The sequence below is a fragment of the Fibrobacter sp. UWB1 genome (genome assembly GCF_002210325.1).
Lineage (GTDB): Bacteria > Fibrobacterota > Fibrobacteria > Fibrobacterales > Fibrobacteraceae > Fibrobacter.
Window position 1 is genome coordinate 57,672 of record NZ_MWQL01000010.1, and the last position, 57,671, is coordinate 115,342.

General features: G+C 50.7%; 44 protein-coding genes (2 of these 44 cut by a window edge). 25 read left to right on the plus strand and 19 right to left on the minus strand.

All coding sequences use genetic code 11. The features are described from left to right. A protein-coding gene (locus B7988_RS09175; protein ID WP_073319417.1) for a hypothetical protein crosses the window boundary here: on the plus strand, nt 1-157 show its 3' portion. It extends 77 nt beyond the left edge of the window; 157 of the gene's 234 nt are visible here — the last part of the coding sequence; its start codon lies off the left edge, out of view; its stop codon occupies nt 155-157. A 1-nt stretch (nt 158) separates the two neighbouring features. Here the strand turns inward: B7988_RS09175 and B7988_RS09180 are convergent, their stop codons facing one another. The 4 genes from B7988_RS09180 to mltG form a co-directional block, all read right to left on the minus strand. Further along, on the minus strand, nt 159-1,049 hold the full coding sequence (locus B7988_RS09180; protein ID WP_088657668.1) for a biotin--[acetyl-CoA-carboxylase] ligase: 891 nt from the start codon (nt 1,047-1,049) through the stop codon (nt 159-161). Between the two features lie 38 nt (nt 1,050-1,087). Next, nucleotides 1,088-1,513 (minus strand): hypothetical protein, encoded by a 426-nt coding sequence (locus tag B7988_RS09185; RefSeq protein WP_073319422.1) that lies wholly within the window; start codon nt 1,511-1,513, stop codon nt 1,088-1,090. Nucleotides 1,514-1,608: 95 nt separating this feature from the next. Then, nucleotides 1,609-2,940 (minus strand): MATE family efflux transporter, encoded by a 1,332-nt coding sequence (locus B7988_RS09190; protein WP_073319426.1) that lies wholly within the window; start codon nt 2,938-2,940, stop codon nt 1,609-1,611. Between the two features lie 200 nt (nt 2,941-3,140). Beyond that, nucleotides 3,141-4,148 (minus strand): endolytic transglycosylase MltG, encoded by a 1,008-nt coding sequence (mltG, locus tag B7988_RS09195; protein WP_088657669.1) that lies wholly within the window; start codon nt 4,146-4,148, stop codon nt 3,141-3,143. Nucleotides 4,149-4,245: 97 nt separating this feature from the next. Here mltG and B7988_RS09200 point away from each other — a divergent pair, with 97 nt between their 5' ends. The 7 genes from B7988_RS09200 to B7988_RS09230 all read left to right on the plus strand — a co-directional run bounded on the left by B7988_RS09200 (nt 4,246) and on the right by B7988_RS09230 (nt 11,943). Next, complete coding sequence (locus B7988_RS09200; protein WP_073056223.1) at nt 4,246-4,683, plus strand: hypothetical protein; 438 nt, start codon at nt 4,246-4,248, stop codon at nt 4,681-4,683. Between the two features lie 186 nt (nt 4,684-4,869). Continuing rightward, nucleotides 4,870-7,104, plus strand: coding sequence for a cellulase family glycosylhydrolase (locus B7988_RS09205; RefSeq protein ID WP_088657670.1), 2,235 nt, complete (start codon nt 4,870-4,872; stop codon nt 7,102-7,104). A gap of 119 nt (nt 7,105-7,223) precedes the next feature. Further along, entirely contained in the window at nt 7,224-7,928 is a 705-nt protein-coding gene (locus tag B7988_RS09210) for an AzlC family ABC transporter permease (protein ID WP_073056229.1), read from the plus strand. Next, complete coding sequence (locus B7988_RS09215) at nt 7,919-8,236, plus strand: AzlD domain-containing protein (protein ID WP_073056231.1); 318 nt, start codon at nt 7,919-7,921, stop codon at nt 8,234-8,236. Before B7988_RS09210 ends, B7988_RS09215 begins: the two co-directional genes overlap by 10 nt. 26 nt (nt 8,237-8,262) lie before the next feature. Next, nucleotides 8,263-9,078 (plus strand): hypothetical protein, encoded by an 816-nt coding sequence (locus B7988_RS09220; protein WP_088657671.1) that lies wholly within the window; start codon nt 8,263-8,265, stop codon nt 9,076-9,078. A 58-nt stretch (nt 9,079-9,136) separates the two neighbouring features. Continuing rightward, on the plus strand, nt 9,137-9,622 hold the full coding sequence (locus B7988_RS09225; protein ID WP_073319437.1) for a hypothetical protein: 486 nt from the start codon (nt 9,137-9,139) through the stop codon (nt 9,620-9,622). Nucleotides 9,623-9,771: 149 nt separating this feature from the next. Then, nucleotides 9,772-11,943: a fibro-slime domain-containing protein gene (locus B7988_RS09230; RefSeq protein ID WP_088657672.1), complete on the plus strand. Its 2,172-nt coding sequence runs from the start codon at nt 9,772-9,774 to the stop codon at nt 11,941-11,943. Between the two features lie 98 nt (nt 11,944-12,041). Here the strand turns inward: B7988_RS09230 and B7988_RS09235 are convergent, their stop codons facing one another. Both B7988_RS09235 and B7988_RS09240 read right to left on the minus strand, forming a co-directional pair. Further along, complete coding sequence (locus B7988_RS09235; RefSeq protein ID WP_088657673.1) at nt 12,042-13,427, minus strand: MATE family efflux transporter; 1,386 nt, start codon at nt 13,425-13,427, stop codon at nt 12,042-12,044. Nucleotides 13,428-13,533: 106 nt separating this feature from the next. Then, nucleotides 13,534-14,409 (minus strand): GGDEF domain-containing protein, encoded by an 876-nt coding sequence (locus B7988_RS09240; RefSeq protein ID WP_088657698.1) that lies wholly within the window; start codon nt 14,407-14,409, stop codon nt 13,534-13,536. Nucleotides 14,410-14,765: 356 nt separating this feature from the next. Between B7988_RS09240 and B7988_RS09245 the strand changes: the two genes are divergently transcribed. The 3 genes from B7988_RS09245 to B7988_RS09255 all read left to right on the plus strand — a co-directional run bounded on the left by B7988_RS09245 (nt 14,766) and on the right by B7988_RS09255 (nt 25,006). Beyond that, complete coding sequence (locus tag B7988_RS09245) at nt 14,766-19,523, plus strand: fibro-slime domain-containing protein (RefSeq protein WP_170930600.1); 4,758 nt, start codon at nt 14,766-14,768, stop codon at nt 19,521-19,523. A 307-nt stretch (nt 19,524-19,830) separates the two neighbouring features. Further along, entirely contained in the window at nt 19,831-24,537 is a 4,707-nt protein-coding gene (locus tag B7988_RS09250) for a fibro-slime domain-containing protein (RefSeq protein ID WP_170930602.1), read from the plus strand. A gap of 64 nt (nt 24,538-24,601) precedes the next feature. Further along, nucleotides 24,602-25,006 (plus strand): SPOR domain-containing protein, encoded by a 405-nt coding sequence (locus tag B7988_RS09255; RefSeq protein WP_073319452.1) that lies wholly within the window; start codon nt 24,602-24,604, stop codon nt 25,004-25,006. A 116-nt stretch (nt 25,007-25,122) separates the two neighbouring features. Here the strand turns inward: B7988_RS09255 and B7988_RS09260 are convergent, their stop codons facing one another. Then, nucleotides 25,123-29,220 carry a hypothetical protein gene (locus B7988_RS09260; protein ID WP_088657675.1) on the minus strand — a complete coding sequence of 1,366 codons (4,098 nt, stop codon included), beginning with the start codon at nt 29,218-29,220 and terminating at the stop codon, nt 25,123-25,125. 69 nt (nt 29,221-29,289) lie between these two features. After that, a complete protein-coding gene (locus tag B7988_RS09265) occupies nt 29,290-30,234 on the minus strand; it encodes a glutamate--tRNA ligase family protein (protein ID WP_088657676.1) in 945 nt (314 codons plus the stop codon). Between the two features lie 356 nt (nt 30,235-30,590). On the opposite strand from B7988_RS09265, the gene B7988_RS09270 reads away from it, so the two are divergent. The 14 genes from B7988_RS09270 to B7988_RS09335 all read left to right on the plus strand — a co-directional run bounded on the left by B7988_RS09270 (nt 30,591) and on the right by B7988_RS09335 (nt 47,761). Beyond that, nucleotides 30,591-32,144 carry a pitrilysin family protein gene (locus B7988_RS09270; protein ID WP_249268933.1) on the plus strand — a complete coding sequence of 518 codons (1,554 nt, stop codon included), beginning with the start codon at nt 30,591-30,593 and terminating at the stop codon, nt 32,142-32,144. A 2-nt stretch (nt 32,145-32,146) separates the two neighbouring features. Next, nucleotides 32,147-33,214 (plus strand): hypothetical protein, encoded by a 1,068-nt coding sequence (locus tag B7988_RS09275; protein WP_088657677.1) that lies wholly within the window; start codon nt 32,147-32,149, stop codon nt 33,212-33,214. Further along, nucleotides 33,211-33,864 (plus strand): RNA methyltransferase, encoded by a 654-nt coding sequence (locus B7988_RS09280; RefSeq protein WP_073319464.1) that lies wholly within the window; start codon nt 33,211-33,213, stop codon nt 33,862-33,864. The genes B7988_RS09275 and B7988_RS09280 overlap by 4 nt, the downstream gene beginning before the upstream one ends. Before the next feature lie 82 nt (nt 33,865-33,946). After that, nucleotides 33,947-34,867 carry an MlaD family protein gene (locus B7988_RS09285; protein WP_088657678.1) on the plus strand — a complete coding sequence of 307 codons (921 nt, stop codon included), beginning with the start codon at nt 33,947-33,949 and terminating at the stop codon, nt 34,865-34,867. Between the two features lie 8 nt (nt 34,868-34,875). After that, nucleotides 34,876-35,148 (plus strand): HPr family phosphocarrier protein, encoded by a 273-nt coding sequence (locus tag B7988_RS09290; RefSeq protein ID WP_073319470.1) that lies wholly within the window; start codon nt 34,876-34,878, stop codon nt 35,146-35,148. Further along, nucleotides 35,120-36,940, plus strand: coding sequence for a phosphoenolpyruvate--protein phosphotransferase (gene ptsP / locus B7988_RS09295; RefSeq protein WP_073319474.1), 1,821 nt, complete (start codon nt 35,120-35,122; stop codon nt 36,938-36,940). Before B7988_RS09290 ends, ptsP begins: the two co-directional genes overlap by 29 nt. 88 nt (nt 36,941-37,028) lie before the next feature. Further along, nucleotides 37,029-39,362: a lytic transglycosylase domain-containing protein gene (locus B7988_RS09300; RefSeq protein ID WP_249268934.1), complete on the plus strand. Its 2,334-nt coding sequence runs from the start codon at nt 37,029-37,031 to the stop codon at nt 39,360-39,362. A 36-nt stretch (nt 39,363-39,398) separates the two neighbouring features. Then, the gene (locus B7988_RS09305) at nt 39,399-39,806 is read left to right on the plus strand and encodes a four helix bundle protein (protein ID WP_088657680.1); all 408 of its coding nucleotides are present in this window, start codon (nt 39,399-39,401) and stop codon (nt 39,804-39,806) included. Between the two features lie 2 nt (nt 39,807-39,808). Beyond that, nucleotides 39,809-40,654, plus strand: a complete 846-nt coding sequence (locus B7988_RS09310; RefSeq protein ID WP_088657681.1) for an EamA family transporter — start codon at nt 39,809-39,811, stop codon at nt 40,652-40,654. Nucleotides 40,655-40,770: 116 nt separating this feature from the next. After that, entirely contained in the window at nt 40,771-43,518 is a 2,748-nt protein-coding gene (locus tag B7988_RS09315; RefSeq protein ID WP_249268935.1) for a CotH kinase family protein, read from the plus strand. 155 nt (nt 43,519-43,673) lie between these two features. Beyond that, entirely contained in the window at nt 43,674-45,044 is a 1,371-nt protein-coding gene (locus B7988_RS09320; RefSeq protein WP_073319485.1) for a nucleotide sugar dehydrogenase, read from the plus strand. Between the two features lie 5 nt (nt 45,045-45,049). Continuing rightward, on the plus strand, nt 45,050-45,901 hold the full coding sequence (locus B7988_RS09325; RefSeq protein ID WP_088657683.1) for a LicD family protein: 852 nt from the start codon (nt 45,050-45,052) through the stop codon (nt 45,899-45,901). Beyond that, nucleotides 45,901-46,731 (plus strand): LicD family protein, encoded by an 831-nt coding sequence (locus B7988_RS09330; RefSeq protein ID WP_073319491.1) that lies wholly within the window; start codon nt 45,901-45,903, stop codon nt 46,729-46,731. Before B7988_RS09325 ends, B7988_RS09330 begins: the two co-directional genes overlap by 1 nt. Next, nucleotides 46,721-47,761, plus strand: a complete 1,041-nt coding sequence (locus tag B7988_RS09335) for a glycosyltransferase family 2 protein (RefSeq protein ID WP_088657684.1) — start codon at nt 46,721-46,723, stop codon at nt 47,759-47,761. Before B7988_RS09330 ends, B7988_RS09335 begins: the two co-directional genes overlap by 11 nt. Here the strand turns inward: B7988_RS09335 and B7988_RS09340 are convergent. From B7988_RS09340 to B7988_RS09390, 11 genes are all read right to left on the minus strand, one after another. Then, complete coding sequence (locus tag B7988_RS09340; protein ID WP_170930604.1) at nt 47,736-48,764, minus strand: O-antigen ligase family protein; 1,029 nt, start codon at nt 48,762-48,764, stop codon at nt 47,736-47,738. The two genes, B7988_RS09335 and B7988_RS09340, sit on opposite strands and share 26 nt — an antisense overlap. A 321-nt stretch (nt 48,765-49,085) precedes the next feature. Beyond that, nucleotides 49,086-49,928, minus strand: coding sequence for an endonuclease/exonuclease/phosphatase family protein (locus tag B7988_RS09345; RefSeq protein WP_088657686.1), 843 nt, complete (start codon nt 49,926-49,928; stop codon nt 49,086-49,088). Further along, nucleotides 49,925-50,881 carry a putative nucleotide-diphospho-sugar transferase gene (locus tag B7988_RS09350; protein ID WP_088657687.1) on the minus strand — a complete coding sequence of 319 codons (957 nt, stop codon included), beginning with the start codon at nt 50,879-50,881 and terminating at the stop codon, nt 49,925-49,927. The genes B7988_RS09345 and B7988_RS09350 overlap by 4 nt, the downstream gene beginning before the upstream one ends. Before the next feature lie 21 nt (nt 50,882-50,902). Further along, the gene (locus B7988_RS09355; RefSeq protein WP_088657688.1) at nt 50,903-51,907 is read right to left on the minus strand and encodes a glycosyltransferase family 2 protein; all 1,005 of its coding nucleotides are present in this window, start codon (nt 51,905-51,907) and stop codon (nt 50,903-50,905) included. Nucleotides 51,908-51,923: 16 nt separating this feature from the next. Then, nucleotides 51,924-53,087, minus strand: a complete 1,164-nt coding sequence (locus B7988_RS09360; protein ID WP_073319510.1) for an aminotransferase class I/II-fold pyridoxal phosphate-dependent enzyme — start codon at nt 53,085-53,087, stop codon at nt 51,924-51,926. Between the two features lie 14 nt (nt 53,088-53,101). Continuing rightward, complete coding sequence (locus tag B7988_RS09365; RefSeq protein WP_073319512.1) at nt 53,102-54,025, minus strand: LicD family protein; 924 nt, start codon at nt 54,023-54,025, stop codon at nt 53,102-53,104. A gap of 35 nt (nt 54,026-54,060) precedes the next feature. After that, nucleotides 54,061-54,876, minus strand: coding sequence for an SMP-30/gluconolactonase/LRE family protein (locus B7988_RS09370; protein WP_073319514.1), 816 nt, complete (start codon nt 54,874-54,876; stop codon nt 54,061-54,063). Between the two features lie 2 nt (nt 54,877-54,878). Beyond that, nucleotides 54,879-55,313 carry a ribose 5-phosphate isomerase B gene (rpiB, locus tag B7988_RS09375; protein WP_073319517.1) on the minus strand — a complete coding sequence of 145 codons (435 nt, stop codon included), beginning with the start codon at nt 55,311-55,313 and terminating at the stop codon, nt 54,879-54,881. Between the two features lie 13 nt (nt 55,314-55,326). After that, nucleotides 55,327-56,046, minus strand: a complete 720-nt coding sequence (locus tag B7988_RS09380) for an IspD/TarI family cytidylyltransferase (RefSeq protein ID WP_073319520.1) — start codon at nt 56,044-56,046, stop codon at nt 55,327-55,329. 25 nt (nt 56,047-56,071) lie between these two features. Next, on the minus strand, nt 56,072-57,130 hold the full coding sequence (locus B7988_RS09385) for a histidinol-phosphate transaminase (protein WP_073319523.1): 1,059 nt from the start codon (nt 57,128-57,130) through the stop codon (nt 56,072-56,074). Nucleotides 57,131-57,255: 125 nt separating this feature from the next. Beyond that, nucleotides 57,256-57,671, minus strand: the 3' portion of a protein-coding gene (locus tag B7988_RS09390) for a glycosyltransferase family 2 protein (protein WP_073319526.1). 727 nt of this gene lie beyond the right edge of the window; the window shows 416 of its 1,143 coding nt (coding positions 728-1,143); the start codon falls outside the window, past its right edge; the stop codon is at nt 57,256-57,258.

A 57,671-nucleotide genomic window follows, 5' to 3' on the forward strand; every position in this document is an offset into this window, starting at 1 on the left:
TACCGCAGCCGTGATTGCGCTGGTCATTATTATGCTGATTGAATCGGGACATGTGGGGGAGTACAAGAACCTCGCCGATATGGGGCTTACCGCGATGATCGTGGTACTTGCCGTTTCGCTCGCCGGCAGTCTTTTCTATAAGACCAAAAGAAAGTAACTTAAATTTCCAAGTCGGCGGAATACACGGTTTCGACCGTTCCGTCGTCGCATTTGAAGAGTAGGCTTCCGTCTTCTTGCATGTCGAGGATGGTGCCATTTTTTTTGATGGCACCGTCGCCGCTTTCGCGGTTCTGGTCGGTGCAGCGGTTGTTGACTACGATAGTACCGCGTGCGCCAATGAACTGGTCCATGCGTTTCCAGGCTGCAACCCACGGACGAATCCCGAAGGCGCGGAACTGCCCGATGGCACGTTCCAAATTCGCTATAAGCATTTGCAATAGTTTTTCGCGGTTGATCTTTTGACCGCAAATGTCCTTGAGCGTGGTGACGGCGCGGCCCAAGTGGGCGTAATCGAGCGGGCTGCTGTTCACGTTGATGCCCACGCCCATGCTGATGCTGATTGCAGGATGAACTTGGCCGCTTGAGTCATGCTGAACTTGGTTGACGTACACAACCTCGGCCAAAATCCCGCAGAACTTGCTTTTGCCGCAAAGAATGTCGTTTGGCCACTTGACGGTGACTTTTCCGACGCTTTGGTTTCCGAGTCCATGCGCGTTGGATTCGTCTTGCAGACTCTTGAACACTTCGGCGAAGGTGAGGGCTGCGACTTGCGTGACTTGCGGAGCCGATGCGAGCGGGATTCCTTCAAGCGGAATCAGAATGTTAAAGTAAAGGTTTTGCCCGGCGGGGGAGGCCCAGGTGCGTTCATGACGGCCACGCCCGGCTGTTTGCGTGTCTGCCACGTACAAGGTGCCCGGTTGAATTTCGCCTGCAGCAGCGCGGGCCTTCATTAGGCTGTGAGTACTTTCGATTTCCTGGAAAAGTTGCGCAGGAGCTCCGCTTAATCCGCAAAGTTGCCAATCGGCAAAATTTCGTTCGCTTGAAAACATTCTTGCTATTTCTAAGCTCTAAGTTCAGCCGACTGGTTTTACTGGTCTTTCGCCTGGTCTTCGATCATCTTCAAGGCTTCTTCGGGGAAGATGGCGAAGTATTGCTTCTTCTTGTCTTCGAAGAGTTGCAGCAAACGTTCCTGTTCGAACTGTTCGCGGTCGATGTTCTGCATAAAGAATTCGTCGCGGGCGAAGTCGCGGGTGGTCATCTGCTTCTTGATGTCTTCGGAGAGGTCTATGTCGTCCCACAGGATGTAGTACGACCCGACGATGCCGTCGGCAAAGATGTCCACGTTCAAGGTGACGGAGTTGCTCTTGGTCGAGTCAACTAGCTGCACCTTGGTGTCGCGCTTTTCGGGGCGGAACACTTCTACGTCGTTCACGGGTTTGTCCAAATCCTGCGACCAGCTGAAAGCAGCTGCGCACAGCAAGAACATAACCTTATGCTTGAACGACAAAATCATAGCTACAATATACAATGAAAACGCCCCAAATAAAAGGGGCGGGCAAAAAAGCGTGATAAAAAGGGGCTTAAAACCTGAATTTGTGGCGCCAGGACTCAAACCACGCCGTATTGTTTCCATTTGCCGCCGCGCCAGCGGATATAATTCACAATAGAACGGTAGAATTCGTCGGCGGCCATGCCGAGCCAGATTCCCACGAGGCCCATATCGAGGCCGAAGGCGAGCAGGAGGGCGGTGCCGAGCCCGCAGGTCCACATCATGGTAGACCCTACGATGGCGGGGAACTTGGAATCGCCCGAAGCACGGAGCGCCGAAGTGATGACCATGTTCGCGGCCTTGAAGGGCTGCAGAATCACGTCGCACCAAAGGCAGAGCTTGCCGAGGCGGATGACTTCGGGGTCGCTGGTGTAGAACGAAAGCAGCTGGGTGCCAAAAAGTGCAACGATAACTGCCACAATGAGTCCGCTAGCGCTTCCGGCAATCAAGCTCTGGTGCAGTCGGCGGTTCGCCTTGTCAAAGTCGTGGGCGCCTACAAGGTGGGCGACGAGAATCTGGTTCCCGCTGCTCAGGCCCACGCTCAAAATGACGGCGAGCATGGCGAAGTTCGCGCTAAAGATTCGGGCGGTCATGGCGATAATGCCCAAGTGCACCACGATGGCGGTCAGCACCACCTGGAAAATCTGGAAACTTACGGGCTCTACGGCAGCGGGAAATCCGATGCGGATCCAGTCCGGCAGAATCACGCGGGAACGCTTGAAGTCGGTACGGCGGATCTTGTGGTGGACCTTGACGTGCAAGATGACAAACAGGATGCTCGCGGCAATCAGCCACGAAAGCATGGTGGCAAGAGCCACGCCCTTCACGCCCATCTGCGGGAACCCGAGGTATCCGTTCAAAAAGATCACGTTCATGATGGCGTTCGAAACAATCGTAATGAAGTTCCCGAGCAGGTTCCAGACGGTAAGACCGTGGGTCGCGATCAAAGACGTGAGGGAAGATTGCAGGGCGCGGAACGCAAAGCCGATAGAGACGATATGCAAGAATTCGCGGGCGTGGTGGGCGGCATCGCCGGTAAGCCCCATCCAACTTACAATCTGGTTGTTTAGGGGGATAATAACCAGCGTGATTGCAATACCTAACAAGAGGCTGCCCAACAACACCATAGTCTGGGTGGTGCCTGCTTGCTTGGGGCGTTCTGCCCCAATAAACTGCGAGGCGATGCTCGCCCCTGCCTGGGCGAATGCGTTGATGGCCATAAAGAGCGCGCCCAGCACGGGCATTAATGCCCCCACGCCCGCCGCCGCCGATTCCGACGTACGCGACAGGAACCAGCTGTCCATCATGGGCTGGCACGTGGCGATGCCGAAGGTAATGAACAACGGCCACGAAAGGCTTAAAAGGGAACGATCCTTCACTTGCACTTGCATACGGAGCCAATTTTAGAAATGCCCCGGCTGTAAGGCTAGGTTATTTAAAAATTATCTGTATACAGAAGTATTCGCTTAAAACTCGTCATTGCGAGCCGAAGGCGAAGCAATCCAAGAAAAATGTGATGGATTGCTTTGTCGCGTACGCTCCTCGCAATGACGTTTTTCTTTATTAATTCTGAACTCCGAAGTCCGAGTTGTCACTCCCCGCGGTTCTTGGCGGCAACGTCTTTGTACTTGTTGTGGTCGGCCAGGTTCGAGCTGAAAAAATGCGTCATGGAACCGTCGTCTTTTGCAACAAAGTAAAGGGCATCGGTCTTCGCCGGGAACAGGGCCGCCTCAATAGCCTTGCGGCCCGGGTTCGAAATCGGGCCCGGCATGAGTCCCTTGAATTTGCGGGTGTTGTAGGGGCTGTTGCTGTTCAACTGGCTCTTGTAAATAGGGCCGGTCAAGTTCTTGAAAATGAACCGCACCGTGGGGTCTGCCCCGAGCGGCATGCCTATGCGGAGCCTGTTATGGAATACGCCTGCAATCAGCGGGCGTTCTTCGGGAATGCCGGTTTCTTCTTCGACCACGCTTGCAAGCGTGAGCACCTTGTGCCAGTTGCCGAGAGTCTTCCACATGGAGCCCGGGCGCTTTTCCATTTCGTCGCGGACCTTGAGGTTTGCTGCTACCATGTGCTTGAGGATTGTCTCTTCGTCGGCGTCAATCGGGAAGGGGTAGGTGTCGGGGAGCAGGTAGCCTTCCAGGGAGTTGGCCTCGACTCCGAGACTGCGGGCGAACTTCGGGTCTTGGACGAGCTTGTTCCAGCGAGCCTCGCTCAGGTCCGGGAACGCCTTTTGCAGGTAGGCCGGGATTTCCCAAGAGGCGCGGCCTTCAGGAATGGTTACACGGCGTACGGCGACTTTTCCACTTGCGATAATGTCGAGTACCTGCGGCAATGTGAGCCCGCCGGGAATTTCAAACCAGCCGGCCTTGAGACTCGGGTTTAATCTTTTCATGGTCAACCGGAAGGCGAGGTCGTCGCTCCAAATTCCATTCTGTTTTAGGATCTGGAAAACTTTGGAGGGAGAGCTCCCTTTGGGGACCTCGATGAGCACGGTTTGGCCGTTTTGGGCCTGTGCTCCCATCCTGGACTTGAGGTTTAGGGTCAAAAAAGTGCCCAAAAGTGCCAAAATGATGGCCAAAATAAGTAAAATCTTCTTCATATCGCAAAAATTTAAAAGAAAATCTGACGAAAGTCAAAAATAAAAGGTATATTCGTACTTGCATTGTCAAGTTTTTAACCTGTTTCTGAGGAAAGATATGAAAAAGGTGCTCTTAATTGCTCTTGCTCTCATGGTTAGCGTTTCTTTCGCTGCGGGCAAGAAGGTTAAATCTAAGCTGGGTGACGTGGACCTGACCAAGGAGAAAGATGGCGGTTCTGTCGTTTGTACCGCAGGCTTCAATGACGAACTGACGATCCTTAAGGACGGCGAAACGGAAGTGCTCGTGAAGGGTCCTTGCGGACAGGGTTGGGTTCAGAAGTCCAAGATTGAATACGTTGCTCAGGCTGCAGGCGACAAGTCCATGAAACTCGATCAGGTGGACGTGGTCGGCTGGCTCGATAACCCGAGCGCCGTGTTCGTGTTGGAAAACGATGACCTCGACCTCGACGGTGTGAACATCGACCGTGACTTCAAGGAATACTTGCAGCACACGATGGACCGCGAACAGATGGAAATGCACAATAACGAAAACTAATTCGTTTCGCGACATCTCGCAGTTTAGTTGCCTGGCCTAAAAGCCGGGCTTCTTTTTTTGTCATCCCCGGCCAAAAATTCGTCTACTCGTGTAAACATTATCAATAACTTATGTGTTTGAAATCACGTGGAAAAATGGGCCTTATATTCTAAATTTGGTTGCGAAAATTGGTGTATCAGAGGATCTATGGCATTCAGATTTAGTGCAAAGATGTTTGGCTTGGGCGTTCTCGCTTTCGGTTTAGTTTCTACGGCGTTTGGCGCTACGGATATCACTCCCACCCGCGTGGGACCGGTGAGTCAGTACGGCCAGTTACAGGCCGGCAAAAACTCTCAAAACTATGGCCGCATTTATGGCAGCTGCAAGGGGGTGACCGCCGGAAACGAGGTTGCCGTGCAGGGCATGAGCCTTTTCTGGAGTATGGCTAAAGGTGACGAAGGACCGGATTATTGGAACGGAAAAACGATCTCAGGACTTGTAGAAAAACAAAACATCCAATTGATTCGTGGTCCTGTCGGAGTTGATGGCGACTGGAAAAATGGGAACGGGAACTATTTTACGAATACGGATTTCCATAGGAACTTGATGGATTCGGTGGTAACGGCTGCCATTAAAAACGACATCTATGTGATTATCGATTTCCATAGTCATTGCGCAGAACAGATTACGAGTGATGCACAGTCGTTCTTTAGCTATATGGCTCAAAAATGGGGCGGCTATGACAATGTGATTTTTGAAATCTACAATGAGCCCAAGAACAATTGTTCTGACGGCTGGTTTGACTTGAGCGGAGCGCAAAACTACTGGAAAGAAAAAATTGCCCCTTACGCAAGAACGATTATCAAGACAATTCGTACCTATTCCGACAACCTGATCGTGGTAGGAACTCCATATTTTGACCAGTATACCAATGCGGCTCTTGCTGAACCGCTCAATGATGCTAACGTGGCGTATTCGTTCCACTACTATGCGGGCGAGGACCCGTATCGTCACAAGACGGATGACCAGGGTGATAGAGCCGAAAAGGCGATGCAAGGCGGACTTTCTGTCTTCGTGACTGAATGGGGCAATTCTGCGCCGAGCGGAAATGGTGGCTTTAACAAAGATTATAGCAGTGTTTGGTATCAGTGGATGACCAGGAATCAGTTGTCGGGCGCAAACTGGTCCGTGTCGAATAAGAATGAAACGGCGTCTTATTTTAGTGGTGGCGCCTGGAATTATTCGGAAAGCGGTAAATGGGTAAACGAGAATGTATTTGCTCCGATTCGTAATAAGGTATACACCGCCTGCGCGGCAACGCCTGCGTCATCGAGCTCCAACGTAGTTTCTTCTTCTAGCGTTGTGTCTTCCAGCTCTGTTCAGTCTTCCAGCTCTATCGCTTCGTCCAGTTCTGCAAAGTCCTCTAGCTCGGTGGCGTCTAGTTGCTCGGTTGTGCGATCCTCCAGTTCCTGGGCTCGTTCCTCAAGCTCAATCTCGTCTTCGAGCAGCTCGCATATTTCTTCTAGCTCAATCTCGTCTTCGAGCAGCTCGCATTTTTCCTCTAGCTCAATCTCGTCTTCGAGCGAAACTTCTAGCAGTTCTGCTCAGTCTTCCAGCTCCGTGGAATTTAGCAGCAGCGAAGTAGTTGTGGAAAGTTCTTCCAGTGTCGAATCTTCCAGCTCCGAGGTGCTCGCTTCTTCAAGTTCCGAAATAGTCTCTTCTAGCTCTGAAGAATCTTCCAGTTCTGTTGTCTCGTCTTCGAGCAGCTTGCAAATCTCTTCAAACTCCGAAGAATCGTCCAGTAGCAGTGTCGAGGAATCCAGCTCCAGCGTCGAATCCTCCAGCTCCGTGGCGCCGGTGTCCTCAAGCTCTAGCGCATCGCCTGTCGTAAGCAGCAGTTCGGAGGCCTTGTCCAGCAGTTCCGAATTTGTACCGAGCAGTTCGTCTGCAGCACCTGCAGTCACTGTGGTGGGCGAGTTGATTCAGACGATTGTGCAGGGCGGTGATTTTGAAACGATTACGTTTAATGACGTAGTCTCCTATGTCCGCAAAAGTTGGAATCTCCATTTCTTGAAGATGGAACAGTCGGGTAACCAGGTGACGGTTACGGGTTCTATTCCGAGCTATATCCAGCCCGGTTCCTACAGCGAAGCCATTGAACTCAATGGTGAAAAGTTCGAAATCAAGCTCACGGTTGAAAATACCACCGTCGTGATGGCGCCTGTGTCGAATTCAATCTTGCTTTCTGTCGAAGGTCGAATGCTCCAAGTGGGAGGTGCTGCTTGGGCCAATATCGATGTGTTCGATATGCAGGGGCGCCCAGTTGTAGGCTTTAAGCGGGTGAGCGGTTCTGTCGCTCTCGACATGCTCCGCCAGGGCAATTACGTTGTGCGCGTGCGTTCGGGCTCCAATAGCCTGACTCGCCAAATTTCGATCAAGTAGTCGTCTGTCTGACAGCGTGTAATGAGTCCCGCCTCGAAGGATAATTCGAGACGGGATTTTTATGCATAAATTTATATATCTGCATAGTTTTGCTATAAAGTTTTTCTATATTTGTGCCCATGAAATTTTCAAATGGTGTAAAAGACGGACTTCCGATCGGGCTCGGCTACTTTGCCGTGTCTTTCTCGTTCGGAATTGCCGGCTCCAAGTTGATTTCTTGGCCGCTGGTCACCTTTATTTCGATGACGAATCTTACCTCGGCGGGGCAGTTTGCGGGGCTTCAGATTATGTCCGATGCTGCCGGTACATTTATCGAGATGGCAATTGCCACGTTCTTTATCAATTTGCGTTATAGCCTGATGGCGATTTCCTTGTCGCAAAAGGTGGCACCCTCGTTTGGCACTTTCAAGCGCCTGATGCTTGCTACGGGAATCACCGATGAAATTTACGCCTTGGCCGTAAGCCAGAGCGAGCCTGTGACGGCGCGTTACTTTGCAGGCCTCATGGTGCTCCCGTATATCGGTTGGTCTTCGGGTACATTGTGCGGTGCCGTTTGTGGCGAAATCTTGCCTGCGGTCGTGACGAATGCCTTGGGCGTTGCTTTGTACGGAATGTTTATTGCCATCGTGGTGCCGCAAATGAAGGCGCACCGCCCGACTTTAGTTGCCGTGCTGATTGCGATAGCCTGCAGCCTTGCGTTCAAGTATGTTCCTGCGCTGAGCGGCGTGACGGTCGGCTTTGCGATTATTATTTGTGCGCTCGTAGCTTCGCTCTTGGGTGCGGCGTTCTTCCCGGTTAAAGACGAGGAGGAATCATGCACTTAAGAGATTACTTCTTGTTCCTGCTTGTAATGGCGGGCGTTACCTACTTGCTGCGTGCGGTACCGTTCGTGCTCTTGAAGGGTAAAATCAAGAGCCGTTTTTGGCGTTCGTTCCTTTCGTATGTGCCGTACACGGTGCTTGCCGCCATGACCGTGCCTGCGATTCTCTATTCGACCGACAGCAAGCTTTCGGGCGCGTGTGCCCTGGTGGCGGCCGTTGTCGCCTCGCTTTTTGGTCTTGGCCTGGTGGGCGTTGCCGTGGTCGCTTGCGTGACTGTCCTCGGTGTCGACGGCATCTCGATGCTGCTCTAGTCAGCATCATTTTCTATCTTTGCCGCATGCTCCCCGAACAATGGAAAAAGATTCAGGACGTCTGCGATAAGTTGTCCAAAGTTACCTACGAGAACCTGACGAAAATTATTCGTCTGGAATCCACGGGGAGTTCTACTGCCGCGCAAAAATTGGACGACAGTTTTCAGAACGATGTAGACGCCTGGATGGGCGGCGGAACCTGCTTTAGCATGACTTGGCACCTGTACCAGGTGTTCAGGGACATGGGGCTAAACCCGCGCCTTGTCATGGGCCACAAGCGCAAGGAAAAGAATATCCACTGCGCCTTAATCCTTCCCGATTCTGAATCCAGCAACACCTTTTCTACTTCAAACATTCTTCCTACTTCTAACTTCCTACATCCTACTGAATACCTCTTCGATCCGGGCTATTTGATTTTCGATCCGCTCCCGATTCCGCTCCCGCCCCCGTCAGGAACGGGCTCAGCCTTTTTCCCGCTTGTGCCGAATACGGTAAGGCTGAACCGCCCGACAATGGACAGCATGGCCTTGTGGACGGGCGGTGCGGGAGCCCCGATGAAACTCCGCTTCGAATACCCTGTCGAGGGAGTCTCCGTCGAAGAATTCAAGCAGCACTGGAACGAAAGTTTTTACCGCGAAATGATGACTTACCCGGTGCTCAACCGCCTGGACCGCGAGCGTGGCGTGCAGTACTATTACCAGAAGGGTAATCTCGTGACCCGCGATGCGAATGGTTCCCGTATCGAAAAAATCGAGGAATCGGCACGTGTCGAAACCTTGAGCCGCGTTTTTGATCTAAAACCCGAGCTTATAGAGCGTGCAATAAGTATTTTACAGAAATAAATTATATATTAAAGGGCGGAATACTGGCGTTGCCCCTTGCAATGCCGAAAGGAGAAACATGAAGAAACTTGCCCTTATGGCCCTTGTCTCGTTTTCGCTTGCCTTTATGGCCTGCGGACCTTCCAAGCTCGAAATCCAGGAAGCTTCGTCTCAGAGCGACATTATGTTCGAAGTGCGCCAGGTGCTGAACGACTCCATTAGCTTGTTCGTGGGCAATGTCTTCTACTTGAACTCCAAGCAGGCTGTTGCCGACAACATGTACCCGCTGCTGGTAAGCACGCGCGACCCGTCGGAACTCGAAAAACCGACCGCGACCGACATCATCAATAGCGACGAAGACCTGTTGAACTACTTGCGCCGCAAGGCTCCCGACATGATGAACATCGGACTTGTCATTGGCGAAACCGCCTACAACGAAATCGGTTTCGAAGAAGCCGATGCCGTTGCAAAACTTTCGGCCATATTCAAGAAGATGGATGGTGGCTCGCTGGTGCTCTTCCATGAAAAGGGCGGCGAACTGACCGACATGAAGAAGCTTTACTAGCTGAATCCTGATATTCTTTGTGCAGTAAAAGGTGTAACACACGTTACATCTTTTTGCTTTTTCAAAATCGTTTGTAAAAAATCGCTTGCACAAAGTAAGTTTTTCTTATATATTTTGCTTGTTCATTATGGAATAATTAGGAGGTCCGAATGAAAAGATGTTTATGTGTTATGGCTGGTGCAGCCCTTGCTTGTTCTGCGGCTTGGGCGGGTTCTACAAAACAATTCCTTGTACTGTTGCCTGGGAGTGCAGATTGGGTATCATCTGCGCCGATGATCAGTACTGATGGTGGCAAAACTGGCAAGCCGATGGTAATGGATGGTTTCATGTGCGGCTGGTATAAGTACGCCTTTGCCGAAGATGAAATTACCGATAACGTGTTAATCTACCGTGACGACGACGCAGCCCGCGAAGATATGCTCGGCATGAACGGCAACTGGGAAACGGGAGACTCGGCGGTTCCGATTCCCTTGAAAATGATTTTTGACATGGGGCACGACAGTTTGTTCTTTGTCGCGGACGAGAGTCAAAAGCTCAATGAAGACGGCTGGCTTTTTAGCTATGCCGAAGCGGATGTGCCCCAGGGTAATTGTACGATAAACATTCCGTGGATTGTCTACGATTCCGATGCCAAGTTGCACCCAGCGTTCTCTTGCTACGCTCAGGGGGGCGAAGGTTGCCAGGCCGGTGCTCAAGGAGTTGACCTTGAAACGGCTCTCAAAGCGGTGAATGATTGTATCGGTGTGACTTCGGGACTTGTAGAAACGACTCTTGATCCTACAACGAAAAAGCCCAGGCTGACTACTGCCGGAAAGAAGTGCTTTATTGATGAAAAGTACTTTAACCAACTGTTCAATTACACTGAAGGCGTAAACGAAATGAGCTGCTATGACATGCCGGTTCCGCACATGGAACGTGGCGGTTGGTGGGAATTCAGCTCCGATTACTATATGCCGTTAGGAACCTCTGCTGTTGGAGGATTCTTCCCGGTAGAACAAACGGATGATGCTTCTGTGAAACTTGCAAACCCGGATCAGACTCCGCTTGCGGCGGCTCGCACCAAGCGTGATGCCGAGGGCCCGGTGTTCTACGGTCCGTCTCTTAGAAAGCTCGATTCTTTGGAAGGTGTTCCTGTATTTGATTTGGTGTGCAATGGCCCGGGTTGGAGCAAGGGACATAATTGTGAGGGCATTTTTGCTGATGGTTCAACTGCTGAAGAGTTTATTCAGACTGCTCTTAATATGCCGAGCACATATCCTGATAATTGTGTGTTAGGCTGGTCTTGCCCCGACGCTGCTCCTGAAGGTTGGCCGTTCTTTAAATATGGAACCGACTCCCTTGTGAGGAAAGGGACGAATGGCTCAGAATACCGTTGGACATCCCTGGTCAAAGAAGATGGAACTGGTGGACGCAACCATCACTTCTGTTATGAAACACATGCCAAGTTTACTTACAAGCCGGGGCTTCGCTTAGCTCTTCGCGGTGGCGATGACATTTGGGCGTTCATCGACAACAAACTCGCCATTGACTTGGGCGGTGTCCACCTGGATGCTCCGGGCTATGTAGATCTCGATGCCTTTGAAGGCGCTAGCGGCAAACTTGAAGTCGGCCAGCAGTACGATGTAGATATCTTTGCTTGCGACCGCCGCACGACTATGAGCAATTTCGAAATCAGTACGAATATGTTCTTGGCACAACTGCCTCAGTCTGCTATTACCGTAAAGGGTGCAAAAATGTCGGAACAGCCGTCTGCAACGTTGTATGGCATTTGCTATACAACAATGTCTGCTGGTACTTGTGGAATTGGTGCTGAACCTGTAACTATTTGCGATTCGATTGCTCCGTCGATTATATCTTATACGCTGGTCAAGGGACATTCTGTAACGGATTCTGTTGTAGAAGGCTTTGAAAAGATTTCTACTCCGGGCGTGTACAAAGGAGGCTTTGACCTCACGAATCTTTCCATGCCCACGATAGATAAATCCAAGATTGAACTGCCGGATGGCCGTTACACCTTGTTTGTCAATATTGAAGGCAAATCGGCAAAGATTATGACTTTCCGTGTGGGAACCGAAGATGACAGCGCCATCAAGCCTGTTGCCCGTATTGCTGGCGCAAGCTTTATCGTGAAGAACAGTCTGCCGCAGGCCCTTACGATTACTGTAACGAATTCTGCTGCTAAGTATGCTGTGATGGATTTGCAGGGACGTGTGGTGCGCCAGGGTGCAATCGCTGGTGCTGAAACGGTGGTGCCGAACCTCAATCCGGGTTCGTACATCGTGAAGGTTGCCCGCGAAACCCGCCGCGTAAACGTGCGCTAAATGTCATCCCGGGCTTGCCAATATCCACTTGCAGCTTTGCTGCTTAGTGGATATGGTCCTCGGAACGGGGAAGCCGGGATCTCCTTTTTATGTCAGAACTATTTTAACTTTTTCAGTTCATGCCAAAGCATGGCGAGCCCAATAATGGCGGCTCCCGTGTCGGCAATGGGCTGCGCCATGAACACTCCCTTGAGTTCAAAGAAGTGGGGTAGAATCAGCAAGAACGGAATCAGTAAAATCACTTGACGGCAGGCATTCAGGAACATGGCCCTGAATGCCTTTCCTGTACCCTGGAAAAAGTTCCCCGATACCATGCCGAAGGGAATCATAAAGAAGGCGGCTGCAAAAATGCGCATGGCCCAGGCCGAAAGCTTGATGAGCTCGGGGTCGTTCGGTGCAAACGGAGCCACGAATGTTTCGGCCTTCCACATGAGAATGCCCCAGGTCACGAACATGAAACCGCCGGCATAAATAAAGGCGAACTTGAGCGTTTCCTTGACGCGGGCGTTGAGGCGCGCACCGTAATTATAGCCGATAATCGGTTGCGTGCCGTGAACGAATCCGAGAAGCGGCAGGATGATAATCGAAACGATGCTATTGGTAATGCCGAAAGCAGAAATGGCCATGTCGCCACCCGAAAGTGCGCCTACCGCCTGCACGCTCATGTTTCCGTAGGTGGTCAGGCTCCAGGCGAGTATTGCGTTCATCAGGCTGTTGCAAATCTGCATTACAGAAGGCGGCAAACCTAAAATGTAAATCTTACGCACGTAGGCGGCGCGCAGCTTCATGTGGCGCCAGCGAATCTTGATAGGCGAAGACTTCTTGACAAAGAACTGGGTGATGAGCGCCGAAGCAACCAGCTGCGATGCGATGGTCGCCCAGGCGGCACCTTCGATACCCCAGTGGAATTTCATGATGAAGAGGTAGTCGAGAATGATGTTCGTGACAGCACCCGCGATTTCGCGGAACATGGCCGTTTTGGGGTGACCCATCGAACGGATAAAATGGTTCATGCCCGGGGCGATTGTCTGGAAGGCGGCTCCACACAAAATGATGCGCATGTAGCTGCTGGCGACAGGCAGGGTCTGCTCGCTTGCTCCGAACAACTTTAAGAGCGGCTCCATAAAGATTTCGCCCAGCGTGAATGCTCCAAGCGCCATCAAAATCAGGAGCGAGAAGGAATTGTTCAGAATGATGCTTGCCTGGATATACTTCTTCTGACCGAGGCGGATGGCAAAGAGCGTGTTGCCGCCCACGCCTACCATCATCGACATTGCCATTATAAATAGGCAAATCGGAAAGCATAGTGTGATGCCTGCGATGCCGAGACTGCCGACGCCTTGGCCCACAAAGAAACGGTCCACTACGTTGTAGAGGGCGTTCACCAGCATGCTGATGATAGCGGGAACCGAGAACTGCAAGACCAGTTTCGGGATACTTGCAGAACCAAAGGAATTGAGGCGCTCGGAATTCAGTTTAGACATTTCGGCGCCAAAGATAGAAAAAGAACTTAGATCTTAGAGCTTAGAACTTAGAGAGTTCTATATATCTAAGCTCTATCAACTAAGTTCTACCAACTGCGCAGCGAAGCTATGCTTCGCAAGCAACTTGGTTACGGCCGCTCTCTTTGGCGATGTAAAGTAGACGGTCGCATTCGGCAATCAAATCCTCGATTTTGCCGATATTTTCGCCCTGGCGGCTAGCGAGCCCCAAGGAAATCGTTACCGGGATAATCGTGTCTTTCCACGAAAAACGGTGGCTTTCCACTGCCGAGCGCAGGCGTTCGGCGCTCTTCTTGGCGTCTTCGGGGCCGATGCCGCCCAAAAGCAGCACGAATTCTTCGCCGCCGTAACGGGCGAGCAAGTCGGATTCGCGCTTTTCTTCTTTGAGAATGCGGGCGATTTCTTTGAGCACCATGTCGCCGCACTGGTGACCCCAGGTGTCGTTCACGCGCTTAAAGTGGTCGGCGTCGACCATGATGGCGTGAACGTAATAGTTGTTGCGGCGGGCGAGCGCGAGTTCGCCGAGGCTCCTGTCCATAAAGGTACGGCGGTTGCTGATTTTGGTCAGCGGGTCCATGGTCGCGGCTTCATAAAGTTCGCGGTCAAAGGCTTCTTCGCTCGCATCCTTGAAGTCGATTTTCAGAACCATCTTGCCGATTTGCAATCGATTGTGGTCTTCGAGTTTGCATTCTGTAATCGGGGAACCGTCTACAAAGGTTCCGTTGGTGCTGCCCAGGTCCTTGACGGTCACGTCAAGGCCGTCAAAGGTCAGGGCACAGTGCCTGCGGCTTACCAGTTCGTCGTCCAGGCGAATGTCCGCATCTTGCCCACGGCCAAGCACGACCGTTCCCTTTTCGAGCGGTATCTGCTTGAATAGGTGTTGCGGGTACAGTACAATCAGGTGTGGTCGCATGGGGGCGACGGGTAACTTGATTGTGTTGCCGCTGGCAATTGTTCGGTCCATGTCCTGCATAAGCGCTCCGTGTTCACCTAAAATGTAATAAAAAACAGGCTTGCCTAGCCTGTGCAATTTTGCGTGATTTACATATCGCTTTTTCAGCATGATTCGGTGATCCCTTTTGGTAAACTTTCGTAAACGATATTGCGAAAATTGGCGGTTTTCTCTAGTTTTAGGGCGATATTTCACTTGTCTACAAAAGCGCAACCTGCGGAATGAAAAAAAAAGTAAAAAATGTGCTTTTTTGTAAAGAAAAGGATATTTTTACATAGGTTGTGGTGTCCTCAAAAGGCCGGTCTTTTGGGTGTACCCAGCGTTAAGGAAGTCATATGAAGAGAGATACACAATTTTCTTTGTGGAAAATGTCGTTATGGAAGTATGCCCTGGGCTGTTGCCTGCTCTTTGCGGGGGTGCAAGGAGTTTGGGCTCAAGGACAACAGAACCAGAATCCGGTTACCTGTAAGGGTACAGTGTACTTTAAGGCTCCGGATGACTGGACTGGTGCATTTATTGGTGGTCAAAACGTCAATAATACTCAGGCGATGAAGTTGAACGCCGATGGTTTCTATGAATTTGACCTGGAAAAGCTGGGCATCACGGATAACCAGAAGGTCATGTTTACCATTGGAAGCCAGGCCAACAACACTCGTGTAGATTTTACGACCCTTAGGCTAGTAACGGCAAACGGCTATAATGTTCCGACCAAAAATGCGAACGATACGAGTTGGCCTACCAACGAGGCCAGCCTCCGTTGCCCCGGCGAAGGCGAACACGTATATGTTACCGAAGATCCTAACAGAGCTGGGAAAACGTTTACTGGAAAGTATCCTCCCGGTGCAAAGTATTTCTTCGTGATGATTCCGCCCGAAATGGAAGCCTGGATGTCCGCTGTTCCGATGATCAGTTTCGATGGGGGCTTGACCGGCTCTCCCATGACTGCCGTGAACGATATGTGCGGCTGGTATTCCTATGTGTTTGTGGGTCAGGATATTTCTGACAATGTGGTGCTTTACCGCGATGACGACCTTGAACGCGCCGACATGATTGGCGTGAACGGCAACTGGGAACAAGAGGATCAGGCCCAGCCGATTCCCTTGGGATTCCTTTTGAACATGGTGGACTCCCTGTTCTTTGTTCCGGACGAAGAGCAGAAAGGTGAAAGCCCGGATGGCTATTTCTATAGCAAGGCGGAAGTCGACGGTATCGCAGGTACTTGCTCTTACACCATGGCAGCCATTATTTACGATTCCGATGCCAGCTTGCACCCGGCCTTCTCTTGTTACAAGGATGGTGGTGGCGAAGGTTGCCAGAATGGCGCTTTGGGCATACCGGCTGGGACGGCAGTGCAACTTGTGAACGCCTGTATTGGTGTGACACCGGGCCTTGTCGAAAGCAAACTTGATCCGACGGTTCCACAGTCGCAGAGAAAGCCCAAGTTGAGCACGAAGGGCAAGAACTGCTTTATCGATGAAACGTATTTTGGCATGCTGTTCAATTATACTCCGGGCGTAAACGAAAAAAGCTGCTTTGACATGCCGTTCAAGCGCGCCAAGGATGGTAAGTGGGAATTCGACTCCGACTATTATACTAGCCCGGGCCTTACCGTGCCGGGTGGTTTCTACCCGGTAGAAGCTTCTACCAATGAGACAATTCTTGCGGCGGATCCGACCCAAACTCCTGTTGCTGCGGCCCGTACCAAGCGTACGGCCGAAGGCCCGGTGTTCTATTCTTCGCCCCTTCGTAAAATTAACGCGGCCGAACAGATGCCGGAAATCGACATTCTTTGCAATGGTCCCGGTTGGGACAAGGGCATGAAATGTGATGGCCTTTTTAAAGATGGTGAAGGTACGGATGCCGCTCTTTCGCCTAGATTCGGCTCTTGTATTTTTGGTTGGAGCTGCAAGGCAGATGCTCCTGAAGATTGGGCCTTCTTTGTGAAGGATACAGAAACTCCGGCTGCAAGAAGTGATGCAAATGAACCTCGTTGGAAGTCTGTAGAAAATCTAGCCGGTACTGGTGGCCGTAACCAGCAGTTCTGCTTTGAATCCCATGCCAAGTTCACCCATAAGCCGGGCCTCAAGTTCAACTTCCGCGGTGACGATGACATTTGGGTGTTTATTGACAATACCTTGGCTGTGGACTTGGGCGGTACGCACTTGGCTGCTCCGGGTTATGTGGACCTAGACAGCTTCAAGGGCTATAATGGCCAGCTGCTGGAAGTGGGCAAAACCTATGACTTGGATATCTTCTTCTGCGACCGTCGTACCACCATGAGTAACGTGCGTATCAAGACGAACATGTATATTCAGCAGAAGACCGCTATCGAAGTGAAGGGAAAAAAGAATCCGGCGAACCCCGCCGAAACGATTTACGACCACCTTTGCTTCACGGTGACAGGCGACGGTTCTTGCGCCGCTGCCATGACGGGTACCGATGAAGGCGCCACCTATTGCGGTATCCAGATTCTGGAATCGGGTAGAATCCCCGCTTACACGCTCGTGAACGGTAAGAAGATTACCGAAAACGTGGTTCCCGGATTTGAAAGCATCAATGTCCAGGGCGTGTACAAGTGCGGTATCGACTTGACGAATCTTGTCGAACCTAAGGTAGACAAGTCCAGCACCTGCTTGCCGGGCGGCTATTACACCTTGTTCGTGACTATCGATGGCAAGTCCCAGAAGGTCATGAGCTTCAAGACCACCGGTGAAGTGGATGTGCTCTACAAGAACGGTAACGCCATTTCTGTGGATGAAGAAACTGGCGATGTTGTTCAGAAGGGTAAGTACACCGTGGAAACCATTGCCATGGGTGGCGACCTGATTCCGATTTATGTGTCGAACGTCGCTCCTGGTACCGAAAGCGAAGATCTTGAAATCTTCCCGGATGACGCTGCCGGCATGGAATATACGCTTGCCTACAACAACTTGATGACCGTGTTTAGAAAGGTTATCGATCCGACTACGGGAGCAGAAGCATACCAGAAGCTCCATTCCGGCGAAAAGCAGACGATTGGCCCTGCCGGTATCGATACGCTTTATGCGACGGTTGATATGGAAAACCTGCAGCAACCGATTACGCCGTTCGAAATCAGCGTTTCTGGCAGACCGAAGCCGCTGACGCTCTACTTCTACCTGCCACAGATTACGTTCATCGAAAAGATCCCGGAAACCGAAGACGAAGTCGCTGTCCCTGTCAAGGGCCAGACTCCGAAGGCTGACGGTTCCTACGATGAAAACTGGGTCGGTACCATTTACGATATGTACTTGGCGATTCTGGTCCCGGATTTGGATGGAACCTACAGCATTTGTACCGAAAAGTGCAACGGAGTCGCCATCCATAAGGGCTCCGAGACTTCTCCGAAGATCGACTTTGTGTGGGAAGATCCGAATGTGACTGAAGCATACTTTGTAAATGGTTATACCAAGATATCGATTCGCTCGGTGACCAAGTACCGCTGGGATACGGATCCGTCGATCCACAGCCCGGCATCGATCGTGGCTGAATACAATGACTTCGTGAAGGCCGTGTATAGCCCGATGTACTTCCGCGATCCGCCGGTACCGTTCCCGGTCTTGGCAGACGTGTTCGATGCTCGCGGTTCGTTGCCGACCTTGGAACATGCTATTCCGTCTCCGTACTTTAGCATGCAGCAGGAATACCTGGATGGTATCGGCGACTCCGTGGCCATTTACTACGACCGCCGTATTCACAAGGACTCCTTGCCGTCCAAGATTTGCGTGATGTGGGATTCCACTACGGCTGAATTCCATAACCCGTACCAAGAAAAGATTTCGACGATGCCGAAGGATTCCGCTATTACCTGTAACGCACTCGTGTCGCTCGATGCAAGCAACATTGACTGTTCTGCACCGTCTGATAGCGGTTACTGCACCAACATTATTATGGTGGGCGGCTTGACCCTGTCCGAAAAGGTGAAGACGTCTGGCGTTGGTATGGTCCATTCCTTTGCCGCGTTCGAAGACAAGGGTAAGTCGGTTAAGCAGGGCTTTAGCGGTAAACTTACGGACCGTATGGCGCCTGTGCCGTTGCGTGCCGAAGTACGTACCCTTAAGAACGGTGACGACTTGACCGACTACGATAGCCTTGTGGTGGTGATGTCTGAACCGGTTAAGTTGGTAACGTCTTCCAACAAGAAACAGGCTTTGGACTTCTACTTGAATTCTGCCATTGAACTGGCCGAATCGAACCGCTATGTATCTGCCCTGGGCGGAGGCTCTTCTGTGGTGACGGCCCAGAGCGATCCGGCTTTGGGTTCCGATGCCAAGACGGGTGAAGGCCGTATCAAGTATATGTACCTGCGTGGCAGCGTTTCTCCGCATGTGGGTGACTATGTGCGCCTGGCTGGAGATATGTCGAATGTGTTCTGGTCCGATACGACTGACATCAACGCGCTTGCCGCCGATGCCGCTTCGATGCGCTCTGCCGATGACGCTGGATACCATTGGAATTCTCCGACGGCATACAACGAAACCAAGCGCGTGCCCTCGATGTGGGTGCCGGTGGTTGGCGATGCCGAAATCGCCGTGGACGAAATCAAGTACGCTTCTACAGCAAACGTCCCGAGCACCGAAAAGACTCCGGCCGTGTCTGTGAACGTTTACCGCACGACCAAGACCAAGGCTGAAATTTGGGCTGAAGAAGGTGGTAGGCCCGGTCACTTGGTCAAGGCAGATATGTATGCCTTGTACAATGGCCTTACCCCCGAAGAACGTGCCTCGATCTTGCCGCAGGATGTGTTCTTCTACTTTGAAGTCCAGTACTATACCAACCTGGGTAACTTTGTAGCAAGCAAGACCGCGAAGATCTACTGCGATGACAATAAGAATACCGAAATCAATCCGGAAACGGGTGAACGTATCCAGTACTTCGGTGGCGGACTTTGTACCGATGCCGGTAACGACCGTAACTTCTACATTGGTTGGAACATGCGTTCTGACAATGGTCGCCAGGTGGGTACGGGTGCTTACATCGTGAAACTCAAGTCTTACGTGAGACTCGGTTCTGCCGGTAAGCGTGCTAAGCAAGAAAGTACCTCCGTGTGGGGCGTCAGACGTTCGCCGAAACCCGATACGGGATACATGAAGGCTGTTGCCGAATAAATTAATCGACTTATGGCTAATGAAAAGGAATGGAATCAATCCATTCCTTTTTATATGGATCAGGCTTGATACCCTTACGTTGAAAACATAATTTTACACTAGCTGTTTTTCTTGTGACAAAACTCACGAAGTTTCGTTTTTATAAGTTTTTGTACACAAAAGGAACTAAAAATTCACAAAAAATCAGAAAAAATAAATTGGCTTTTTCCGCAAAAAAGAGTAAATTTGAGGGCGGTCTATGGGATATCGAAAAGGTCTGACCTTTTGTTATGCCCTGTTGGAAGGAATACCATCGATGGAAACTAAAATGAAAATGAACAAAATGAACCTCCTGGTCAAGTGGGCGTTGGGTGTTTGTCTGCTTCTCGCAGGAGTGCAGAGCGCATTTGCGTTGAACGGTCAGGTTTGTGCCGAAGGTACCGTTTATTTGCAGGCCCCCGCATCTTGGACAGAAGCTTATGCCGCCGGTGGTGGCAAGTTTGTTCCGTTTAAAAAGCAAGCTGACGGTTGGTGGACGGTTTCGTCCTCCCTTATCGGTCAGGGGCAAGATACCACATTCTTTATTGCCTCGGCAGACAACGACTACTGCCAGAAGCCGGGCGTTACGAACATTGAATACGACAAGGCTGGCTGTACTCAGAATGCCGGTATTCCTTGTAGCAAGACGGGCGACCTTTACATCTTCCCGAATCCGACGGATCCGGAAAAGCCCGTGATTAGCGAAAACCCGCCTGACGCAAAGTATTTCTTTGTAATGATTCCGCCTGACTATGAAGAGTGGTTGTCTGCCGTGCCGATGATCAGTACGGATGGCGGCCAGACCGGTAAGCCGATGAAGGCCGTGGACGGTATGTGCGGATGGTATTCCTATGTGTTCTTTAACGAAGAAATCACGGACAACGTGGTGCTCTTCCGTGATGACGATACTGAACGCGATGACATGATTGGCGTGAACGGTAACTGGGAAACCGCTGCCACGGCCCAGCCGATTGCCTTGAACATGATTTTTAACATGGTGGACTCCTTGTTCTTTGTTCCGGACGAAGAACAGAAGACCAATGACGACGGTTACTACTATAGTGCCGCCGAAGTGGATGGCATTGAAGGTAGCTGCTCCTATACCATGGCTGCCATTATTTATGATAGTGATGCTAGCCTGCATCCGGCGTTCTCCTGCTATGGCGGACCTGGCGATCCTAAACCGCACGATCCGAATCCGACTTTTGATGCATGCCAAGAAGTGAATCAAACGAATGCCGCGTCTGGAGCCGACAAGACCACTGCTCTTAGGGCCATTTATGAATGTATCGGTGTGACTCCGGGCATCGTGGAATCGACTCTTGATGAAACTGTTCCGCAGTCTCAAAGAAAGCCTAAGCTGTCTTCTGCTGGTAAGAAGTGCTTTATTGATGATAAATACTTTAATATGCTGTTCAATTACACTCAGGGCGTAAACGAAAAGAGCTGCTTCGATATGCCGTTCCATCGTTCCAACGATGGTAAGTGGGAATTCGACTCTGACTATTATACCAGTCCGGGACTTTCTGTGCAGGGTGGTTTCTACCCGGTTGAAGCGACGACGGATGCTACCATTCTCGAAGCTGACCCGACTCAGACTCCGGTTGCTAAAGCCCGCACCAAGCGTACGGCTCAAGGTCCGGTGTTCTATGGTCCGCTTCTTCGCGCCGATGACCCGAACGAAGGCATTCCTGTAATCGATGTCCTTTGTAATGGCCCGGGTTGGAATGGCGGTATGGATTGCGAAGGCATCTTTGCCGATGGCGATGGTACGACTGCTGCCCTTGTGAGTCACCTCAAGTTGGGTGAAAACGCCTGTGTATTTGGTTGGAGCTGCCCGAACGACGCCCCGAAGGGCTGGGCTTTCTTTAGTGATGGAACAGAAAGTGCCCCTCCTGCAAATCAACAAGGTACTCCGCGTTGGACGTCTAAGGAAAATGCTTCCGGCAAGGGTGGCCGTAACCAGCAGTTCTGCTTTGAATCCCATGCCAAGTTCACCCACAAGCCGGGTCTGAAGTTCAACTTCCGCGGCGACGATGACATTTGGGTGTTCATCGATAACCAACTTGCTGTGGATCTCGGTGGTACACACTTGGCCGCTCCGGGGTATGTGAACCTGGATAAATTCAAGGGCAAGAGCGGCGAACTTGTTGCCGGTAACCAGTATGACCTCGATATCTTCTTCTGCGACCGCCGTACCACCATGAGTAACGTGCGTATCAAGACGAACATGTACATTGTGCAGAAGACTGCTATTGACGTGAAGGGTGCCAAGAACAAGCAGAACCCGGCCGAAACCTCTTACAATATTTGCTACACCAAGTCGGGTGACGGTTCTTGCGCCGCTGCCATGACGGGTGACGACAAGGAAGAAACCTATTGCGGTGATCAAATTAAGAATGCTGGCTTGAATATTTCCTACACCCTCGTGAACGGAAACCTCGCTTCTTCTGAACCGGTGCCGGGCTTTGAAAATGTCACTACTCCGGGTGTGTACAAGTGCGGTGTCGATTTGACCTCTATTACTGCCCCGAAGGTGGACAAGGATAAAATGTGCCTGGGTGGCGGCCGTTACACGTTGTTCGTGAACATTGACGGCAAGTCCAAGAAGGTGGCTACCTTCCGTATGAGTGGCGAAGTGGACGTGATTTATGCTAACGGTGTCGCCAAGGATACGAACGGTGTCGATATTCCGGGTGGCAAGTACAACCTGCAGACCACCGCTATGGCTGGCGAATATATTCCGGTCTATGTGTCTTCTGTGGCTCCTGGCGAAGGCAATACAAAGGGCGTTGAAATCTTCCCGCAGGATGCTGCCGGTGTCGAATACACGCTCTCCTACGACAAGGTGCTGGAACTCTACTACGATTCTACCTTGGCCGATGGCTCTACGGCTCGCGTAAAGCTCGCCTCTGGCCAGAAGCGTGTTATCGGTGAATCCGGTGTCGATACTCTCTATGCGACGATTGACATGGACAACATGACCAATTCCATCCAGTCCTTCAAGGTGGGTGTAACGGGCCGTGAAAACACCGTGTCGATCAGCTTCTACCTGCCGCAGATTACGTTCATCGAAAAGATTCCGGAAGAAGGCGCAAGCGCCAAGTCCGTCAAGGGCCAGACTCCGAATTCCGACGGTTCTTATGATGAATACTGGGTCGGCTCTGTGTACGACCTGTACCTCGCCGTGCTCAAGCCCAATGAAGACGGTAGCTATAGTGCTTGCTTGACTGAATGCGATGGCCTCAAGATTCACATGGGTTCTCAGACCTCTCCGAAGATTCAGTTCATCGACAGTGTCTACACCTTTGAAAATGGCTATGCCACGATTTCTATTCGTTCGCTGACCAAGTATCGCTGGGATACGGATCCTTCTATCTACAGCCCCGCAACCATCGTTGCCGAATACAACGACTTTGTGCAGGCCGTTTACAACCCGATTTACTTCCGCGATCCTCCGGTTCCGTACCCGGTCTTGGCTGACGTGTTCGACGTGAAGGGCAAGACCCCCTCGCTGGAACACAAGATTCCTGACCCGTACTTCAGCATGTCCCAGGAATACCTCGATGGTATCGGTGACTCCATTGCGATTTACTATGACCGCCCGATCCACAAGGACTCCCTGCCGACCAAGCTTTGCGTGATGTGGGACTCCGCTTCGGCAGAAAATCATAACCCGTATAAGGATGGCTATTCTACCATTCCGAAGGATACCGCCATTACTTGTAACCAGTTGATCGAAGTGTCTTCGTCCAACATCGATTGCTCTAGCCCGGTCGAATACAATGGAACGGCTGGCTACTGCACCAACCTGATTACGATCGGTGGCCTCACGCTCTCCGAAGCCGTCAAGACGGCTGGTGTGGGTAAGGTCCATTCTTACGCGATCTTCGAAGACAAGGGTAAGAAGGTGAAGCAGGGCTTTGCCGGTGCCTTGACCGACCGTATGGCTCCGGTGCCGCTGCGTGCCGAAGTGCGTACCATCAAGAATGGTGATGACCTGACTGACTACGATAGCCTCGTGATTATCATGTCTGAACCGGTTAAGCTTGTTACGACCTCTAACAGGAAGGACGCTCTGGACTTCTACTTGAATTCTGCAATCGACCTGCCGGAATCCAACCGCTTCGTGTCTGCTTTGGGCAATACCTCTGCCAAGGTGACTGCTCAGAACGAACCTGCTTTGGGCTCTGCCAAGGGCGAAGGCCGTATCAAGTACATGTACCTGCGCGGTAGTGTTTCTCCGCACGTGGGTGACTACGTTCGCTTGGGCGGTGACCTGTCCAACATTTTCTGGTCCGATACGACTGACTTGACGAACCTGGGTGGTGACACGCTCCGTGCTGTTTCCGATGCGGCTTACTATTGGAACTCTCCGACGAGTTACAACGAAACGAAGAGACTCCCGTCTATGTGGGTGCCGGTCACGGGTGACGCTGAAATCGCCGTGATCGAAAACAAGTTCGCTTCTACGGCTAACGGTCCGTCTGGCGATAAGGTGCCTGCAGTGACTGTGAACGCCTACCGTACAACTATGACCAAGAACGAAGTCATGGCTGCTGAAGGCGGTAAGCCGGGTCACTTTGTCAAGGCTGACATGTACGCTCTGTTCAATGGTCTTGACGAAGAAGAACGCAAGAAAATTGAACCTGGTGACATCTTCTTCTACTACGAAGTCCAGTACTACACGAACCTCGGTGGCTTCGTGGCTAGCAAGAGCGAGAAGATTTACTGCGATGACAGCAAGAACTCTGAAAAGTACTTCAACGGTGGACTTTGCACCGATGCTGGCAACGATCGTAACTTCTTCATCGGCTGGAACATGCGTTCCGACAAGGGCCGCATGGTGGGTACCGGTGCTTACATCGTGAAGCTCAATTCCTACGTGAAGCTCGGTTCTGCCGGTAAGGAAGCTAAGCAGGAAAGCACATCTGTCTGGGGCATCAAGCGCTCGCCGAAGCCTGTGACGGATTACCTGAAGGCTTCTAGCAACTAGGAATCTGACGGACAGATTTGAAAAGGGAACGGATAAAATCCGTTCCTTTTTTTATATTTATGACATGCGAAAGATTTTAGCTGTTATTAGTTTTTGCGCTTTGGCCTTTGCCGCTGAACCGACCGATTTGGATTCCCTTTTCCGCGGCAAGGAATACAAACCTGTTTTGAACGCCTCCCTGCGCGATAGCGCTAGCACCAAGAACGATGCTATGCCGAAGGCCGCTGCCAAGGCTTCCAAGTCTGACGGCTACTACATGCTCCAGTTTGAATCGGTGGCTGATTTCGATGCCGCCCAGCGTCGCCGCGCCCAGCTTTCTGCAAGCACCGGCTATGCGGTCCAGGTGGTGTTCGACGCCCCGTTCTACAAGCTCCGTGGCGGTGGCTGGGGTAACAAGAAGGCCGCCGAAGACAAGGCTCGCGAACTGTCCGCCTACAACATTACAGCTTTCGTAGTAAAAGTGAAGTAAGAATGTGTAGTGTGAGATGTGGAATGTGAAATTATTCATTCCACATTTGTCATTCCACATCGCGCTTTGCGCATTGCGGCGAAGCCGCACGCACACATCACATTCCGCATTACAAATTATTCTAACAGTCCCATAGCCTGCTTGATGGCGTGTTCGTCCATGCTCTGCGGCATGAGGGCGCGTTCTTCGGGCGCCACGTAGGCGAGCTTGCGTTCAAAGTCCGGACGGTTTGCGCGGTTGCGTGCCACCAGATCCTTGGCCTTGAGCGAGTAGTAGAACGGCCCGGTCTTGATAAAGCGTTTTTTCTGTAACCCCTGGAGGATTGCTTCGGTGAGCGCCTTCTGGAGCACGGGGCCTGCCCTGTCGACATGATGCAGTTCCAGAACGCGCTGTTTCAAGATTTCTTCGTGGATCGGGGCTTCCGAATCAACATAGAACTTGAGCTGCGTAATGATTGCTGCAGTCGGGAGTTCTGCGATGGGCTTGTCGTGGGCCGTGCCTTCGATTTTCGGATGCTGGACCACGTATGGTTCTGTCATGGGTTTCGAGGCGGCGTCAAACACTTCGGAACCGTCGTCTTCGTCGGTTCCGACAGTGGGCGGGGGTGCCACACTCTGTTCGATAGCGAGCGTTGCGAGAAGGTGTCCGACTTCGTCCTTGTTGGCCATGTACCAGAACGGCAGCCAAAGGTTCATGACCTTCCAGCCGAGCTGCTTGAGAATCTGCGGGCGCACGTAGTCGCGGTCTTCGATAGAATCGCGGAATCGTTCCGTGGTGCAATCGTCTTCGATAAGCGCCAGGAAATGCGTGGGGTTGTTTGCGTCGATAACGACCGGGCCCACGGGAATGCCTCCCTTTGAAGAATATTCCTGCACCAGGATGTTTTCGTTCTTCAGGGCTTCGATGACTTCGCTGCGGAGCGGGGAGTCTGCAGGTTCGATGTCGACCACGGGGTCGTATTGTCTGGACTGCAAGAAGTTGAGCCATTCGCGGAAGAGCGAATTCTTTTGCGATGCGATTTTAGCAAGGTCGGCTTCGGTAATGAAGGCGCGGAGTTCGCGCTTGGCAAGTGTCGAACAGACTGCAATCTTGTGGTCGAGACCACCGGCGCCTTCGGCTTCCATGCAAAGGAGAATGGTGTCGCGGAACTGGTCCACGGCGCGTTCGGGCGTCTTGACGTAATAGCGGATGTCTGCGTTCGGCCTTGTAAAGAAGGCGGCTGCAGGGGTGCCTGCAACAAGTCTGGCCTGAATAGCGTCTTCGATTTCTTGACAGGTAGACTGGTGGAATGCGATGATACCAAGAGTCTTTTCGGGATGGCGCTCTGCGTGGCGGATAGCCGTAAGCGCGATCGTTTCGATCTTGTCGGAAACTTCCTTGATCGAAATCCCCTTGAAAATTTCGTTGTTCGGGGGCGGGAACTGCTTGATTCCGTGATTGTAGATGCGTTCGTTGGCGAACGTGACGATTGCCGGATCGCCGTACTGCGAGGTGAACCAGAGTTCCCTAGTCGGTGCGCCCTGGCGTAGAGCCGCTGTCAGAATGCTTTCTTGGAAGAAGGCACTGCGCGTGACTGCTTCTTCGTGGAAGGCGTCGATCGGCAGGTAGTCGTGACTCGGGTTGTGCGGGTCGCCAATGAGAATGGTCTTGGGTGCGGCAAGCAGGATCGGCAAGGCTTCGACCAGCGAGATGGCGTCGGCGTCAAGAATAATCGAAATGTCGAAGGTCTGCTTTTCGGGGATGCTGAGGGCGTCGGAAAGTTCTTCGACAACAAGAACGCTTGGGTCGGCATCGACGGCGCTGTGCAGTTCCCTGAAGTTTGCGCTGCAGAACTGGTCTAGGAGCGAGCGGTATTCCTTGCTCTTTTGCGCTTTGGTCTTTGGCGATTCCGAGAAGAGCACGGGACATTCCTTGGTGGCAGCCTGGATTTGGGCGCCGGTCCAGTAATGGGCGAGTGCGCTGCTGAAGTCGGCGTCTGCGTTTTCGGGATCCTTGAGGTATTCGATGAGGGCCGTGTTGCAGTAGCCTTCCATCTTCTTGAGATGGGCTGTCAGCTGCAGGTGGATGTCGAGGTGGCTCCAGTTGTCGTTCCATACCTGGATCTGGCCGAGCCATTTTTCGATGCTCAGGCTTTCGAGCGGAGTCTCGAGATCCAGGTCCTTGTTGATTTGCTTGATCGATGTCTGGAGCTCGATGACGGAATTCCAGAGGTTCGAAAGTTCCGGCTGCAAGTCCTTGAAGTTGTGCCACTGTTCCAGCAGCTGCAACAACAGGTCGAACCTGGGGTCGTCTTGGTGCTGGTCGCGGAAGTTGTAGATGTACTGAATCTTCTGGTTGAGTTCGACCCAGTTGGAACCTTCGAAGTGCCAGTCGCGTCCGAGCAAGTGGTTGCCGAGTACGGCGCTTTCCTTGTAAGTTTTCTTGTTTGCCTGCAGTTCGAGGAGTGTGTCGATTAAGTCCAGGAGCTTGGCGTCGGAGTCGACGGTCTTGGGCTTGCGGATGACCTGCATCAGGCGCTTGCGCGAAGTGCGGTAGCGTTCCGAAAGACCCTTGAGAGAAATGTTCTGGCATTCGGCGAAGTCGTCGCGCGCGTTCTGGATGTTTTCGTCGACGGCGTTGTCGGTGTAAATGTCCGAGGTCTGCCTGCGGTACCGCACCCATTGGTCGCCCGCTTCGGGGAGGTGCATGAGGGTGTCCCTGTAGGCGGTCCAGTTGTGGCTGCGCAGTTGCCAGTCTTCGAACGTAGGCGTTTTTTCGTCAAAGTTGTCGCGCAGCAGTTCGAGGATGTCGATCATGCCCGACAGGAATATGCCGGTGGGGAAGAGTCCGGTCGATTCCATTTTCTGGATAATCGGGGCGAGTTTCTGGGCGCTTTCTGCAGCGCAGCGTAGATCTTCGGAAAGAGCTTGCTGCTGTTCGGGCGAAAGGCTTGAAATCTTTACGCCGCGGAAGGCCTTGCGGGCTTCGACTCCCTTCTTGTCGAAATAGAGCTCCGACAGAATCTGGAGATCTTTCTTGAGTTCCTGGTAGCCGTCAAAGTCCAGTTGGGCGATACCGCGGAAAATGCGGTCGGGGAACTTCTTCTTGGGCGGTCTTACGTCCTTGAATTCGCGTAGCAAGTCCGAAAGCACCACGTTGGTGGGCGGAATGGGCTTGTTGACTGCGTTGTAGTATTCTAGAAAACCGTTGCGCATGGCGCGGACTTTCTGTTCGAGTGCACTTCTGTCGCTGTTCGGGAAACTGCGGAAGGGCGGTCGCCAGGCGTTCTGGAAGGCACGCTTGGTAACGGCGCGCTTGTGGACAACTAGGACTTTTTTACCTTGGGCGATTTCGTCGGCGACAATATTTGCGGCCACCTTTATTTTTTCGGTGCCGGGGAGCGTCTGGATTGCGTATGCACAGGCGTTCTCGTTTTCGGCATCCACCGTCACTTTATTCGTATGCGAATCAGTGGTGTAAAGGAAATGGTGGTCGGCGGGCGAGAAGACATTGTCGAAATCCTGCTCTTCAAAAAGGGATTCCTGGGTCTGGAAGCCTTCGTTGCGAAGGAGGGATGCCAGGATGGGGTTCCCGTCGATAGACTTGTCGGAAAAGCCCTTGCTGAACCGTTTCTTGAGGGCGAGCAGGTTGGTATTGAAAAAACCGAGGCAAAGCCCATGGCGGGTGAATCGCCAGTTGCGTTCGCCGGCTATGGCTTTTTCAAATTGTGAAAAGTACAGAAGCAGGCTGAACTTGCCGTTGATGATTGCGTCTTCGGCGGTGGGGAGCGCGATGGAGTCTTTGAGGCGCTCGCGCAAAACGATATTTTCGATGGGGGTACGCTTGGAAATGGTAACCGTGCCCTTGGTGGCGTCGTAGTCGAGCGGAACCAGGAGGCTCGGGGCAAGGGCGTTGCCGTCCCACTTTAAAAAGCCGAGAAGCAGGTAAAGGTCTGTCTCACCGAGATCGTCGAGTTTTTGGCGGAGTACCGCCGAAATCGTGTCGAGGGCGGTAATCTTTTGCTGCGCCGAAAAATTCTGGGAAACCTGGAAAAAGGATTCCAGGGGAAGCGGCCCTTGAGCCTGTACCCATTTTTCGTAGAAGAGGTCTCCGGCTTCGGTAATCAGGGGAGACTGAAAGTCGTTCTTGGTCGAAAAACTGAGTAAACGGTCTTTGGAGTCAAAGAGGGCGGCTTCTTGCCGAATTTTGGCGACAATAGCAGAAGGTGAAGACATACCTTGAATATACCTAATTTATTGCTGGTTGGGGAATTAGGTGATTAAAAAGGGGCAAAAAAGGCGTGCTTATAGACGCTCTGCGACGGTCGCTATCGCCTGTTCCAACGTTGTCGGGGTATTGTTGGACAAAAATCCCGCTTTGTAGAGGATTTGCCCAAGGAGTTCCTGGGGCGTTTTACCCCTGTCCTTGTCTTGGCGGAGGCTATAGGCGTGTTCGCGCTTGGAAAGCTTTTTGCCGCCGGAATCCACAATGAGGGGGTGGTGCAAATACAGCGCTCGCATGTACGGGGGAATAGCAAGGGCCTGGTCGCCTTGGCAGGTGTCGGCAATCAGCTGGGAAAGCGCAATCTGGCGGGCGGTGGAATTGCGGATGTCTTCGCCGCGGACGATGTGGGTAATGCCTTCGGTGAGGTCGTCGATGCAGACGGCGAATTGGTAGGTCCAAAAGCCTTCGCGGTCGCGGATAGGGAAGTCTCCGCATTGCTTTTTCGGATTTTCGGCGAAGTCGCCGAGGCGTTCGTCGTGCCAGTTAATTACTTTGTCTGGAATAACCACCCGTAGGCTGTGCGGTAATTCGGAGTTCGGAGTTCGCACTTTAGAATTTTTTACTCCGAAATCTGAATTCCGAATTCTGAATTCGTTATAGCACTTGCCTTGGTAAATGACTTCGCCGGTTTCGCTTACGGGGTTTTCGGATTGCAATTGCTTGCGGCTGCAGGTGCAGGGGTAAACGAGGCCATTGGCGGTGAGCTTGTCGAGAACTTTCTGGAAAAAGTCAAAATGCGAACTCTGGATGCTTTCGCTGTCGTACTTGAAGCCGAACCAGGCGAGATCTTCGCGGATGCCTTCGATATATTCCTTGCGGGCACGGCCTTGATCGTGGTCCTCGATGCGCAGGTGGATTTTGAGGTCCCATTTTTTTGCGGCGGCGTATACGTAAAGGGCGGAAAGCAGGTGCCCTTCGTGTAGAAAGCCCGTAGGGCTCGGTGCAAAACGGATGATGCCTGGCATGTGGCGAAAGATAGAAAAGAATTACGCGTCAAGAGCTTTTTTTAGAGCCACACGGATTGTATTAAAGTACTAAAAGTGTGCAGGGTTATGACGCAGCAGAAAACTTGTTTTCTGTTATGGCATAACCGTAGCCACGAACGCCAACGGCGTTAAATGCTCGGCTCGGTTATAGGCCTGCAAGCAGTCCTGCAACACTCGCCTTGCGCATTTATTGGAAAACGCTAACGCGTTTTCTTGTTTTTCATAGATTTTTAGTGTGAAATCAAACTGTAATTGGTTGAATATTTATTTTTTATCAGAAATGCCGTTAGGCATTTCGAATCCGTGTGGTTTTATATGCCGATTTACTATCTTTCATGATGATGAAGTTTGATTTGAAAGTTCTCTTTTCGATGGTTGCGTCGGTAGCGACTGCGTTTGCTTTGTGGGCTTGTTCTAGTTCGCCGGAACCGCAGACGGAGCCGGCTCCGGCTGTCGCGCAGGCGGATTCGGTGGCGACTCCCGTCGTTGAAAAAAAGGCTGAGCCCGCTATTCCCGCAAGTTACAAGGATATCCAGTTTCCGGAGTACAAGTATGTGGCTCCCTATCCGAAGGATTATCGCGTAGAAATTGCTCCGGGCATTTCGGGCTATATCGTGAGCGACAGGAGCCTGCCGCTGGTGAACTTTACGGTTTACTTTGAACAGCCTCGCGTGCCGCTTGCTCTTAAAGACGAAGCGGCCTCGTCGATGGTGGGTAGCATGCTTCGCCGCGGTGGCGGTGGTGGCATTTCGGCCAAGGCGCTGGACGATTCCCTGGAATTTATCAGTGCCGGAATCACGTCGTCGGTCGGAACGTTTACCTCGACTTTCGATATCGACTGTCTGTCCAAGGATTTCGCGAACATGCTTTCGCTTTCGAAGCAGGTGCTGACGGCGCCGGCTTTCGATAAGGAACAGTTCGAAATTCTGCGTGCGAATTACCTGACCGCCTATGACCGCCGCTACGATACTCCGGCAAAGGTGCTTTCGGCGCTCCGCTCCAAGGTGAATTACGCTCCGAACCCGAGACTTTGGGATGCCAATGCCGCCGACTACAAGAAGGTGACGATTGCCGACTTGAAGCGCCTGGCCCAGGGCGTGTATGCGGATTCCCGAATCATGTTCGCCCTTTCGGGCGATATCGACAAGGATTCCGCGGTGACCATGCTCAAGGAATTCTTTGAAGGCTGGAATGCCGCGGTTGCCAAGACCGTGAAGATGGGGGCAAAGCCTGTGGTGCAGGAACCGACTCCGCTTACGTTTGTAAGAAAGCCCGGAATCTATGTGGTCGATAAGGATATCACGCAGGCCAACATTTCGATGAACCAGCCCTTTGTACGCAGGCCCCATGCGGATTACTATCCGGCGGCGGTGGCGAATTTTATTCTGGGCGGCGGCAGCTTTACGAGCCGCCTGATGAACCGTGTGCGTAGTGATGAAGGCCTTGCCTACAGCGTGTACAGCTCGGTGGGTAACGACTACCGCGACACGGCCATGGTGACCATTGCGCTGCAGACCAAGGTGGAATCGGTGGAATTCGCCTTGAAGCTGATTCGCGAAGTGGTGAACGAATTTGCCGAACAGGGGCCCACTGAAGAAGAACTTGCACAGGCTAAGAAATCCTTGATCGAAAGCCTGCCGAGCCTGTTCGACAGCCCTGAGGCGACTGCCGTGATTTTTGCAAAGGGCGAACTGCTGGGCAAGTCTTACGACCACTACCTGGAATACGTGAAAGAAATCAATGCCGTGACTGCCGACCAAGTGAAGGCGATGGTCAAGAAATATTTTGACATGGATAAAATGACCACCTCGATTGTTGCTCCCGTTTCGAAATTGGAATCGATTAAACCCTTCACCGTTATACCTCAGGACAGTCTGGAGTTTAGATAATCATGTCGTGGCTAAGCCGTATTGCAGGGGGTGTGCTTGCGGGAATGCTTTTGAGCATTTCGTTTTCTTTTGCTGGTGACAATCCTGCGGCGAACTATGCCGTATCGGTAGATCCCATGGTGAAGGTGCGCATGCATGATAACCTGCGCAAGAAACTGGGCAGCAACGATGATTTGCGCTCGCTTTGTTCTGGGCTCAAGATTTGCATGAACCAGGTGTTCGAAGGCTGTTTTGAAGATGACATGAAACCATGGCCCAAGGTCAAGTACGACGACGAATTCTGCAAGCCTTACAAGGAACTGGCAAGTCGCGGATACAAAGCCGACCCCAAGGCCCCGATGGTTCCTGAAATTTATGCGAGACTCGGACGCCAGTACCGCGTGGAATACACTTATGCGGGAACGCTTCCGCTTGATGAAAACGTTATCAAGTACTTGTTCGACAACATGCCGTTTACGGCGCAGCTGATTAACGCCTACCTCGACGAAAACTACGTGCTTGAATACACGCACCCGAACAGACGGTTCTTTAACGGTAGCAATGGCCGTAGCCTTTCGGGCGAATTCTACTGGGCCTTGCAGGACAGCGCCGGTCAAAAGCTTGGCATGCGCGACTTGTTCTTTGGGTACGGTCATGCAAAAATTTTGAAGTGGGCTCTCCACGGAACGGCAATCGCCTACTTGGACATGGACCCGATGCCGGGCAAGATTATTAAGTACAAGTTAACAGCAATCGTGTTCCCGGGCAATTCGGTGCTCAACTCCATTATGCAGATGAAGGTGTTCAGAAGTGTCGTGAACACAAAAATCGAGCAGATTGTGAACGATATCAAGAAAGCGTCGGGAATGTACTTTAGCGGCAATAAGGAACCCATGCTCAAGAGTGCTGCTCTCAAGTCCGATGAAAACGTGCAGTACGTTTTGGATTTCGAAGAAGTCGTAAACGGCGCTCATTGGGAACTTGGCGATTTTGAACGCTTGCAGAAAGCACGCAAGCAAAAGCGGGAACAGGATATGCAGGCGGTGCCCATTATGGTAAAGGACCTTCAGGTTATTAAGGAAAAGAAATGACGAACGAAACTTTGGAATCCCTTTTGGAACGCGTGACGGAACGCCGTCGTGAACTTTTGACGTCTGTGGTGGACCGCCGTACGAGACATTTTTGCATGGTGCTCGAAGATTTGTTCGACCCGCACAATATTTCTGCCGTGATCCGTACGGCCGAAGTGTTCGGCTTGCAGGATGTCCACATTATCGAAGAAGACAACGCCTATAGCGTGAACAAGTCCATTCTGAAAGGTAGCTACAAGTGGATGAGCCTGTACCTTTACAAGAAGCGCATGCTGTGCATGGAAAAATTGCGCGCCAAGGGTTACAAGATTGCCGTGGCCAGCACGAATACCACGAATTCTGTTCTGGATCTGGACTTGAGCCAGCCCACCGCCTTTTACCTGGGTAGTGAATTCCATGGGAATCACCCCGATACGCTCGCCCATGCAGACTACGAATTCAAACTGCCCCAGTACGGCATTACCGAATCTATGAACGTGTCGGTGGCAGGAGGCGTCTTGATGACGTATTTGGACGTTTATATGCAGAAGGTGGGCCGCGAAAAGTTCTTGCTCCCGAAGGAAGAACGCGATGCCTTGCTTTTGGACTGGCTGGATCGCCATGTGAATGGCATCGAGAACAACAGTCCGATTGTTCGAATTGACGAATAGCCCCCATAAATCCGGTTTTAAAAGCTCTCTTTCGGAGAGCATTTTCTGTATTGCATACAAAAAATGCTAGATTAAAACCCAAATGAAAAAGTATTCGGCTCTTTATTTTTCAGTAGGCTTGGTGGTCATCCTAGCCCTGATTATTCTTGTTTTTGGAATATTCTTCTTAAACGAGAAGGACCCTCGCGAAACCTTTAACACCTATTATCTGCGGTTTACCCAGGTGAGTACCCTGGTGCTCGATGACCCCGTCAAGGTAAACGGTGTGAAGCTCGGTAAGGTGGAATCGATCGATTTGGCCGGCCACCGCGTGGTGGTGACCATTAGACTCCGCACCGACGTGAAAATCCCCAAGGATTCCGAAATTCGCGTGCAGAACATCGGTATCATGGGCGAACGCCAGATTGGTATGATTCTGGGTGATTCGACGAGCTACTTTGCCCCGGGCGATACCATTACGGGCCAGTTCGATGCCGGTATCGCCGAAGCTCTTGGTCTTGTGGGTGAGGTCTGCGACTCGACGAAGGTGCTGCTGGAATCGGTCAAGCAGGCTTTGAACCAGACGATTGTGAACCCGGAATTCCAGGAACGCTTCAAGACTTTGCTCGTGAAGGCAGAAAAGCTGGAAGACCGCGTGCTTGTGATGCTGAATACGGCTGACCCGCAGCTTAGGAAGAGCCTTGAAGGCTTGAACCAGGTGACGGTCAAGGTGAATAACTTGATTGATGGCGTGAAACCGCCGATCGACAACATGTTCGCGAACACCGAAAAGGTGATGGGCAACGCCGACAAGTTGCTGGGCGAACTGGAAGAAGTGACAACTCATTTGGATGAACTCGTCGTGAAGGTCCAGAAGAAGATTGAATCCAAGGACAACACGGTGGGTATCTTGCTGAACGACCGCACCCTGCATGACGACCTGGTCAAGACCGTTCATTCGGCGGATAGCTTGGTTCGCATTATTTTACAAGATGGTCTAGACATCAACGTGGATTTTTTCTGAGGAAAACAATGATCGAAAAAGCATTGGTGGTAACAAACAAGTTGGGGATACACGCAAGGCCCGCCGGAATGATAGTCGATATCACCGGCCAAGCCAAGAGCGATATATCCATCGTGTTCGAGGGATCGAAGGCGAATGCCAAGAGCATCTTGAATGTGATGATGCTTGCTATTCCTGCAGGTTCCGAAGTCAAATTCGAAATTGATGGCGAAGACGAAGAACAGGTCGCGTCTCAGTTGGAAAGTCTGTTTAATGACCACTTCAACGAAGAACCCTGTTAAGAAGCCGGAACACGTCCGTACTGTTATGACGGGCGTTCCTGCATCCCCGGGCTTTGCCATGGGATGTGTTTTTCCGGTCACGAACCGGAAGATTTCGGTGGTGGAGGAGACTCTCCCCGAGAGCCGACTTGCGGACGAAGAACAGCTTTTCTTGAAGGCGGTCCACAAGACGGTCAAGGAAGTTTCACAGATCAAGGAACTTTCTGAAAGTCGCACCGGGATGAAGGACAGCCTAATCTTTGCGACTCACCTGATGATTTTACAGGACCCCACTTTGATCAACGGGGTAATCGACAAGGTCCGCAAGGAACACAAGAATGCCCGCTGGTCGGTGCATGTGGTCTTGGGTGCCTACATCGACAAGTTCGAACAGATTGACTCGCCGGCCATGCGCGACAAGGCGGCCGACCTGAGGGACGTGTACAACCGCTTGATGGCGGCCATGGAAGATTCCGGACCGGTGCTCGAGGACGTGGCTACCGAAGACGGAGTGGTGCTTGTCGGGCACGAACTTTTACCGAGCCTTTTGATGTCGATCAAGCCCGGCCAGGTGGCGGGGCTTGCGATGGATACCGGTGGCCGCACGAGCCACGTGGCCATTTTGGCTCGCTCGCTCCAGATACCGTTGGTGTCTGGCCTTAGAAATTTTGCGGCCCAGGTCAAGACCGGCGACACGGTGATTGTCGACGGCTCGAGCGGCCAGGTCATTATCAATCCGAACCAGGATGACGTCAAGGATTTCCACGAAAGGCAAGAAGTCTTCGAAAGGCAGCGCCGTGAATTGTTCACGATGCGCCAGCTGGAGCCGATGACCCGCGACGGCAAGTACATTACCCTGCACGCCAACATTGAACTTCCGTCGGAATCGGAAAAGGTGACCGACTTCGGTGCGACGGGAATCGGCCTGTACCGTTCTGAATTTTTGTTCTTGCGAAACGACGCTCCCACTCAGGATGAACAGCGCGACGCGTACCGCTACATTCTTGAAACCATGTACCCCTGCCCGGTGACGATCCGTACTCTGGATGCCGGCGGCGACAAGCTGGTGAGTGGCATTACGGCAGTGAACGAATCGAACCCGTTTATGGGTTGGCGTTCCATTCGCGTGTGCTTGGACCGCGAAGATATTTTCTGTACGCAACTCAAGGCCTTGCTCCTTGCCAACACCAAGGAAAACTTGCGGCTGTTGTTACCCATGATTTCTGGCATGGGAGAATTCCGTCGCGCCAAGGCATGCATTGTCAAGTGTCGAAAGGAACTGGAAGCGGCCGGCAAGAAAGTCGCGAAGGTGAAAATCGGCGTGATGATTGAAGTGCCTGCTGCCGTGATGATTGTCGACAAGCTCGCCAAAGAAGTGGACTTCTTTAGCATCGGTACGAACGACCTTGTACAATTTACGCTTGCCGTGGACCGTACGAACGAATTGATTACGGACATGTTCCAGCCTCACCATCCGGCAGTGCTCAGCATGATTTACCAGACGGTTCAGGCGGCACACCGTGAAGGAATCCCTGTGGCGGTTTGTGGTGAAATGAGTGCGGACCCGTTGAGCGTGCTGTTGCTGGTTGGTCTTGGAGTTGACGAACTCTCGATGACTCCGTGGAGCGTGATGTCCACAAAGAAAATTATCCGCTCGATCAACTTCGAAGATGTGCGCGATTCTGCGCTGACGGTGTTGCAGATGGATGATGCGGAAAGCGTGAACTCCTTTATGCGTGGCAAGTATGCCCAGACGATTCGCGACTTGGGCATCTCCAGCTTTGTGGGTCAGGTGGACAGCAGTAAGAAATAGACGGAATGAGCCTGCCGCAGAATCGGTTTGCGGTAACGCTCCCTGCTTGAAGGACCGAAGGTCCTTGCGGCAGACTTTAGGAGAAAATATGTGTAGGATTGTTTTGTTGGTTGTGTTTTTAGGCGTGTGCGCGTTCGCTGGCTCTACGTCTGTGGCGTCGAGCCCGCTGCCATCGCAAGCGACTGATAGCTTGATTGCGTCGATGCCGTTTACGCCCCCGAATCCGTACGAGTCCCTGGAACAGATTCCGCCCTCGCAGTTCCAGGATGTGGTGGTGCGCTACGACCGCCTGAAGGCTTTGAGCGAAGACAAGGCACAGCCCAAGAACGTCCGCGACTTTGCACGTGCGGCCCAGTTCTTTTACAAGGAACGGTGGGACAGCGCCTACTTCGCTTACGATTCCCTGCGTGGTCGCGATGCCCTGTTGGATGGCTCCGTGATTTTGAGAATGGCCAAGTGCCTGTTCAAGCTGCGTGACTACAAGAATATGCGCGTGGTGCTGGGACTGTACAAGAATCTGGATCAGGATGCTTCTTTTGACCGCGTTGCATCCAGGTTACGCATTGAGGCGGCGATGGCTGACTCTACGTTGAGTGACCGCGCCCATGCGGATTCGTTGAAGGTTTTCGTGGAAAAGTACCCGAAGTCCGACGATGCGGCGGCTTTGCGTTATCGCTATGCCCAGTATCTGGAACAGTTCAAGCAGATGAAAGAGGCAAAGCGAATTTACCTGAGACTCCTGACGAGTGCCTCTAACTACAAGGATTCCGCTTTCGCTGCCATCCGTAGGCTGCGCAAGGTGCGTGGCGCTCCCGAGACTTTGGAAGAAAAGGTGGCTTATGCCAGGATGGCTTGCGCCAAAGATAATGCCAACGAATGCCTGACTCTGTTGGATTCCATTCGCATTCTGGATTCGGTGCTTGTCTCGCTTTCGCCGGAGGCGGCGCTCCCGCCGCCCGAAGATTCGCTGCAGAAAAAGCTTGCGCCGAGCTCCTTGGATATGGGAACCCGTATTGCCCTGTGGGAAAAGCGCGCTGTGACATTGCGTACGCTCAAGCGCGATGACGAATCCATTAAGCAGTTCAAGTTCCTGCTGGATTCTGTAGAAGCGCGCCCCTTGTGGATGCAGTCGATTCTGCGCCTGTACCGCAATAACGCCGCCCGTTACGAAAAGGAAATCCGCAAGATGGATGCCGCCTTGCAAGATGCAAACCAGTTCAGCAAGGAAAACGCCAACAACTTGTGGGTGAAGGGTTTCGAATACGAACAGAAGGAACAGTACGATAGCGCCATTGTCTGCTACAGGACTCTTTCGCACAAACGCTTTAAGAATAATATCAAGCGCCAGTGGGCCAAGTTCCGTATTGGCTTTGTGTACTTCAAACAGGAAAAGTGGAATGAAGCGATTCCGGCGCTGATTGAGGCGACCAAGGAGCCGTTCCTGTGGAGCGGAAGCGGCGCCCGCATGTTCCTGGGCGATGCCTACATGAAAATCGGAAAGGACTCCTTGGCCCGTGAAGCCTACCTTGACTGTATTCGCGATTTCCCGCTGGCCTACTATGCTCACCGCAGTCGCATGAAGTTGGTGGAATACAAGCTGATGGCTGAAAAGGATGTACCGTATGCACACGGCGTGCGCATGGCTCCGGAACAGACGCTTGCCTGGGTGCGTGCCTCGCAGAAGGTGGGCAAGCCCGATACGACTTACAATCCGGAACGTTACAATCGCATTCGCACGCTGTTCCAGTACGGCTTTAGCGATCAGGCCTTTGCCCTTTACGACGAAGCCCGCAAGAAGAACGCGAAACGTCTAGATTTCTTGTACGAATACGGCAAACTCTTCTACGAAATGGGCGAAACCGCTGCCGGGTATCGCCTCGCTCGCCAGTTCCAGAACAATATCGATCGACGTCGCCTGATGGCGCCGCCCATCGACGTGCTGCATTACCTGTTCCCTGTTCCGTACATGGATCAGGTCAAGTTCCATTCGGGTGACCGCATCGATCCGTTCTTTGTATACAGCGTGATGCGCCAGGAATCGATTTTCAATTTTGAAATCATGTCGCCGGCGGGAGCTTGCGGACTCTTGCAGATTATGCCTGCAACGGGCAAAATGCTTGCCGAAAAAGAAAGCATCCCGAATTTCGAGCCGCGTCAGCTGTTTAATGCCTACATGAACATTCGTCTGGGAATCCGCTACCTGGTTGACTTGAAGACCGAATATAATGACGACTACATGTACGTGCTGGGCAATTACAATGCAGGCCCCAAGCCCACCAAGCGCTGGCAGGCGGCTGGCGAAGGCAAGTCCTGGGATGTGCGCGCCGAAGACATTAGCTATTGGGAAACCCGCGACTACGTAAAGCGCGTCATGGGGAATTATTGGATCTACCAGGAAATCTATGATAGTTCGGAATTCTGATTTCGAATTTCGGAATTATGATGACAAGAGATTGCAATGGAAGAGAATTTTTTACAGAATAAAAGCATGTTTTTTTCTATTAGAATGGTTGAGTTGTATCAAAAGCTTTCTAATGAAAAACATGAATATGTAATGTCCAAGCAGGCCCTTAGAAGTGGAACTAGTATTGGTGCTAATATTCGAGAAGCGAAAAGGGCTCAATCGACGCCAGATTTCTATTCTAAACTGACTGTTTCTTTGAAGGAAGCAGATGAGACGCAATACTGGTTGGAATTATTGAATAAAACAGGTTATATTAATGATGATGCTTTTAAAAGCATAAATTCAGATTGTGATGAACTCATCAGATTGTTGGTCTCGATAACCAGAACGGTTCGAAATAAGATGGCCAAGAATAAATACTCGAAGAAAACTCTGAATTCTGAAATCCGAACTCCGAATTAACTATGCTGTTTCTACTTTTAACTATCGGCCCGGCGTTTCTTTTTGCTTGCGGGAACATTCTCGAGAAATCGGGCGTGTCTGCGGTGGGCAAGCGCACGGGCGGTACTTCGAAACCTTGGGAATTTTTCAAGGGTGTTGTCACTAACAAGTTCTGGTGGCTAGGTATTTGCTGTTCTGGCCTTGCCACGCTCGGCTACTACATTGCCATGGCCCGCTATGACTTGAGCCAGGTGCAGCCCATGATGGTCTTGAATCCGGTGCTTACCGCCCTCATGGGATTTTGCATTTTGAAAGAGGCTTTGACCAAGCGCATTGTGATCGCGATTTGTTTTGTGGTGGCTGGCCTGTTGTACTCTGTCGAAAACCTGGGCGGATCGACGGCGGTCCAGAATGTCGGAATGCTGTGGGCATACGCCGGCGGGCTGAGTGCCGTGACGTTGCTGGCGCATTTGTGGGTCAAGGACCGCGAAATGGTCGACTCCTTGATTATGGGTGTGGGTTTTGGACTTTCGGCAGCATTCTATAAGAGCCTCGCGATGGATTTTGACTTGGACCATATCGAACTTTCTTCGATTGCGAACTTGCTTTTGGATTTTAGGACGCTCGGCTACATTGCGACGTATGGCATAGCTTTCTTGTATTCGCAGGTATCGTTCTCCCGCGGTCGCGCGCTGTTCATTATTCCGTTCAGCGCGGCCGTTGGCGCTGCGGTGCCGACTTTGGCCGGCGTGCTCGTATTTTCGGAAACGTTCCCGATGGGCAAGGTGATTTCGGTGACCCTTGTGTTGATTGGTGCATGCCTGTTCATTGTGCGCCGCCCTAGAAGAAAGAATAAACAACAACTTTAAGAATATCTTACTATTCGCCGATTGTAGGCGATTTAATATATATTCAATACATGGTGTGTTGGCGTTTTTTCTCGTCTTTAGTTTGTAAGGCCGGAGGGTCGTTCTCTGGCATATTGTTGCTGTCGTTTTTGGTGTTCTCGGCATGTTCCGATGATTCGTCGAGTTCTTCCAAGTCTGAACAGGATGTTCCAGCAAATGATTCTACGGCTGCCGATAGTGTAACGCTCCGGTTTGTGGGTGGCCCGGTCATGTTTACCGAGATTGACCCGATCAATATCGTTTATGAGGACCACGAGGGTGGTGATGCCGGCTGGGTAGAACTTTTCAATACCTCGGCCGATACGGTAGATTTGTCAGGCCTGTATTTGACCGATTCGAAAACGGAACCGTTCAAGTGGAAATTCGGGAATGTGAAAATGGCACCAAATGCGTTTCTGCTGGTGTTCATGTCGGGCAAGAATTACCCTGATTACGTATTGCCGCATGATTCGCTTGACATGATTGGACCTGGTTGCTGGACATGGACCGATTCCCAAAGCGACCCGCCGGGTTATAGCTATGCGGATCCCTTGCCTGGTCAGAAAAAGAACTGCTTTAAGGAAAATGGTGAAAGTCGTTTTGGAGCCGTGATGCGATTGGGCGAGAACGAGGAGCTTGGCTGGTCTTCGATTGCAGTGTTCGTGGGCACTGGAAGTTCCGACAAGGACGATGTGCTCGACATTTCGGCGGCGAATGAAATCCTGATGCAGGCTTACATTACCAAGAATCGCAAGGTGTCTTTCAGGCTCACGCAGCCCGATATCGATGACTGGAAGGGCTATGAAATGGTGCTTACGGGAACCGGTGATTCTTCGACGGTTTACCGTATGCCACTCCCGACAGGAACAACGTTCCCGGACCTCAAGAATATTTACGGCACGCGCATGAGCCCCGAGGCGAACGAGTCTCAAGAAGTGACTGTCAAGGTTTTCAGCTACATTGCCCGTAACCGTGGGCATGAACCGCATGCGGGCTTCAAGATTTCTGAGTCGGGAGGGAGCCTGTATTTGCTGAATGCGGATACGGCGATTGTGGATTCTGTGGCGTACCCCGAAATGCCGGTTGGTAAAACGTGGGGTTTGGGCGTGCTTGCCGACGGCACGCAGGGCTTTGGCTTTGGCGAAGCTTCGCCCTATGGCCTTGCGGCGCAACCGGTGGTGCAGTCGCGTTCGCCGGCGGTCGATACTTTGACAGAAATTCCGTCATCAGGTTTTTATGCGGAGCCTTTTGTGATTGCCTTGCCTGAGGGCGCGAATGTGCGTTGCGAAAAGGGCGGCCTTGCGCCTACGGCAGATTCTCCGGAGACGGTTTCGCTGGCGGTGGATTCATCGACGACGATTCGCTGTGCCTCTTTTGAGGCGGGAAAACTCCCTGGCGAAGAAATGGTGCGCACTTATGTCTTGGGCGAAAGACATTCCTTGCCGGTGGTGCTCTTGACAGCGGATCCGAATTCGCTTTTTGATCCGGATTCGGGAATCTACATGGAAGGAAATTTCGCGCAGAGCAAGGCTCCGCATTATGGTGCGAATTACTGGCTCGACAAGGAAATCCCCGTGACGGTGGAATTCATGGAGCCGGGCGTGAATGCGCCGTCGTTCGTGAAGCGCGCGGGTCTCAAGATTTTTGGAAATTACAGCCGCCAGAACGACAAGAAATCGGTCGCGATCACCTTCCGCGAAAAGTATGGCGACAAGCGCTTGCGTTATTGCCTGTTCCCGGAATTTCCGGAGCTGGACAAGTTCAAGGTTTTCATTTTGCGTAATAACGGAAGCAATTTCGGTAACGATTACATTCGCGACCGCCTGGCAAGTTCGATTAGCGAAGGCCTGGGTGTGGATTACCAGCGCGGGCGATTTGCGGTGGTGTACTATAACGGTGAATACTATGGCATCCATAGCATTCGCGAACGCTCGACGGAATACTATTTTGAAACGCATTACGGGTTGAATCCAGACAATATCGACCTGCTCAAGGCGGACAATTCCGTGTCGGCAGGCTCCGCCGTCGATTACGTGGCGCTGATGGAGTGGCTTGAATTGAACAGCCTCGAAAATGAAACGAATTATGCGTATATATCGTCGCAAATAGACGTTGACAATTTCATGAATTACATGCAGACCGAAATGTATGCGAATAACCGCGACTGGCCCGGCAACAATCTGAAAAAATGGCGCAGCGGCAATCCGAAAACGAAATGGAAATGGTTCCTGTACGACATGGATTTCGGAATGGGCAACGGCTATAGCGAATACACGAACAATATCTTTGAATTCGCCGCGGCAGAAGACGGGCCTTCTTGGCCAAACGGCCCCGAGTATACGTTCCTGTTCCGGAGCCTGCTTGAAAATCCCGGGTTCCGTACGGCGTTCGTAAACCGCATGGCGGTGCTGTTGAATATGAATTTCTCGAGCGCGCGCGTACTGGCCCGTATCGAAAGCATGATGTCCGAAATCGAATCGGAAATTCCGCGCGATCAGGAACGCTGGCATTTGAGCGCTTCGAGAATGGACCGAGAGCTTGAAGATATCAAGAGCTTTGTGAAGGACCGTCCGGAAGTCATGTACGATGAACTGCGCGAATACTTTGAACTGGGTCGCCCGATTGCGTTGTCACTTTCGGTAAGCGGACCGGGTATCATAAAAGTCCATGGACTGAAAATAGATTCGTACCCGCTGGCGGTCAATTTCTTTGAAGGACTCCCCGTGACACTCGAAGCCGTGCCAACCGTCGGTGGCGTTTGGGCGGGCTGGAACGATGGTGTAATGGAGCAGGTGCGTTCGGTCAATCCGGGTGAAATCGATGCCCTGACCGCGGTATTTAAGTAAAGTTGCGGTCTGTGTGAGCAACAAGCACCTCGTATTATAGCGAACACCCCGTGAACGAAAAGTTGTTCCTTATATCTTACGAATGTGCATAACGGTGCCTTCTTTAGTTATAATCAAGGTCAGGAATTGCGTAATTTTCTAAATTTGGGCACATTATGAGTTACAATACCAAGATTCTTTGCATTGGCGCGGGCTATGTCGGTGGCCCCACTATGACTGTTATCGCCGACAAGTGCCCCGATGTGAAAGTGACTGTGGTCGATATCAACCAGGCCCGTATTGATGCCTGGAATAGCGACAATCTCCCGATTTTTGAACCCGGCCTTGATGACGTGGTGAAGCGTGCCCGTGGCCGTAACCTCTTCTTTAGCACCGATATCCCCTCTGCTATCAAGGAAGCGGACATTATCTTTGTCTCTGTGAATACCCCGACCAAGACGTTTGGCCATGGTGCCGGCAAGGCTTCTGACTTGCAGTACTGGGAAAAGACGGCTCGCAACATCCTGGAAATTGCCGATGAAGGCAAGATTATCGTGGAAAAGTCCACGCTCCCGGTGCGTACCGCTGCCGCCATGGAACGAATCTTGAACTCTAACGACAAGGGCCTGCACTTTGAAGTGCTCAGCAACCCGGAATTCCTGGCCGAAGGTACCGCCATTAACGACCTTTTTGAACCGGACCGCGTGCTGATCGGTAGCCACCAGACGGAATCGGGCCTTGCCGCCTGCCAGAAGCTGGTAGACGTTTATGCCCACTGGGTGCCGCGCGATCGAATCCTCACGACGAATCTTTGGAGTTCCGAACTCACGAAATTGACCGCTAATGCCTTCTTGGCACAGCGTATCAGCTCTATTAACTCGATTAGCGCCCTTTGCGAAAAGACCGGCGCCGACGTGGACGAAGTTGCCTACGTGATGGGTAAGGACCGCCGTATCGGTCCCAAGTTCCTCAAGGCCTCTATCGGCTTTGGCGGTTCTTGCTTCAAGAAAGATATTTTGAACCTCGTGTACCTGTGCGGCTACTATGGACTGCCCGAAGTGGCTGCCTACTGGGAATCGGTGGTGAAAATCAATGAATGGCAGACCCACCGTGTGGTGGACCGCATGCTCGAGACCATGTTCAACACGATTGCAAGCAAGAAAATTGCCGTGTTCGGTTTCGCCTTCAAGGCAAATACCGGCGACACTCGCGAAAGCCCTGCAAACCTTGTTGTGCGCGACTTGCTCGCCGAACATGCACTGCCGGTCGTTACCGATCCGAAGGCTATCCCTGATGCCAAGCGCGATTTGAAGGACGTGCTTGACCAGGTTCAGTTCGAGGAGGATCCGTACAAGGCCGCCGAAGGCGCTCACGCTGTGGTAGTCTGCACGGAATGGAAGTGCTTTGCAGAACTTGACTGGAACCGCATTTACAAGGGCATGGCCAAGCCTGCCTTCGTATTCGACGGCCGCAATATCTTGGATGCCGAAGCGCTCCGTAAGATCGGTTTCGAAGTGTCTAGCATTGGTAAGGGGAAAGCGGAGTAAAGAAAATGGGACTCGATTCAAAAACTGGGCAACCAGTGCCTCTTTCGAAGGCGCAGGTGCCTATTTTGAAAATCTTTAAGGAAATAAAGCCGGCTCTCGAGGCAAATTCTATACCATATTATCTGTTGGGCGGAACCTTGCTTGGCGCTGTCCGTCATAAGGGCTTTATTCCTTGGGATGACGATATCGATATCGGTATCGTCCGAGAAGATTACGAACGTTTTTTGAGGCTTGTTCCGAAGATTCTTCCGAAACATCTGGAATTGCGCTCTTATCGCGACAAGTCCGACCACCATTATTATTTCTCGAGAATTGTGGATACCCGCTACGAGATGAACCGTAACGGGAGCTTGGTCTCGAGAAAGGAAAACCTCTGGGTCGACATTTTCCCGCTGGACGGCATGCCGAACAATTGGTTTGTGCGCAAGATCCACATGCTGAAACTCCTGTGGTTGCGCCTGCGTTACCATGTCGCCTGCTTTGACAAGGTCAACCTGAACCGCCCGAATAGGCCTCTGTCCGAACGAATCGTGATCGCACTTGTCAAGGATTTGGGCGTTAGCGGCCATAAGAACTACAAGAAGTGGTTAATCAAGCTGGATTTGGTGCTTCGCCGTTACAAGGTGCAGGATTCGAACTGGATCGTGAACTTTATGGGGCAGTACAAGTTCAAGGAAATGTTCCCGAAGTCCTACTACGGCAAGGGCAAGCTTTATCAGTTCGAAGACATGCAACTGATGGGCCCCGAAGATGCCGACAAGGTTCTTACGCAAATGTACGGTGACTACATGAAGGAACCGGAAGACTGCGACAAGAACGTGCATGACGCTCAACTTGTTGAACAACAGGCGTATTGATGGACGAGTCCCTGCGCGCATTGCAACTGAAGGAACTTGACTTGCTGAAATATTTCCAGCAAGTTTGCAAAGATAATCATATTGAATACTATGCCTTGGGCGGGACATTGCTTGGTGCGGTTCGCCATAAGGGCTTTATTCCTTGGGATGACGATATCGATGTCGGTATTCCGCGCCCGGATTACGAACGCCTTTGCAAGATTTTGGAAGGCCTGCCGGAATCGAGCAATATCAAGTTCCGCTCGTACAAGAATTCCGAAGACTGCATCCGTTATTTTGGACATATTGAAGATACGACCTTCAAGGTTGTACGTCATGACAAACTGAAGGCGGAAGAAACTTTCGCCTGGATAGACTTGTTCCCGCTGGACGCCATGCCGAACAACGGTTTGTTGCGTAAGCTGAAAGTTTATCAGGTCCTGCTGTTGCGAGCCATGTATCGTTTTTCTTGCTTTGACCGCCTAGTCGATGTGAACAAGAAAGGGCGCCCGCTGCACGAACGAATTTTAGTGTGGATTGGTCTGCATACGCCGATCCAGAAATTATTTGATACCAAGAAATGCCTTGCCCGCTTGGAACGCGCACTGACGGCGACTCCGTACGAAAAGTCGGATTATCTGGTGAATGCCATGGGCGCCTACAAGTTCCGCGAGATGTTCCATAAGAAGTATTACGGCAAGGGCAAAATGTATCCGTTCGAGGATACCGAAATTTGTGGCCCCGAAGATTATGACTTTGTCTGTACGCAACTTTATGGCGACTACATGACGCCGCCGAAGGTTGATGACCGCAATCATCACGCTCTGCAGACGGTAAGCGATGACGCCTAAAGTCAGTATTGTCATTCCGGTCTATAATTCCGCAAAATATTTGCGTGAATGTATCGATAGCGTGCTTGCTCAGTTTTTTTCGGATTGGGAAGTTGTCGCCGTCGATGACGGAAGCTCGGATGATTCTCCTGCAATTCTCGATGAATACGCCGCGAAAGATTCTCGCATCAAGGTGATTCACAAAGCGAACGGCGGCGTGTCGGCGGCTCGCAACGACGGCCTTGCCGCGGCTTGCGGCGAATACGTGCTGTTCGTAGATTCAGACGATTTGCTCCTTGCGAACGCGCTTGAGGTTTTAATCCAAAAGATCTCTAGCGAAAATGCGGACGTTGTTTTTGGAGACCATTTTTCATTTCAGGGAAACGACGGCCCGGAAAAAGATCGTCGATACATCTTTTTCAATGAACCATTTGCCACGTCTGACCGGGAGACGATTATTAAAATTCAGCAGACGGTGCTGTATAGAGGATTTTCTCCGTACTATTCGGAACGCAGCGGGTATCTCTTGGCAACCCCGTGGGCAAAGTTGTTTCGTCGTCAGTTGCTTGTGGAAAATGGAATTCGATTCCCGTTGTCTATAAGTTTGTTTGAAGATGGTATTTTTGTGCTGCGTGCATTGCAGTTTTCGAACAGGGTTTGCTATGTGCAGAAGCCAATCTGCCGTTACCGCGTGCTGTCAACGTCGCTATGCCATGCACATGAAATGTCTCCAATAGATGTGTATAGGGCTATTTCGAAAGAAGTTCTGCTCTTTATCAAAACGAATGGGGCTGATCAGCTAATCAATGCGTATCAGTCACGATTCCTTTATTATGCGAAGAAACAGGCCGGACAGCTTTTTTCGAGTTCCTTGCCGTTCTGGACTAAATACAGGAGCCTTAAAATTTTGCTGAATGACCCGTTCTATAAGCCTTTCGTTGCGAAGGTGCCTTCGATGCGCCTCGTTGGAACGGAGAAGTTCTTTGGGACTTTAGCTTATCGAAGACTATATCTTTTGCTTGCTGTTATTCTTTGGCGTCGTCGAGGCTAGGCTTTTCTTCGGCCTCTAATTCTTCAATTTTTTCTTTCTGGATTTCTCCGAGCTGGCAACCTGCAAACAAGAAAAGGAATTGGGAGCAGTTCCCGATTGTTCCGGACAAGGTGACAAATACCGTGCCGGCGGCAACCAATGCGAAGCCGCCTGAAATAAGGGGAGCCTTTCGATGCTTGAATAGGATGATGAACATCCAAAGCAAAAGAAGGTAATAGGAGAACAGCCCGAAGAAACCGCGGTCTATAAGCAGGGAGAACACAACGGATTCGAGCCCACCCAAGTCGTCTCCGTGATTGTCTTGCGCGCGGGTATCTTCTGCAAAAATGACATGAGATGTATACTTGTTGCCGTTTCCTAGAATGGGCGAGTTGCTAATGGAAACCATTGTGAACAGGAGCTGTCTTTCTCTAAAATCAAGTGAAGAACCCTTGCCCGCATGACTGGTTTGGAAATTGTCCACCATAAAGGAAAATAATGCGGAAAAGGAGAAGATGACGATACCTGCAATGATGAGTTTAAGGAATGGCCCCACCCTGTCGAAAATCATGAGTGCTACGCCCAACAAGGCGCATACAAGCGCCGTTCTTGATCCGCAGAGCACAAGGTTTATGGAGAGAAGAATCAGTACGGACAGAATTTTCTTGCGTTCTTGTGTGTCATTCTTTAAATAGGGTAGATAAAAAAGGAATAGTGACATCAAAAGCATTCCAAATGCCGTGGGATGCTTTGTGGTGAAGAATGTACGCAAACGCCAGCTTTCGATAAGGCTGACTTTAGAGTTCAAGTCGAAGGATCCGTTGTAGTGCGGAAAGGCGGCGCAAACCATCCTGTAAGGGATATTGTCATTGAGCATTACTTCTATAATGCCGCAGGCGCAAATGATGTAAACGAAGGGGATCAACTTGAACGCAAGATTGTTTATCCCGACATGGCGAGCGTACAGATAGGCCGCATAGATGTATCCCAAGCAGTCTATGGCGTCGCGAATGCCGTAGTACATGTCCTTGGATGCAATTCCCGAATTGTAGAGGGCCGTAAAAAAGTAACTGATGATATTGAGTAAAATGGGAATTGTCAGAATGTTGAAAAAAAGGCTCTTGTTGAAATTGTCGCGATCCTTGAAGAACTCCACTATGAAAAAAACGTACAGTATAATGTGCTGCGGCGATATGGAGGGGTTTGTCGTGAATAGGGCTACGTTCGGGAAAATAATCGTCCCTATGACGAGCGTTAGAAATCGCTTTTCTGAATCGGAGTAGATTATCGTAAAGAGTAATCCAAAAAAGAATAGCAGGATTGCGGCGCTCATTTTCCAAATATACTAATAATTTTCCCCGCTTAGTTCAAAGCGGATTGTGACGGGGGAATGATCGGAGGGGTAGCGGAACTTTTCTCCGTCGTAATAGGTTTCGTTCAGTATTCCGAAACGCTTGACTTTTGTACCTGGGGCGACGAATATGTGGTCAAGTTGCCAAATGCCGAAACGAGTGGGATCGAAATGGTTGTAACTGCCGTTGGGAGTGCTTGCGAATTCGGCGATTTTTTGGGCGTCGACCATGACAGGGGTTTCCAGATTTTTGTATGACTTGGAACTGGATGTGAAATTCATGTCGCCGGCAAAGATGAATGGTGCGCTACCGGCCATGGAGTAGATTTTCCGGTTCATCAGCTTTGCACTTTCGGCCTGGGCGTCCTTGCCGTGGTGGTCAAAGTGGACGTTGAAAATGTACAGGGAATCTTGTTTGAATTTGAGTTTCGCCCAGGTGCAGTACCGAGCGTGTTTGGAATCCCAACTTTTGCTTTTTTTTTCGGGTGTTTTAGAAAGGTAGAACCGTCCATAGTCGGCAACGGTAAACAAACCCTTTTTTATTATAATAGGGTTGTACTCCATGGTATCGGAAAGAATGATGTCGTATTCGGGGAGAAGTTCCATCAATTGTTTTAGGCGGTATGGACTTCCTTCCTGAAGGCCCACAATGTCAAAGTCATGGAACTTGATGACGTTTGCGATAGGTTCCTTCCTTTTTTCCCACGCGTCGCCTTTTTCGATATCCTTGGGATCTTCCCAACGAATGTTCCAGGAGGCGTAGCGAAGTTCCACTCCGTAAGAAACGAACGGGATGCAAAAAAGTAGAACGAAAAAAATGGCAATATGCTTGATCATTTGCGAATAATCAGACCGCAAGCTTTGTCAATGACTCGATAAACCGGTTTCAGGCGTTTATACATGAATACAATCGCCCTGTAGAATGCCGTTCTTTGAACTTTTACGGAAATCAGGTCGGCGTTCACGTCCTGCACGGAGCAGAATGCAATTTTTGGGTTTGCCAAGATGGCGTCCAATTTCTTGTGATTCATTTCGAGGATGCTTCTCTGCACGCCTTTGTCAGCCAAGTCAAAGCAGGTGAGGCCAAAACTTGCGTAGTAGTGCATGATTTTTGCACTATAAAGGTACTTGAGAAACGATGATCTTCGTGTTGCCTGGCAATTCCAGGTGCCGTCCATTTCTTTCACGATGCCGCCTAGACGGACGTTTACTTCGTTGAGTGCCGTCTGGTCGTAAACGACAGCGTATTTTTCCAGGGTCTCTTTCCAGAGATGGTGCCATTCGTCAAAGAACTTTTGGGCTTTGGGAGATTTTTTGACCCAGATGACGCCACTGTTGAAATGCATGTCCTGGTATCCGGCGCTCCAGTGCAGAGGCTTGGAACGTTTCTCGTAGAAATTCTGGTAGCTGCCTTCGGAAATTTTCTGGTGACGGTCAAGAACCATTCCGATAACCATGTCTTCACTAAAGTCAGGCTTCAGCTCTTCGCATACAAGGGTGTCACCGTCGATAAAGAGAAAATCCTCGTCGACGTAGTGGTACATCGTTGTCTTTAAAAAGCGGGAACGGTCGCGGTTATTGTAGCTTTCCGGAACCTGGATTTCGCGAATCTGTACGTCAAGTTTTTCGTGGTAGGTTCTTTTCCCTGTAAAGGTTGCCGCAGTTCCCTGGTCGACGATGATTGTCACCTTGGCGCCTTTGTTGTGCGCAAGCAGGCTAGACGCGCTTATCATGGTCTGTTCATAATAAGTGTCTTTTTCATTGCTGACGAGAACGTAGACGAACGTCATGGGAAACCTCTTTCGAAAGGGCTACTTGACGAGCCTGAGAAGTCTCTTGAAAAATTTGATCTTGTGTCTTATTATTCGCAAATTGCCGATAAATATGGAAAAATCAGACCAACTTTTGCTTTGCTTGAAATGTAGAAAAGATCTGCGTACGTGCCTGTATTGCTGGTCTGTAAAGTCGGGATAGATGCCGAAACTGTTGGCGAAATCTTCTTGTTCCAGCAAAGATAAGATGTCCCTGCGAGTCATGTTCTTTTTAAATGTCTTGGCCGTCCAACTGTCGTTGATTATAGATTTGCGATGGTCCGCAGCCACCAACGACGAACATCGAACCTTACCTTTACAAAAACAAAGGAGCGAAATTAAAACGTCTCCGTTGGTGTAATCCATTGCAAAGTATTTTTTCTCTAAATCGGCGTCCATTTTTTGAACGATATTTCTATACATGCGGGTACAGGTTTGACCAAACATGATTCCCTCTTCAAGATCATGAATGGAATAATCCCTGTCTTCCATATTGGTGTATGTGTCGAACCATTTTCGCCATATGGGATTATCCTGAGTCATGGCGTTCCCATTGTCATCAACGATTCGCACATTGTGGCCAATGGCAAAATAGTCATCATGACTTTCGAGAAAATCGGCCTGCATTTGCAACTTGTGCGGGTTAGTCCAGTAGTCATCGCCTTCACAAGTGGCAACATATTTGCCTTTCAAAGGAGCGTTGGATGCTCGGGTAAGGGAACCATCTCGCTTGCTGTATTGATTTTCCGTTTGGTAAACGGGCTTTACGATAAGCGGATATTTCTTTTCATATTCCCGAAGAATGTCTGCTGTCTTATCTGTAGAAGCGTCATCATGAACAATCACTTCAAACGGAAAATCGGTTTCCTGCATTAGGAACCCATCTAAAGTTTGTGCAATGTATTTCTCTTGATTGAAGGCCAAACATTTTATGGATACCAGTGGATGTTCGGTATCCATACTTTTCCATTTTACGGTAATTTCTTCTTGAGTTTTATTCAGCATGGCTTTAAGAAGATGTCTATTTGATCAGTGTGTTTATTTTTTCAAGTCTGTTTAGCGCGGAATTCAATGTTTCGTCTTTCTTTGCAAAGTGCAGACGGATGAGATGATGAACGTTTTCTTTGAAAAAACAGGATGCCGGCACGGCTCCGACACCGATTTTTTGAGCAAGATCCACGCAGAACTCAACATCGCTTTTGTAACCGAATTTACTTATGTCTGCTAGCACGAAATAAGCGCCTTGAGGGTCGGTGAATGCTATTCCCAAATCTTTGAGGCCTTGCGTGAAAAGATTTTTCATGTGGGTGTAATGTTGCTGAAGCCCGATATAGTAATCGTCGCCAAAGTTCAAGCCGACAACGGTGGCTTCCATAAGTGGCGCTGCCGCACCGACGGTCAAGAAGTCGTGGACTTTCTTGACTCTGTCAATGATGCGTTCACTTGAAATGACGTAGCCGAGACGCCAGCCCGTAATGGAGAAGGTCTTTGAGAGGGAAGAGCAGACAAGAGTCCTTTCTTCCATGCCCTTCAGGGTAGACATGTGCTTATGCTTGTGCGGGGCGTAGATGATGTGTTCGTAGACTTCGTCGGTAATGACGTAGATGTCATATTTGATGGCAATGTCGGCGATAACTTGGAGTTCCTGTTCCGTGAAAACCTTGCCGCTCGGGTTCGATGGGTTGCAAATGAGGATTGCCTTTACGCCTTCGGTGCTGATGGCTTTTTCAAGTGCATCCACGTCGAACTTGAAGTCGGGCGGGATCAGGGGTACATAGATGGGCTCTGTACCGCAGAGAATGGTATCTGCGATGTAGTTCTCAAAGAAGGGGGAGAACAGCACGACCTTGTCGCCTGGGTTTGTCACGGCCATCATGGCTGCCACCATGGCCTCTGTACTGCCGCAGGTGACTACGACGTTTTTCATGGGGTCGATATACTGTCCGGTAAAATGGCTCTGCTTTTTTGCTAGGGCTTCCCTGAAGTTCGGAGCACCCCAAGTGACTGCGTATTGGTGGGGGCCTTCGTCGGCGACCGTTTTCAAACGGTCGGTAATTTCTTTAGGCGGATCAAAGTCTGGAAACCCCTGGGAAAGGTTTATTGCCCCGCAGTCCAAGGAAATGCGGGTCATTTGGCGAATCATCGAATCGCTGAATCGTGATGTTCTAACACTTAAATCTTTCATAAACCTGATGTTGTTTATAGTTCTAATCCGAATTTCTCTTTATATAGTTGCTTGTAGGGGATATCTGGAAAGAATTCTATGGAATGCCAGTTTCCGCGTTTTTCCACAGGCGGGAATTCCATGTAGTTGCCGTAGTAGATGGTCATCAGTTCATGATAACCTGTGGGTACGCGAATGGAAATGGATTCGAAGGGAATGTCCTTGTAGGAATCGAAAATACTTTTAGGGAATATGTTCTTGGAGGGCGCGAATATCGTGGTGACGATGGTTGACCAGTAGCCGGTTTCCGTATCGTTGTCGGCCGTAGCTTCCTTGTTGATTTCGTTCCACACGTCAATCGGTTTCATGTTCGGGTCAAGGAATTCCTTAATCTTTTTCAAGTCGTTTTCACTTTTTTCGGGAAAGTCCTTGCGCATGTAAGCGGAATTCTTGAGAATCAATTTTTCGATTTTCTGCATGCGGGGTGCGATATCTTCCATGGTGGCGTTGTCCAGTGGGAAGATGTCGATGTAGATGCCCTGATTAAACTTTGCATGGGTGAATGGCTTTACCACCACGGATGTGTTGGAGTTGCGCAAACGCATGAAAGAGTAGCCGTATTCAGGATCCGTGACTGTCGATTGCAAAAAATAGGGACTTTTGAATTCGCTTGCCAACTGGTGCAGCTTTTCGTAGTCTTCACGAGGAACGCAAATGTCGAGGTCGTCATCCCAGGGGATGAACCCTTTGTGGCGAACACCGCCCAGCGTTGTTCCGCCATCGGTGAAATAGCGCAGGTTGAACTTGTTCAGAACCCGGGTCACTTCGCGATACAAGTCCATTTCGATGGCCCAGACTTTTTTCATCTCGGCAGATACCAGATATTCGTCTCGGATTTCTTCGTTCCAGAAGTTTTCCGGGAGCCAACCTTCTTGCTTGATTCTTTCAATTTCAGTCATTTGAAGTTCCGGTTGTGAATGCTTTTAAAAAGTCGTTAGAATTTGTCAGCAACAAAAAGCCCGCCGGCCATCGGTTCGCTTGCGGTTCCGTCGTCGTGCATTGCGGTCGTGATGTAGAGTTTGTCGCCGGCGATACATACGGAGGTGACGTTGAGGGCAGGGATTGCGAGTTCCCCGACTTTTTGTCCTTCCTGGTTGTACTTCTCGATGCGTGAACCACCCCAAATGGCAACGTAGAGGTTGCCTTGGTCGTCGATATCCATGCCGTCGGGGACGCCTGCTCCTTCTATGGATACGATGTATTTGTCGAAGGTGGCGTTTCCGTTTTCGTCATAGAGGTAACGGCCCACTTTGCGCGTCGGGGTGTCAATGAAGAACATGTAGTTCTTGTAAAATCCGATGCCGTTGGAAATGCTGGTGCCGCTTACCAGAACCTTGGCGGTGTGCCCGTCATGGCTGTAGAGCGCGTTCTGCTTTTCCTTGAAACACTTGTAGCCGGTCGTTCCCAAGAGGAGTCTGCCTTTCGGATCCCATTTTCCGTCGTTGTAGCGAATTTGCGGATCGCTAATCAGATGGTAGAGGAATGTTTCTTTGCCTGTAGAAATATTCAGGCGAAATACGCCCTCGTAAGCGGCGTAGATAATATGGTCGTTACCACCGAAAACGGCGAAACCAACTTGTCCGCGGGTCTTGAATGTCTTTACAGTTTGCTCGTCCGGATTAATGAGAAATAGGCGTTCCTGCTCAATAGAAACGCACAGAATCAGGTTTAAGTCCTTGCTGAAGGAGGGACCTTCGAGCAGTGTTGATTGCGCGTAAAATACAAGCTTTGGAAAGTTGTCGGCTGCCATGATTAATCTTCGAACATGTCGATGCGCACTTTGTGCTTGCCGCCCATGAAGTCGGTTGCAAGATAGATGTCTGTAATTTGCTTGCAGAGGTCAAAATTGATAATGCGTGCGCCCATGCAGAGAACGTTTGCATCGTTGTGGAGCCTGGTGAATTCGGCTGATTTAGTGTCTCCGCAAACAGCTGCGCGGATGCCCTTCTGCTTGTTTGCCATCATGCTCATGCCGATTCCGGTACCGCAGATGAGAATGCCTGTATCGACTCGTCCGCTTGTGACTTCTTCGCAAACTTTCTTGGCGTAGATGGGGTAATCGACGGCGTCTGTGGTATCAGTGCCAACGTTTACAATTTCATAGCCTTTGGATTCTAAATATTGGATAAGGGGCTGCTTGTATTCCACTCCAGCGTGGTCTGCGCCAATTGCAATTTTCTTGATCATATGAATCCTTTGGTTAGGAATTGAACAGCTCTTCGTCACTAAACTTCATCAAAGCCTTACAAAGAGGAATGTCTTCTTTGCGGGTAATCTTGATGTTGTTCGTAAAGCCTTTGGAAAAATAAATGCGTTCACCATAATAGGTGCAAACAAGGTCTGCATAAATAAAATCGTGTTTGTCTTCGGCTTCGGCTTTTTCGTACATGGATCGGATTAACTTGTAGTTGTAAGCTTGCGGGGTCTGTACACGCATAATGGAACTACGATCCAATTCTTTGAGTCCGCTTTTGCCACCGTCTTCGGTAAACAGCACCGTTTCGTAGCAGGGAATAGCGAGAGATGCGTTTCCTTTTTCGTGTGAGACTTTTAACATCTCGTTGATGGCTTGCTGGGGCAGAATGGGGCGGGCTGCATCGTGAATAATTACCTGGTCTCCATCTTCCAGTTTGTCCTTCAAAAAGAAAATGCCATTGCGGGAAGAATCGTGACCGGTCGCGCCACCTTCAACAATCCATTTTACCTTGGGAATTTTGAATTCATCTAAAATTTCTTTAAGGTGTTCAATCCAGTCCTTTATGCAAACGACGAGAATTTCATCGATGTTCTCGTTCCGCTGGAAATTTTCCAACGTGTAAACAATGACTGGCTTGTCCATCAAAGAGAGAAATTGCTTGGGCATGGCTCCCCCCATCCGGGTTCCGGAACCACCTGCCAGAATAATTGCTACATGCTTCATTGAAAATCCTGTTCTCGCTATTGAATTAGGCTACGTCAATGTCCACAAGTTCTTTCATGAACATTTCCATATATTTTTTGTCCCAGATGGTGACGCGCAGGAATCCGGCGGAATCACCCTTGCCGCAGAAGATAAGTATTCCGCGATTCTTGAGTTCGTCGGTGATGTATTCTGCGGTCTTGTGCTTTGGCGTGATGCAGATAAAGCAGCCTTCGGTTGGAATGAAGGAGTAGTCGGTTTCCTTTAGCGCATTGAGCAGGTAAGCTTTGCCCGCTTCGAATTTGTCGGTGAGTTCTTTCACGACGCGGTCATAGTTCGCAACCATTTCTTCGGCAACAGCAAGTGCTACCGCGTTCACCGTGTAGTGCGGCTTGTAATTGCGGATGTACTGGGCATTCTCTGCGCTCGAAATCACAACACCGATGCGGAGTCCCGGCATCGAAAGCATCTTGGAGAACGTACGGAGAATGACGAGGTTGTCGTATTCCTTTAGGAGCGGAAGCGCCGTTTCTTTGTGGAAAAGATAATAGGCTTCGTCAACGATGACAAGCGCATTGCTTTCCTTGGCCTTGTCGAGCACCTTGCGGATTTCGTCCATGGTGTAGGCGTTGCCGATAGGCATGTTCGGATTCACGAGAGAGACAAGGCTTGTGCTCTCGTTGATTTCGACGAGAAGCTTTTCGATATTGAACGTATAATCTTTTTCGTAGTGTACAAACTTCGTGTTCATGCCTTGCATGTCGGCATAGACTTTGTACATGCCGAATGTCGGGGTGACGCAAATGAGGTCTTTGCCGGGTTCACCAAATACCTTGATAACGTAGCCCATCGCAACGACGCTTCCGTCGGTGAGTGCGATGTTTTCTTCTTTGAGACCGATGACCTTGGCGTATTCAGCTGTGAGCTTGGATTCTTCCGGATAGATGGAAAGATATTCCGGCGTGACTTTTGCCATAGCTTTGTCAAAGAGCCATTGTGGAATTCCGTCCGGATTTTCGTTTTGGTCAAGTCTTACGTATTTACCGCGGCCTTCGGGTTGGTTTGTGCGGAAAAAACTCTTGATAATGGGATTTACGTAGTACATGGTGCTTCCCGTTGAAGGTAGTTTATAAATTCTTTGCTTAAATATAGTTTTTTTACGGCTGGCAGTATGCCTTCCGCCATTGCAAAATAGGGCTGTTTGAAACCCTTGGCGAGTACGCAATGTTCTTACAGCAGGGTAATTATTTTATGCGGGTCGATTTTGAATTTTTCAAGGATTTTCAGAGCGCTCAGAATGCTTTTCTCATCAAGATTTGCAATGATGATCTTGTCAAATTCTGTGTTTGGAATTTCGTCGAAGTCTTTTACGTTTAAACCATGGGCTTGGTAAAAGACGGCGTCCTTGTCGAACCATCCTGTGATGGGGGCTATTTTCTTGGTCGTGTAGATGGAATATATGTTTTGGCCTACGATTCCGCTGTTGAAAATGGCCACACGAGTTGCGGAATCCACATTGAAAAAGCGATTCTGTGAAGGGTCTTTGGTTTCTCCGTAGCGAATAATCCTTAGGCTGTCGATGTAGCGCTCTATTTGTCCCGTCAAATTGTATTCTGAGGGAGTGTCCTTCAAGGAATTTACTAGAT

Bases quoted from the DNA above. Each gene is read 5' to 3' on its own strand.
- B7988_RS09180 (WP_088657668.1), bottom strand. From the start codon at position 1,049: ATGTTTTCAAGCGAACGAAATTTTGCCGATTGGCAACTTTGCGGATTA.
- B7988_RS09185 (WP_073319422.1), bottom strand. From the start codon at position 1,513: ATGATTTTGTCGTTCAAGCATAAGGTTATGTTCTTGCTGTGCGCAGCT.
- B7988_RS09190 (WP_073319426.1), bottom strand. From the start codon at position 2,940: ATGCAAGTGCAAGTGAAGGATCGTTCCCTTTTAAGCCTTTCGTGGCCG.
- mltG (WP_088657669.1), bottom strand. From the start codon at position 4,148: ATGAAGAAGATTTTACTTATTTTGGCCATCATTTTGGCACTTTTGGGC.
- B7988_RS09200 (WP_073056223.1), top strand. From the start codon at position 4,246: ATGAAAAAGGTGCTCTTAATTGCTCTTGCTCTCATGGTTAGCGTTTCT.
- B7988_RS09205 (WP_088657670.1), top strand. From the start codon at position 4,870: ATGGCATTCAGATTTAGTGCAAAGATGTTTGGCTTGGGCGTTCTCGCT.
- B7988_RS09210 (WP_073056229.1), top strand. From the start codon at position 7,224: ATGAAATTTTCAAATGGTGTAAAAGACGGACTTCCGATCGGGCTCGGC.
- B7988_RS09215 (WP_073056231.1), top strand. From the start codon at position 7,919: ATGCACTTAAGAGATTACTTCTTGTTCCTGCTTGTAATGGCGGGCGTT.
- B7988_RS09220 (WP_088657671.1), top strand. From the start codon at position 8,263: ATGCTCCCCGAACAATGGAAAAAGATTCAGGACGTCTGCGATAAGTTG.
- B7988_RS09225 (WP_073319437.1), top strand. From the start codon at position 9,137: ATGAAGAAACTTGCCCTTATGGCCCTTGTCTCGTTTTCGCTTGCCTTT.
- B7988_RS09230 (WP_088657672.1), top strand. From the start codon at position 9,772: ATGAAAAGATGTTTATGTGTTATGGCTGGTGCAGCCCTTGCTTGTTCT.
- B7988_RS09235 (WP_088657673.1), bottom strand. From the start codon at position 13,427: ATGTCTAAACTGAATTCCGAGCGCCTCAATTCCTTTGGTTCTGCAAGT.
- B7988_RS09240 (WP_088657698.1), bottom strand. From the start codon at position 14,409: ATGGACCGAACAATTGCCAGCGGCAACACAATCAAGTTACCCGTCGCC.
- B7988_RS09245 (WP_170930600.1), top strand. From the start codon at position 14,766: ATGTCGTTATGGAAGTATGCCCTGGGCTGTTGCCTGCTCTTTGCGGGG.
- B7988_RS09250 (WP_170930602.1), top strand. From the start codon at position 19,831: ATGAAAATGAACAAAATGAACCTCCTGGTCAAGTGGGCGTTGGGTGTT.
- B7988_RS09255 (WP_073319452.1), top strand. From the start codon at position 24,602: ATGCGAAAGATTTTAGCTGTTATTAGTTTTTGCGCTTTGGCCTTTGCC.
- B7988_RS09260 (WP_088657675.1), bottom strand. From the start codon at position 29,220: ATGTCTTCACCTTCTGCTATTGTCGCCAAAATTCGGCAAGAAGCCGCC.
- B7988_RS09265 (WP_088657676.1), bottom strand. From the start codon at position 30,234: ATGCCAGGCATCATCCGTTTTGCACCGAGCCCTACGGGCTTTCTACAC.
- B7988_RS09270 (WP_249268933.1), top strand. From the start codon at position 30,591: ATGATGATGAAGTTTGATTTGAAAGTTCTCTTTTCGATGGTTGCGTCG.
- B7988_RS09275 (WP_088657677.1), top strand. From the start codon at position 32,147: ATGTCGTGGCTAAGCCGTATTGCAGGGGGTGTGCTTGCGGGAATGCTT.
- B7988_RS09280 (WP_073319464.1), top strand. From the start codon at position 33,211: ATGACGAACGAAACTTTGGAATCCCTTTTGGAACGCGTGACGGAACGC.
- B7988_RS09285 (WP_088657678.1), top strand. From the start codon at position 33,947: ATGAAAAAGTATTCGGCTCTTTATTTTTCAGTAGGCTTGGTGGTCATC.
- B7988_RS09290 (WP_073319470.1), top strand. From the start codon at position 34,876: ATGATCGAAAAAGCATTGGTGGTAACAAACAAGTTGGGGATACACGCA.
- ptsP (WP_073319474.1), top strand. From the start codon at position 35,120: ATGACCACTTCAACGAAGAACCCTGTTAAGAAGCCGGAACACGTCCGT.
- B7988_RS09300 (WP_249268934.1), top strand. From the start codon at position 37,029: ATGTGTAGGATTGTTTTGTTGGTTGTGTTTTTAGGCGTGTGCGCGTTC.
- B7988_RS09305 (WP_088657680.1), top strand. From the start codon at position 39,399: ATGGAAGAGAATTTTTTACAGAATAAAAGCATGTTTTTTTCTATTAGA.
- B7988_RS09310 (WP_088657681.1), top strand. From the start codon at position 39,809: ATGCTGTTTCTACTTTTAACTATCGGCCCGGCGTTTCTTTTTGCTTGC.
- B7988_RS09320 (WP_073319485.1), top strand. From the start codon at position 43,674: ATGAGTTACAATACCAAGATTCTTTGCATTGGCGCGGGCTATGTCGGT.
- B7988_RS09325 (WP_088657683.1), top strand. From the start codon at position 45,050: ATGGGACTCGATTCAAAAACTGGGCAACCAGTGCCTCTTTCGAAGGCG.
- B7988_RS09330 (WP_073319491.1), top strand. From the start codon at position 45,901: ATGGACGAGTCCCTGCGCGCATTGCAACTGAAGGAACTTGACTTGCTG.
- B7988_RS09335 (WP_088657684.1), top strand. From the start codon at position 46,721: ATGACGCCTAAAGTCAGTATTGTCATTCCGGTCTATAATTCCGCAAAA.
- B7988_RS09340 (WP_170930604.1), bottom strand. From the start codon at position 48,764: ATGTACTACGGCATTCGCGACGCCATAGACTGCTTGGGATACATCTAT.
- B7988_RS09345 (WP_088657686.1), bottom strand. From the start codon at position 49,928: ATGATCAAGCATATTGCCATTTTTTTCGTTCTACTTTTTTGCATCCCG.
- B7988_RS09350 (WP_088657687.1), bottom strand. From the start codon at position 50,881: ATGACGTTCGTCTACGTTCTCGTCAGCAATGAAAAAGACACTTATTAT.
- B7988_RS09355 (WP_088657688.1), bottom strand. From the start codon at position 51,907: ATGCTGAATAAAACTCAAGAAGAAATTACCGTAAAATGGAAAAGTATG.
- B7988_RS09360 (WP_073319510.1), bottom strand. From the start codon at position 53,087: ATGAAAGATTTAAGTGTTAGAACATCACGATTCAGCGATTCGATGATT.
- B7988_RS09365 (WP_073319512.1), bottom strand. From the start codon at position 54,025: ATGACTGAAATTGAAAGAATCAAGCAAGAAGGTTGGCTCCCGGAAAAC.
- B7988_RS09370 (WP_073319514.1), bottom strand. From the start codon at position 54,876: ATGGCAGCCGACAACTTTCCAAAGCTTGTATTTTACGCGCAATCAACA.
- rpiB (WP_073319517.1), bottom strand. From the start codon at position 55,313: ATGATCAAGAAAATTGCAATTGGCGCAGACCACGCTGGAGTGGAATAC.
- B7988_RS09380 (WP_073319520.1), bottom strand. From the start codon at position 56,046: ATGAAGCATGTAGCAATTATTCTGGCAGGTGGTTCCGGAACCCGGATG.
- B7988_RS09385 (WP_073319523.1), bottom strand. From the start codon at position 57,130: ATGTACTACGTAAATCCCATTATCAAGAGTTTTTTCCGCACAAACCAA.